The sequence below is a fragment of the Dialister sp. CAG:357 genome, assembly GCF_000435155.1.
GTDB classification, from domain to species: Bacteria; Bacillota; Negativicutes; order Veillonellales; family Dialisteraceae; genus Dialister; species Dialister hominis.
In genome coordinates, this window is record NZ_FR896410.1 from 1 (window position 1) to 44,441 (window position 44,441).

The window sequence follows — 44,441 nt, forward strand, 5'->3', positions numbered from 1 at the left end:
AATACCGATTTACACAAACTATTTTACACTCCCATTATGTGCTTTTATCTATTGATTTATCAATTCAGAAACATGAAGACATGACAGGCTTAAAATTCAATGAATTCCTATATTTATAGACAACAATCGATAAAAAGCTATTTATTGGCGATAGAATTTGACATATGTTATTATATAAATATTAAAAATAATTTTAAAATATATCAAATCCGGAAGAGGTGAATTACATTCATGGGGAATAAGATCTTTCTAGTTTTAGGAGGCGCCCGCAGCGGAAAAAGTGAATTTGCCGAAAAGCTGATGTATCATTTTACAGGGAAAAGAAAGGGATACATAGCAACGAGTCAGATTTTAGATGAAGAAATGAAATACAGGGTCCTGCTTCATAAGGAAAGACGGCCGTCTGATTGGAAGACTTACGAAATCATGCATACAGCAGGGAATCAGATAGGCACTGTATTAAATGAAACAGATACAATATTATTTGACTGCATTACAATGTACGTAAGCAATTTATTGATGGATCATATCAGTAATATAGATGCTGAGGTTTTGGGTGTTTCGGATTTGGAGAAGCTTCAGAGTTTATTGCAAAATGATCTGGATCGAATGTTTAACGAAATATCTTTAGTTTCTGACCGGGAGATTATTTTTGTTTCAGACGAACTCGGAATGGGGATTGTCCCGGCTAATGCAATGGGAAGAGTATACAGGGATCTTGTCGGCCTGGCAAATCAGTATATTGCCAAAAAAGCGGATGAGGTATACCTTTCGATTGCAGGAATTACTGTTGAGCTCAAAAGCAGAGGATTGGAGCTGTCATGAAAAAAGCAAAGAAATTAATGTTTCAGGGAACCAGTTCACATGTAGGCAAAAGTATTTTGACTACGGCATTTTGCAGAATCCTGGCTCAGGATGGATACAAAACGGCACCTTTTAAAGCACAGAATATGGCATTAAATTCCTATGTCACTCCTTCCGGTGGGGAAATAGGAAGATCAACGGTGGCACAGGCTGAGGCTGCAGGTGCGGAACCGATTGTGCAGATGAATCCTGTCCTTCTGAAACCTACTGGCAATTCCTGCTCGCAGGTCATTATTCTTGGCACATCCAGAGGCAATTATTCTGCATCCGAATACCAGAACCAGTATAGCCAGAAAGCCTGGGCATCCGTAAAAGAAAGCATAGAATATATGGAATCCCACTATGATGTTATGGTCATAGAAGGCGCAGGCAGCCCGGCAGAAGTGAACCTGAAGAAAAATGACATCGTAAACATGAGAGTTGCTAAAGAATGCAATGCTCCGGTATTTTTGATAGCAGATATCGACCGCGGCGGTGCTTTGGCATCTATTGTCGGTACACTGGAACTGCTTGATGAAGACGAACGGGCTCTCGTTAAGGGTCTTGTCATCAACAAGTTCAGAGGAGATATCAAACTTCTCGAACCCGCTTTGACCTTTTTGAAGGAACGTACAGGAATACCTGTTTTAGGCGTTATTCCTTATTTGAACAAACTTGGCATTGATGATGAGGACTCCGTTTCCCTGCAGGAAATCCCGGATGATCACGTGATGAGGGATATCCATATTGCAGTAATCCAGACTCCTAAGATTTCCAACTTCACAGATTTCGACGCTTTGAATCACGAACCGGATGTCAATGTACGCTTTGTACAAAAGGGAGATTTGCTTGGAAATCCTGACTTGATCATCATTCCGGGAAGCAAAAATACTACAGAAGACCTCCTCTATTTGAAGAGGGAAGGCTATGCAAAGGAAATCTGCGAGCTGGCAGAACAGGGAACTCCGGTAATCGGCGTTTGCGGCGGTTACCAGATGCTTGGTGAAAAAGTCAGCGATCCGGATCATGTAGAAAGCCAGAATGATGAAGTCGATGGTTTGGGACTGCTGCCGTATACGACAGTTATGCAGGGGGTAAAGAACACATATCAGGTTCATTTTGATTGTGACGATCTGCCATTCCTCGATATGCAGTTTAAGGGCAGTGATTTAAAGGGATACGAAATACATATGGGCGAAACTACACTCAATAAACCTGCCCAGACTTTATTCCACATTATCAGCCGCAGCAGCAAGGATGTTGACGTGAATGATGGCTATATCAACGAAAAACATAATGTATTCGGGACATACTGCCATGGCGTTTTCGATAATGATGAATTGAGACGTGCCATTATCAATGCTTTGCGCAAGAGAAAAGGATTAAGTGAACTTCTGATTCAATTCCGCTATAGAGAGTATAAAGAATCTGAGTATGACCGTTTGGCGGACTCAGTCAGGAAGTATTTTGATATGGATACTGTTTATGAAATCCTGAGGAATGAATAAGTGAGTGATTTTTATTATTCTTTAATGTATGCTGTGATTCCGATCACAGCATGCATTATTGATACAGTCTACGGGGATCCGAGATCTAATTTTCACCCTGTTGTGCTCATAGGAAACTTAATTTCTTATATTGAAAACAAACTGTATCCCAAGAAGCCGGCTCTCCCGAAAGATTTAATGTTGAGGGGCTTATTGACAGTATGTCTTGTTCTTTTGACTGCTGGCCTGATCACATCATTTTTCGTGTACCTGGGACACAAAGGCGGAATTCTTCTCTATTTTTCGCTGAGTGCGTTGATTCTCTATGTCACTATTACGCCCAGAGCCCTTGCACGCGATGGAATGGAGATTTACCATCTTTTGAGAGACGGTGATCTGGTTAAGGTACGGGCAAGACTCAGCTGGATTGTTGGCAGAGATACAGATAACCTGTCGGAAGCTGATATCGTAAGAGGGACAGTAGAGACTATTGCCGAGAATACAACTGACGGAATTATATCGCCTCTGTTTTATTTCATGCTTTTCGGCCCTGTTGGCGCTGCTTTGTACCGCGCTGGAAACACCATGGATTCCATGCTTGGGTACAAAGACGACAGATATCTTTATTTTGGCCGTATTGCCGCCAGACTGGATGATATTCTGAATTATATTCCTGCAAGAATAACATTTTTGCTTTTTGCAGCAAGTGCTTATATTTTAAGGCTGGATTGGAAAAATGCTGTCGCTATAACCAGGCGTGATGCCCGCAAACATCCTAGTCCTAACGGAGGATATGCGGAGGCGCCGATGGCAGGAGCTCTGAATGTAAGACTGGGCGGATATAACTACTATCACGGAGTTGCCGAATTTAGAGAGTACATGGGGGACCCCAAGGTAGAACTTAAGGCGTTTCATATCAAGAAATCTATTATAATGATGTACCTGGCAACAGCGATCTTTGTTATATTCGAGTCAATTGTTATTTTCTTCACATGGTGATTTACAATGAATTCTTTTCTTGTAGGACTCCAGTTTTTAACACGGATTCATTTGTCTTCCAAAGCAATCTGGAAAGATGAGGAATTCGGTAAAAGTGTCATGTGGTTTCCTGTGATTGGATGGATTATAGGGCTTTTTCTTGTTCTGATTTTTCAGATTACGAAGCCTTTGGATACCCCCATATTAACGGGATTCCTCCTGGTGATTGGAGAAATTTTTATTTCCGGCGGTACGCTGACAGACGGGCTTATGGACGCATCTGACGGGCTTTTTTCCGGGAGGTCAAAGGAAAGAAGTCTGGAGATTATGAAAGATAGTCTCACAGGCTCTTTTGGCATGCTGTCGATTTTGATTTATGTTTTTTTGACAACACTATGCTTAGGGTATGTGGATAATACTCAGGCAATGCTGATGCTCCTTATTGCCATGCCAACTTTGGGGAGGCTGAACCTGGTTATAAGCATTTGCAATTATAATTATGCCAGACCATATGGTATGGGGAAGGCTTTTGCCGCTTATCACTCAAAGTACACGCTGCTTTGGGCAATTTTCTTCGCCATGCTGCCTGCGCTTTATTTTGGGTTCAGCTATTTATTCCTTATGGGGATATCCATCATTATTGGCCTTGGCTTAAATAACTGGGTTGTCAAAAAAATTGACGGAACTACGGGAGACACGTACGGTTTTGTTACAGAAATAACAGAAGCAGGCATAGCGCTCCTGGGGGTTCTTTTGATTAGAGGGGACTTATGGCATATATAGTCAGTTCTCCGGGATCCTGCGGAGAATTTATTCAGGGATATATGGATGGAATATCGTTTATGGTGACTTGTCCGATTAACAGATATTCTTACGCAATGAGCCAATTCGACGGTCCGGGAGATCGTTTACCGAAGAAGGCAGCTCTTGCTGTAAAGAAAACGCTGAATTATCTGGGCGAGGAAGACCGTGATATTCCAATAAGACTGAAATCTAATATTCTGCCTGGAAAAGGAATGGCATCAAGCACTGCCGATATCAGCGCAGTCGCTCAGGCTGTTGCGCTTTCCTGCGGGAAAAGGCTGACAGCGCATGAAATAGCAGATATTGCACTTTCCATAGAACCAAGTGACGCCACTTTCTTCAACGGGATAGTACGATTTGATCATCGCGGCGGCACACTCATTCAGCAGATCGGTGACTGCCCGCCTCTTAAAATATTAATTTATGACTGCGGCGGAGAGATAGATACAGTCGATTTTAATACCAGAGCGGATCTGGTCGATCTTCAGAAGGAAAACGAAAAGTATATCAAAATAGCCCTTAACCTTTTCAGGAAGGGGATTCAGAACGGTTCTATTGATGAAATAGGAAGAGCATCCTCCATCAGCGCTTTTGCAAACCAGAAGATCTTATATAAGAAACAACTCAACCGTTTCTATAAAGTTGGGATGCAGGTGGGAGGAAAGGGAATTATCTGTGCGCATAGCGGAACCGTTTTAGGACTGATTGTTTCAGCCGATGGTGATATTGAAAATATGAAGCAGAGTATAAATGAATATATGGGAAAGGATTTTTCATATTTAGATTCTGTGGAAATTATTAATCAAGGAATCATAGATAGAAAGTGCGATGCGAATGAGTTCGACAAAGAGTAGACATGGCGGAGATATTTATGGATTTTCAGATGAGGAAAGAGATAAATTTCTGGATTTCAGCATCAATATAAATCCTCTGGGGCTATCCCCTAAAGGAAAAGCTGCCTTAACCGCAGGCTGGGAGAAGGAAACTTTGCGATATCCGGATGTCAAATGCAGAGATCTCATCAAAGCCTTATCAGAACGTTACCATGTCAATGAAACTAATATCGTGGTTGGAAATGGCGCCACTGAGCTGATGTATGCCATCCTGAGAATCATCAATCCGGATCTGGTTTTGATACCTGCTCCTTCATTCAGCGAGTACAGGCTGTCTGCAGAAGCAGCCGGGGCAAAAGTCTTGAGCCTCATGAGTGAACCGGCTGCATCCTTCAAAGCTTTCATGGAAGAAGTAAAAAATAATATCCAGCAGAATTCTTTGATATACGTAGGGAATCCTAATAATCCCGACGGCTTGCTGCTGGACTCCAGGGATCTTTCGGATCTTATAGAGATTGCTGATGCTGCGTCCAGCTTCCTTGTGATAGATGAATCGTTTATTGATTTTGTGGGAGATGAATATTCCTACCGCAATCTGAGTGAGACGCATTCAAATGTTATTATAGTTACTTCGCTGACTAAATTTTATGCAGTTCCCGGGCTGCGTATAGGCTGCGCTTTTCTTCCGCAGGCCATTCGTGATCAGGTCAATCAGAATCTCGTTCCCTGGAATGTCAACGGATTAGCTCAGCTGTACATGGTGCATGCGGTCAAAGATAATGAGTATATAGAAGAATCCATTTCATTCTGCCTGATGCAAAGAGCAAAACTGGTTGAAAGACTGAAAGAATTTCCCGAGATCAAGGTGTATCCGGGAACGGTAAATTTTGTTCTTTGCGAGCTGCTTGTTAAAGGAATGGATGCCAAAGCTCTTCAGGCAAAACTGATTCACTACGGAATCATTATCCGGAAATGCGGAAATTATGAAGGATTGGATGATTCATTTTTCCGGGTAGCAGTGCGTTCTGATATTGAAAATAATAAGCTCATTAATGCATTACATGAGGTGCTTGCTAAATGATAACTATTTATCTGATCCGTCATGGTGAAACTTTGTGGAACAAAAAGGGACGCTATCAGGGAATCGCCGATGTAGAGCTCAGCGAGAAGGGAATCCTTCAGGCCGATAAAATTGAGGATTATTTCAGAGATATCAAGCTGGACGCTGTAATTTCAAGCCCCTTAAAAAGAGCTGTCAGAACAGGACAAGGCGTTGCCGTATCCCATGATCTCCCCCTGATAATTGAAGAGACCCTTCATGAGCTTGATTTTGGAGAATGGGAAGGAAAAAACTTTAAGGAAATAGAAAAGTGCTGGCCCGGATCCATGGAGAAGATGTTCACGCAGACTGAAACATTCAAATTTCCTAATGGTGAATCTTTCGAGGAATGCAGAAAGCGTGCTGCCGCATGTATAAAGAAACTCATTTCGTCAGGTGGTAATAAGACTTATGCTGTAGTCTGCCATGGTGTAGTGCTTCGAATGATTATATGCTCCTTCATAGATATCCCGATAGCCAGAGCATGGAATCTTTCTTTAGATAATGCGAGCATATCCGTTATCAAGTGTTTCAACAATGGCTTGAATGTATTGGACTCACTCAATGGCGTCAGCCATTTGAAGGAATGATAATAGTATGCTGCGCTGAGTCCCGTCTTATGCCTGTTTCCAATTCCTTGAATTTTCATGGACAAAAAGTTCTTGATACGGTATTATTAGAGGGTAATGGAAAAGAGTGATTATGCATGTTATTAAAAGATAGAATCTCTGATTTTATGAAGGATAGCGGTCTGGATGCAGTTTTCGTTCAAAAAAATGAAAACTGTTATTATATTTCCAGATTTACGGGATCAGACAGCTTTTTATTTCTGACTAAAGATGCCGATTATCTTCTTACTGACAGCAGATATACAGAACAAGCAAAACAGGAAGCGGTTGGATTTGAAGTTATAAATCATGCAGGGAAATTACCGAGTGTTATTGCTGAGCTCGCTCAGAAGCACAAGGTCAAGCGTATAGGCGTTGAATCTCCGTTTTCATACAGTGCCTATCTGAGCTTTTCTGCTGTGATGGATAATGTAGAATTCAAAGTCTGCGCATTGGACAATATCAGACAGATAAAAACACAGGAAGAACTTAAGTGCATTGCAGAAGCCTGCCGGATTTCGGATGAAGGATTCAAGAAGACGATTCCATATATCAAGCCCGGAGTTACGGAGCGGGAGCTGATGGCTGTTTTGGAAAGTTCCATGCTGCTGGAAGGCTCTGAAGGGAAATCATTTGATACGATTGTTGCTTCTGGCTATAGAGGAGCGTATCCGCACGGTACAGCAACAGATAAAGTGATTGAGTCAGGGGATCTCATTACCTTTGACTTTGGCGCTATATATAAAGGATATCATTCCGACATCACAAGAACCGTTGCCGTTGGAGAAATTTCCGACCAGCAGCAATTCATGTATGATAAAGTGCTGGGATGTGTTGAGTATATAGAAGGCCTGCTTAAGGCAGGCGAGACTGCTTCTGATGTGGATCACTTGGCCAGAGAATACCTGAAAAAATTCTCTTTGGATAGTTATTTCACTCATGCGCTTGGTCACAGCGTAGGGCTTGAGATTCATGAGGCGCCGGTTCTGGCACCGCGTGACCATTCCGTTTTAATGGTCGGAATGACTGAAACGGTAGAACCCGGAGTTTATATCCCGGGAGTAGGTGGAGTTCGTATCGAAGATACGGTCACAATAGAAAAAGATGGAATTTCAGTTTTAACGAAATTCCCCAAAAAATTTTTAAGGGTTTAGTAGGAGGAAAAGTAAATGATTTCTAGTAATGATCTTCGTCCAGGCATAACAGTAGAACTTGACGGAATGGTTTGGCAGTGTGTGGAATTCCAGCATGTAAAACCAGGCAAGGGTGCTGCATTCGTTCGTGCCAAATTGAAAAATCTGCAGACAGGATCTGTTGTTGAACGTAAATTTAATGCCGGCATCAAACTGCAGAATGCTCAGGTAGAACGCAAGCCGATGCAGTATTTATATGAAGCTGACGGTTCCTACTGCTTCATGGATACCGAAACATATGAACAGATTATGCTGAACAAAGATCAGCTGGGCGACAAGATCAACTTCCTTAAAGAAGAAATGGAATGCACTGTCATGTTCTTCAACGGCAGCATCATCGGCGTCGATATTCCGAACTCTGTTGAACTCAAGGTCGTTGAAACAGAACCAGGCATCCGCGGCGATACAGCAACCGGCGGTTCCAAGCCGGCAAAAATGGAAACAGGATATATTGTTTCTGTACCGCTCTTTATCAACGAAGGTGAAATGCTCCGTATTGATACACGTACAGGCGCATATATCGAACGTGTAAAGTGAGTTGTTTAGACTAACATGGAAACTGCAGAGATAAAGAATTCGTTAGGCACGATTAGAATTTCAGATCAGGTCATCGCCAGTATTGCACAGGCGGCTACGCTGCATGTTAAGGGAATTTATGCGATGGATGATCGTTTTTCTCATGCAATTTCATCTGTCATCAATGATGAAGAAACTCGTGGAATTCGTGTTTCCATTGATAATAAGAGTATAGTGGTTGATTTATACGTTGCTGTTTATCATGGAGACCGGATTCCTGCTATTGCTCTTAATCTTCAAGAAATTGTTAAGGAAGAAATATTGGATTCTGCCGGGATTAGAGTAACTGCGGTCAACGTTAACGTTCAAAAGGTTGTGTTTGATAAGGAGCGATAAAATGTCAGAAGAAGATTCTGTTTCTATTGTTCCTGAAGAAGAGGTTTATAGAAGAATCGAAGAGAAAGTACTTTCATTTCCTGAAGTTGCCGCTTTCACTGCTGAGGGATTTTCCTATTTGATGCAGGGAATCGGCCAGGCCTTCGGTCTTAAAGGCCATAAGGGCTTGTTGATCCGGAGAAATGGCAAAAAGGGAATAGAAGTTGCTATCTCCTTATCTCTGCATTCAGGCTGTAAAGTCAATCAAACCGCTCAACGTATACAGGCTGCTGTGAAAGATGTCTTAGCCTCCTGCACGGAGGAAATGATTTATGGAATTGATATTACTATCACTGAAATAGTTGATTGAAAGAGGTTGCAATGGGCAATAAAGATGCAATAGAGTATGCTTTGAAAGTTTTGTATTCTAAAGAACTGAATCCCGAAAGTGAAAATATCAGTGGTGAAACTTCTGATTTATCCGAAGCTGATATGGAGTACGCTTTAGCAGTGGTCGAAGAATACCAGAGTCATTCTGAATTGATTGATCACATGATTGAAAGCCATCTCATCAATTGGTCAATGAAGCAGTTAAATGTAGTCGATAAGAATATTCTTAGAACGGCAATTGCTGAATACCTTAAAGTCGGCGCACCGGATAAACGGAACATGATTATCAATCAGGCTGTTGAACTTGCCAAGATCTATGGTGGTGAAAATTCTTACCGTTTCATTAACGGCTTGCTGGATCAGGCATTGAAGGAGAAATAATGAGTAAGTTTCTTGGTATTGACACAAGTTGTTATACTACCTCGCTTGCTGTTTATGATTCAGAAAAAGGCTTGATTTGTGAAGAGAGAATTATCCTTAAAGTTAAGATGGGAGGCCGTAGACTGTCTCAGTCCAATATGGTCTATCAGCATGTTAGAAATTTACCGGTATTGATGCAGAGAATATCTCCATCCTTAGGAGATGTATCTGCCATCGGAGTTTCTTCATTCCCAAGGAGGCGGGCAGATTCATTTATGCCCGCTTTTCTTGTTGGAAAAGGATTGGCAGAATCACTATCCGCGGCAGTTCATATCCCGATGTATCAATTCAGTCATCAAGAAAATCATGCTCTTTCTGCAATCAGGGAGGCACCCGAGTTATGGGGAAAAGATTTTTATTTGATGCATCTTTCTGGTGGTACTCAGGATGTACTGCGTTGTGCCTGGAAACAAAACAAGATTGAAATACAAGAGCTTATCACGACAAGAGATATTACCGCCGGGCAGCTGATCGACCGGATCGGAGTTGCTCTGGGGCTGCCGTTTCCCGCGGGGAAGCATTTGGAAATACTTGCCATGGAAGGAAAAGACAAGAATTATGTTTTGCCTATGACTAAAATTCTGAATGCTTTTAGTTTTTCGGGTCAGGAAAATCAATGCCTGCATGATATTGAGGGTAATCAATATAATAAGGCGGATATAGCAAAAGGGCTTTTATGTCATATTGGTGATTCTTTGGAAAAAGAACTCCTGAATTATCCTTTTGAAAAGGGGACCCCTTTCGTATCTATTGGCGGTGTCATGTCAAATCTCTATTTAAAAGGCCTGGTTAATGATATTTGCAGAGAAAAAATGTTAAAACCCTATTTTGCATCGCTCAAGTACAGCAGTGATAATGCTTCAGGCAACGCGTTCGGCGCATTTATGAATTATTCTTCCCAATATTGATCATCAGATGGTTTAATATTGTAGGCCATTTGAACTAAATGACACCTGTCTATAATAGATGCTGTTTTTCTGATTTGTTTAAATTTGATTATAAAATATGGGGTATGGCAAAGGGGGATTTAAATGATTGGCAGCTTATTAAACGAAAAGAAAGCGGACATTGACAAGGAGCTGGCGAATCTGCTTGCTGATAATGGTTCAGAATTGTATAAGTCCATGAATTACAGTCTCCTTGCAGGAGGAAAGCGCTTAAGGCCTGCTTTGTTCCTGATGCTTCTAGAAATATTCGGCTTAGAGGCAAGGTCCTATATGAAGGTTGCCTGTGCTATAGAATGTATCCATACATATTCCCTTATCCATGATGACCTTCCTGCCATGGATAATGATGATTATCGCAGGGGAAAACTGACAAATCATAAAATTTTTGGTCCGGGTATGGCAACTATGGCAGGTGACGGTCTTCTGACATATGCTTTTGAATTGATATCCAATCAGGAAAATATTTCTCCTGATACGAGATGCCATCTGATCTCAATTTTAGCAAAAGCTGCAGGTCCGGACGGAATGGTCGGTGGGCAGGCGCTTGATATCATTTCTGAAGGCCACTCCAGCAGTCTTCCCGAATTAAGGAAGATGGATTCATTAAAGACAGGATGCCTGATCTGTGCACCTATCGACATGGCAGCCTTAATTGCAAAATGCGATGAAGAGATGCAAAAATCCTTGCATGAGTTCGCAGTTCATTTAGGCCTGCTCTTTCAGATTACAGATGACCTTCTGGATGTACATGGAAGTTTAAAGGAAATGGGCAAGCTGCCAGGGCAGGATGAAAAGAGCTTAAAGTCTACATATGTTACAATTCTGGGAGAAGGAAAAGCCCAGGAATTGGCAAATGCTGAAAATAGAAGGGCCAAGGCTGCCATATCAAAACTGGGATCGTCGTTTGAGCGGTTAAACGATCTTGCGGATTATGTTTTAGCCAGAGCGAATTAATTAGAAACGGGAGGAGCAGCAGTGGCGAATCCAAAGGTAAAAAAAGAGAGACTGGATGTTCTCTTAGTGGAGCAGGGCTTCTTTAACAGCCGGGAAAATGCAAAACGGCATATTATGGAAGGCATAATTTTGGTCAATAATGTGCCTGTTGATAAAGCGGGGACAAAAGTTCCTTCGGATGCTGAAATCAGGATAAAAGGGCATATAATGCCATATGTGGGCAGAGGCGGATACAAACTCGAGAAAGCACTGAAATTCTTCAAAATTGACCTGAATGGCAAAGTTGTGGCTGATATCGGAGCCTCTACGGGAGGCTTTACTGACTGCGCCTTGCAAAATGGCGCGGTAAAGGTATATGCTATTGATGTTGGAACCAATCAGCTCGACTGGAAACTTCGAACAGATCAGAGAGTCATTAATATGGAGAAAACAAATATTAAACTTGTGACCCTGGAAACGTTAGGGGAACCCGTTGATTTTGTATGTACAGATATTTCTTTCATATCAGTGACAAAGATTATTCCAGCTGTTAAATCCATTCTGAAACCTGACGGATCCATTGCTGCTCTTATAAAGCCTCAGTTTGAGGCAGGCCGGGAGAAAGTTGGCAAGGGTGGTATTGTAAGAGATCCCGAAGTCCACAAAGAAGTTATTCGTGACACATTAAAAACATTTGAAGAATCCGGATATTTCTGCTGGGGACTGACTTATTCGCCCATTAAGGGCGGATCGGGGAATATTGAGTTCCTGACGTACCTTCGAAGCAGTATTCCGCAAGTTCTTATTAATGATGAAGATATTAATGCTGTTGTGGAAGAAGCACATAATAATCTTTTAAAGGGGCAAGTATGATATTTGGCATTTTTCCGAATCTTGAAAAAGAAGGAATCAATCTGGTTCTTCAGCGATTGATTTCTATATTAGATGATTTAGGGACTCCATATAAATTTTTGGTTTCGATGAAACAAAAAATAGAAAACTTAGGCCTTGACCTTGGCGAGTCCTATGTATCTATTGAAGAGCTTGCGCATGCGGACTGCATTCTCTCTGTCGGTGGTGACGGATCTTTTCTTGGCGCCGCAAGAACTTTTTCTGATTATGATACTTTGATAGCAGGCATCCACCTGGGAGATCTGGGCTTCTTAAACAGCATCACTACCGATGATATGAAGGAAAGGATTAAACTTATTTTTGAAGGAGAGTACCTGAAGGAATCCAGACTTTTCCTGCATTCTGAAATAGAGCATGCAAATGGAGAGAAAGAGATACTGCCAGACGTTTTAAACGATGTTGTTATCGGCCATAATAAAATAGGACAGCTGGTCAGGGTACAGCTTTCAATTAATGATCATTTCATTCAGGAATACGCATCCGATGGATTGATTGTATCTTCGCCGACTGGTACGACCGGTTATTCATTGTCCTGCGGGGGACCGGTGCTGGGACCTTCGGATACCAGAATGACAGTAGTACCGATCTGTGCACATACTTTGCAAAGATATTCCATGGTCTTGAATGATACCGATATAGTAAAAATTACGGTTCCTGAAAGAGAAAATACGCTCCAGCTTTCACTTGATGGTACTATGTCATTTGATTTCCTGCATTCTGATATACTTCGTGTCCGCGGAATTTCCAAGCCTATCCGTTTTGTCAGATTTGAAGGGCAGGAATTTTTCAGCAGTATTACGAAAAAACTCATACGGAAAATGTGCAATTGAAAATTTGTCTTTGAAATTTGTCTTTGAAATGAAAAAGTCTTTGACTTTCATGAAGACAGAAGGTATAATAGTAAAGTCATTGTACTAGGTGCCATGACGCAACCGCACGAGAAGGGTATTAAAATGCTGCAGGACAGCTACCTGAATCGGCGAGTATAGTAGAGGGAGGTGCACATATGTACGCAATTATCAAAACAGGTGGAAAACAGTATCAGGTTGAAGAAGGAAAAGTAATCAGTGTTGAAAAACTGATCGCTGAACAGGGCGACGAAGTAACATTTGATGACGTTCTTCTGGTATCCGGTGAAGACGTAAAGATTGGCAAGCCAAACGTTGAAGGTGCTAAGGTTGTTGGCGTTGTTCTTGAACAGGGCAAAGAAGCAAAGATCCGCATTTTCAAGTATAAAGCTAAATCCAACTATCGTCGTCGTCAGGGTCATCGTCAGCCATTTACAAAAGTTCAGATTAAGAAAATCGAGGGCTAATTGGTTACAGCAAGGATGTATTTGGACACAGATGGGTTCTATCACAAGTTTGATGTATCAGGCCATGCCGATGGATATACAGACGATAGTGAATACGATCTTGTCTGCGCAGCTATCTCATCTATAACACTGACAATTGCATCTGGACTTCAAGATGTACTTCATAAAGAGGGAAGTTTTCATTCAGAGAGCGGGTTCTTAAATGTATCCCTCGTTTCATACAGGGATAATGAGACGCAGGCACTGATGAAGACTTTGCAGCATGGTTTGGAAATCATTCAAACTATGTATCCCGACAAACTAAAACTGGAAAGTAAAGAGGGGTGAATTCTATGTTATTATTTGATCTTCAGTTATTCGCTCATAAAAAAGGTGTATCCAGCACAAAGAACGGCCGCGATTCCAACGCACAGCGTCTGGGAACAAAGATGCATGCTGGTCAGATTGCTAAACCAGGCAATATCATCGTAAGACAGAGAGGCACACATCTGCATCCGGGTCTGAATGTTAAGATCGGCAAGGATGATACTCTGTTTGCAGTTGCAGAAGGCAGAGTTGCATTCGAACGTCTTGGCAGAGACAAGAGACAGGTAAGTGTTTATCCTGTAGGTGAATAAAATCTGGAATGATATTTCATTCCTAAATAAAAAGGATTTCTGATATTTTATCAGGAATCCTTTTTTGTGCATATGAAATTTATTCAGTCTATAGGACTGGATAACGATCTGATCTGCCTTAGCCAGATTACTATAGGAGTCACTTAAATAATTGAAATAGGATATTGACGCTTTTTGATTTTTATACTACGATAGTTTCAATCAATGTTATAAGACTATCCCCAAAAGGCATTAAATGCTTGTGCATAAGTCAATGGGTTATCTGAAGGAGGGAATCTTAATGATTCATGTATTGGTAAATGGAGCAAGTGGCAGAATGGGAAGCGAAGTCGTTCGTTCTATTCTGGGCGAAGATGACCTTGATGTATGCGGTGCAGTTGATCCAGGCACAGCAGGACATGATTTAGGCGAAATTGTTGGTACGGGAGCAAACGGAATTACAATTGTTTCCTCGCTTCAAGAGGCATTTGCAGTTAATAAACCGGATGTTGTAGTCGATTTTACCAGCCCTAAGGTTATATTTGATAACGCAAAGTTTGTGCTGGAAAATGGTGTCAATATCATTATCGGGACTACAGGCCTGACCGCTGAACAGAGGGACATCCTTTCTGATATTGCTGACAGGCATCATGCAAATGGTCTGGTCGCTCCTAATTTTTCCTTAGGGGCAGTTCTGCTGATGAAATTATCTGCAGAAGTGGCAAAATATATGCCCAACGTGGAAATCATTGAACTGCATCATAATAAAAAATATGATGCGCCATCAGGGACGGCAAAACTGACTGCAGAAAAAATTGCAGATGCAAGGGTTGAAGAACCTGAAGAAGATTTAACGAAGGAAAGCCTGCCCGGAGCAAGAGGCGGCAAGTATAAAGGTGTTACGATTCATTCTGTCCGCCTTCCGGGATATGTTGCTCATCAGGAGGTTCTTTTTGGAGGATATGGGGAACTTCTGACCTTGAGACACGATTCATTAGACAGAAAGTCTTTTATGCCTGGAGTTATGATGGCTTGCAGAAAGGTCATGACTACAGATGGTTTTGTTTACGGGCTTGAAAATTATTTAGAATAATGAGGTGCATTTTATGAATCGCTATCCAAGAATCGCAGTCTTAGGAGCCACTGGTGCTGTCGGACAGGAATTTATCCGTCTTTTTGAAGAAAGAAATTTCAAATTCAGCTCTCTAAAATTATTGGCATCGGCACGTTCTGCAGGGAAAAAGATTTCTGTCTGTGGTAAAGAGTACGTTGTGGAAGAAGCAAAGCCGGAGTCTTTTGAAGATGTTGACATTGCACTTTTTGCCGGGGGAAACATCAGCAAGGTTTTGGCACCTGAAGCTGTAAAAAGAGGTGCAGTGGTTATCGATAATTCTTCCTCATTCAGAATGGATCCCGAAGTTCCTCTGGTAATTCCGGAAATAAACCCGGAAGACATACTTTGGAATAAGGGAATCATAGCAAACCCGAACTGCTCAACGATTATCATGCTTATGGCACTGAAACCGATTCACGACCTGTCCCGCATTAAGCGCATTGTTGTCAGCACATACCAGGCAGTTTCCGGTGCTGGCAAGGAAGGTATAGACGAGTTATATAACGAAACGGCTGCTATTGCTAAAGGAGAACACTATGAACCAACCATTCTTCCTTCTGCCAGCCTTCCAATCCATTATCAGATTGCTTATAACGTAATTCCGCAGATCGATATTTTCCTTGATAATGACTACACCAAGGAAGAGATGAAGTTGGTCAATGAGACACATAAAATTCTTCATGACGATTCTATCGGAATTACTCCTACTGCCGTCCGGGTACCAGTTGTAAGAAGCCATGCAGAATCAATTTATATTGAGACAGAAGATGTTTTATCTGTCGATGCTGTTAAGGAAGCAATCAAGAACTTCCCTGGCGCGGAACTGGTCGATGATGTCGAGAACATGAAATATCCGATGCCGCTTGATACCTCTGATAAAACAGATGTAGCTGTCGGCCGTATCAGAAAAGACCTTGTATCACCAAATGGCATAAACTTATGGGTATCTGGCGATCAGATCCGTAAGGGTGCTGCATTAAATACTCTTCAGATTGCTGAATATATGATTGAACATGATATTATTAAATAAAATTGCTTTAAGTGTGTCTTTTGACTAAAAGGATATTAAAACTAAGGAGTAAAAAATGGCTAATGCAAAATTTGGGCGTGTTATAACTGCAATGATCACACCATTTACCGCTGATGGTGAAGTCGATTATGAAGGTGCCGTGACACTTGCAAAACACTTGGTAGAACATGGCTCCGAAGGAATTCTGGTTGGTGGTACCACCGGTGAAGGGGCTACCATGACTGCCGATGAAAAGCTTAAACTGTACGCTGCAGTTGTCAATGCAGTAGGCCGCAATGCTTCCGGCAAAAAGGTTCCTGTCATGGGCAATCTTGGCGGAATCAGCACTACGGAATCCATCGCTTTTGCAAAGAAGGCTGTAGAAACAGGTATCGACAGCGGCCTTGTCATTGTTCCGTTCTATGTAAAACCCAATCAGCAGGGAATGTATGAACATTTTGCTGCTATTGCCAAATCTGTTGATCTTCCGATTATCATTTATAATGTTCCCGGACGCACCGGTGTATCCATCCTTCCTGAAACAATCAAGAGAATTGTTGATGAATGCCCGAATGTTGTTGGTATTAAAGATGCAGCCGGCAACTGGGATCAGGTTACAAAGGAAAAGACACTGCTTCCGGATGATTTCATGATTTACAGCGGGGATGATTCCTTTACGCTTCCCATTCTTGCTGGAGGCGGGGTAGGCGTTATTTCCGTGGCAAGCCATGTTATTGGGGACGACCTCCTTGCGATGGTTAAAGCTTTTGAAGAAGGACGTTTACAGGATGCACTGCAGCTTCATATTAAGATGTATCCGATTATGAAAGGAATGTTCTTTATCGCTAGTCCGATTCCGGTAAAAACTGCAGTTAATCTCATCGGACTTCCTGGCGGACATTTCAGACTTCCGATTGCAGAACCATCTGACAGTGAACGTGAACATGTCAGAGAAATGCTCAACGATTATGGAATCTCCTGCTGAGTAAATTGAAATAAAAGAGGCTGTGGCAAAATGATTACACATTTTGCCACAGCCTCTTTTATTTTTAGAATTTAATCTTGAGAAGACGGATGGAGTAAAGGACACAGATGATTGTTACACCGGTATCTGCAAATACCGCAAACCACATATTTGCATATCCCAGAAGGCCCATTACAAGTACAAGCACTTTAACCAGAATAGCAAAGGTAATATTTTCTTTTGCTGTACGCAGTACTTTTCTGGCAATCTTGACTGATTTTGGAATCGCTTCTACAGACGAATTAAGGAACACGAGATCGGCAGCTTCTATTGCAGAATCAGAACCACTGCCCATAGCCGCACCTACATCGGATCCTGCAAGGACCGGGGCATCATTGATCCCGTCACCGACATATAAAACCGGCCCGAATTTTGCACGAAGCGTTTTCATGATTTCGAATTTATCAGTCGGTTTGAGCTGTGCATATACTTCAGAAATTCCTGCCTTATCTGCCATAAACTGGGAGGCTTCCTTGTTGTCGCCAGTCAGCATGACCGGGGTAATTCCTAAGTCCTTAAGTTCCCTGATGCCTTCTTTTGCATCTTCTTTTAGCTCATCAGATACAACGATCCTGCCTAAGAACTTATTGTTCTTTGCAATAAAGATTTCCGGCCCTGCGGTTTCTAAAGTACTAAATTTTGACGGAATATCAATTCCGGATGTTTCCAGTAAAAGATGATTCCCGACATAGACTTTATCACCTTTGATAGATGCGATGATTCCCGATCCGCTGATTTCCTGTATGGAATCAACCTGATCAAGCGGGTTTTCGTCTAGATCGGTTGCAGTTACGATGGAGCGGGCTATCGGGTGTGTAGAATATGATTCTGCACTTGCAGCTAATGACAGCAATTCATTTCTGGAAATATCAGGTACAGTTAATACTTTTCTGACTTTAAAGGATCCTTCTGTTACTGTGCCTGTTTTGTCCAGTGCAGCAACTTTGGCTGTAGAAAGGCTTTCGATACTCGTGCCGCCTTTAAAAAGGATGCCTTCTCTTGAAGCAGCACCTATTCCTGAGAAGAAGGAAAGTGGAATGGATATTACAATCGCGCACGGGCAGCTGATAACAAGGAATGTCAGGGCTGTATAAATGTACGGGTACCAGGGATGATTGAATAATAACGGGAAAACAACCGCTGTTATTAATGCAATGACAACGACGATAGGGGTGTAAACCTTGGAGAACCTGGTTATGAATTTATCCAGTTTAGGCTTATTGGCGACTGCATTTTCAACGGAATTCAGGATCTTGCTTACCATGGATTCTGACAGTATCTTTTCTACTTTCAAAACGACGGTTTCAGTCATGTTTATGCAGCCTGAATCCAATGAATCTCCCACATGAACCGTGACTGGAACAGATTCCCCGGTAATGGCAGACGTATCAATCTGGGAGTCTCCCTTGACTACGATGCCGTCGAGCGGTATACGGTCGCCCGGGCGGATCAGGAGATAATCTCCGACTTTGGCATCCTCAGCAGGAATCTCCGTTACATTATTCTCAGAAGAAATCAAGTTTACCATCTGCGGTCTTAAATCGACTGCTTCCATAATCTGTTCACGGCTTTGATCGGTAGCAAGATCCATGAAGTATTCGCCAATGCGGTAGAAGAACATAACACCTACTGCTTCAGGGAACTCATGAATGGCGAAGGCGCCCAAAGTTGCTATCGACATCAAAAATGTTTCATCGAAAAATTCTCCGTGCATGATATTTTTTACCGCATTAAGCAGTACTTCACCGCCAAGAATGATGTAAGAAATAACAAACAGAATGTCAATGATTCCCTGAGGTACAGGAAGATTGATCAGGTTGTAATTCAGGATCATGCCTGCTCCGAAAATGATTCCGCCTATTCCAAGCTGTACTTTATCCTGCTTGATCCAGTCAAGGATTCCATGGGAACTATTCTCCTCAAGCTTGGCATGCGGCTTTTGAATCACTGTAGGAGATTCGATTTCGTTGCATTTTTCTGTTAATTCAGGAATCAGGGAGTCCGGATCTTCCGCTGTCAATTTAAGCGTCTTGGTTGCGTAAGAGATAGAAGCCGAAATAACATCAGGCTGTTTATTGATTAATTTCTCCAATTTGAGAGCACATGCAGCACAATCTAATGTGGGCATTTCGTACGTCTTGGTCTTATAAGATGTTTTACCAGGATTTGAGTGTCTCATGATTTTAATATTTTCATCTACACTTGCACATACTTTCTCTAACTGCGGGTAAATGATATCTTCAGGTGCCTTTGCAATCAGGTAGAGATCCTTATCTCTAAAACAAACGGCTGCATAAAGGATCAAGGGAAGCTGCCGTATTTTCCCTTCGATAATGGCTGCACATTCCATACAATCCAATCCATTCAAGTGGTATTCCAGCTTGGAAAGATTCTTGTCTAAAAGATCGCAATGACATTGATCCAGCTCTTTGCCGCAGTAATCGCACTCTTCATTTGTCATAGAAGAGATGCCTTTGGGATTATGGGCATCCGCTGGCAGGCTGCTGTTATGGAAATGTCCAAAAATACGCCTCTCATCTTTTACTATATCTGAAGAGCTTCTTTTAACGCTTTCCGCATCCTCAATGTAAGGGCGCATTTCTTCAGCAGAGTGAATATGCATTTTGCCATGCGGCAAATCTTTGGAATCTTTATCAGCATTAGGCAAGTGATTATTTTTTGATGGGAATTCAAGACTATTTTTTTCTTTATTCTCAGTATCGTTCACTTTTGACACCTCCGTATATTTCTTTAAACTCATTCTAGCATTCAACGAATTCAGTTAAAAATTTCTGAGGGAAATACTTTAAAATTTCAAGTTGCCATGCCGGAAATTGGAAATTGCATGTGGTGGGGGAAATAAAAAAGCGCAGGACAAATCCTGCGCTTCCGGGGCTGAAAATATCAGCTTTTATTTAAATTCCTTAGGCTCTGCCATGATTGTCTTATGGTGCGTAAATATGACATGGCCCGGTGTACTGTTAGGCATTCTTTTTACATACTTAATGTATGTATAATCGACAGCTGTTTTGCCTGAGTCTTTTCCCTTGCTGTAGAATGCTGCAATGGAGGCTGTTTTATTGATAGTATCCTCAGGGACTGTTTCTCCATTGGTGACTAGAACAACATGGGATCCAGGCAGATCCTTTACATGGAACCATAAATCGGTTTTTGCCGCCTTATGGAAGGTAAGCGAATCATTCTGTGTGTTGTTGCGGCCAATGAGTACTTTGAAACCATCTATAGTCAGCTGTGTAAAATGATCTTCATTGACTGAAGCTTTCTTCTTGGAGAGTTCCTTATGCAGATTCCTTTTGCCCGAGAATATATTCAATTCCTTCTGAACAGATAAAATATCATCCTTCGTTTTAGCTTCTTCCAGGAAGTATTTCAATTCCTGGAGGTATTCCAATCGCTTTTCACATTCACTTACTTTTTCCATACCTATCTTGAATCTTGTTTTCATTTTAGCGTATTTCTTGAAATAGATCTGGCTGTTCTGATTGATTGACAGCTGCGGGTCGAGAGGGATGTCTACATCAGAAACAGGATCGCTAAAAAGATTCGGCACGGTCAGAGATTTTCTGCCATTTACTTTTTCATTGGAATGAATAGACAGCAGGTTTCCCCATAATTTATACGTTTCGGTAAGATTGGTTTCCTCTAATTCAGAAGAAATTTTCTCTTTTTTACGTGTTTCTTTCTTTATCAGTGAATTCAGGAGTTTTCTGCATTCCTGTGAGGTGGAAGCAATCGTACTGTTGCTTTCCAGCATATAAGATTCCATCCACAATACAATATCTTTATCCTCATGAGGCCCGTTCAAAGATGTGAGAAGAATGGGGGATACAAGAGGCTTTCCATTCACACGATATACATGCAGGGTGTCCGATTCTTTCAGTTCTGAAATAATCGAAATCAGCTCACATGCCAATTTTCTTATATCCTCTTCGCTCAAACTGGAAGTCAATGTTGATTCTGTCAGCCCTGAACGGTAAAGCAGTTCATCAAGAAGCGGCCTTGAAAAGCCATTGAATGATGAAAAGATCCATTCTTTCAGAGAAACGGCAGTATTTTGTGAATATGTCAGAATATTGATTAATTCTGTTTCAGAAAAATCCATGAAATTTAATCTGTTTGAATTTTCTGGCGGAGTATATTTTTCCCCTGGAATGATCCGGCGGTTTAATTTTTTCCCTTTTGAACAGGCATCGATCAGAATATCATTTTCAGACAAGATTAGATTTGGCGTTGATGGAATTAATTCAAGATACAACGTCCTTGTAATAATTTCTCCGGCTGTTTCAATCCGATCTGCCGATATGGCAACCAGCCTGTCCATATCCAGCTGCCGGATGGATGAAATTCTGGCGCCCTCAAGATACTTTCTAAGGGTCATGCAGAATGTTTGTGATGCGATGTACTGCGGGTGCCGATTCTTAGATGAAATATAAAATATAGGCGGGGTATGAAGATTAATGATCAAATGCAGGGGAGAACTATTTGGACGAAATAGTTCCAGGTCGAATATTTTCTGATCTATCTGATGAATCTGACGTATTTGTGAGGAAATTAAAAGTTTATTCAATTCTTTCACATATAGATAAAGAGTACTACTATCGATTTGCATAATTTTCCTCCTCTATGTCAATCGTAATGAGTCGTTAGAACAAGTATATCATGGATGGAGAACTGGCATTGAAATTCATCAGTCATCCATAATTTCTTGTATGTTAATATCCAATTTTCGAGAAATTCTCCCAGGCATCTTCAAAACAGGCCAAAATAAGAGAAATATCGAGTTATCAGTCAATCAACAGGGATTTTAACCTTGATAATATTTCGCTGATAATGGTACAATTTTAAATGAGCACCAAAACTGGTTGAAAATATTTCAAGAATATCCAGTTACTATATATTTGGAGGGCACACTATGCATTTTACCAAATGGCAGGCTTGTGGAAACGATTTTGTGTTTATCAACGCTGCTGAAAATCCTGATATAAAATCGATTTCTGATCAGGCCAAATTGATATGTGACCGTCATTACGGAGTTGGTGCTGATGGTGTTATTTTTATTCTACCTTCAGAAGCCGCTGATTTAAAGATGCGCATATTTAACAGCGATGGTTCGGAAGCAGAAATGTGCGGAAATGGCATACGGGCATTTGCAAAATGGGCTTTCGAACTGGGCTTGGTCAATGAAAAGAAAATATCTGTAGAAACCGGAGCAGGTATCTTATACCCTGAATTATTAGATGATGGAAATGTCCGCGTTGATATGGGCGTACCGCACTTATCAGCGAAGGAAATTCCTGTTCTCGGTTTTGGGGATGGGACTGTTGTAGATAAGCCGTTGATTAATGGCGGGACAGGCAAACATTATCAGGTTAGCTGCGTATCTATGGGCAATCCGCACTGTGTTATCTTTGTTGATGATGTAAATGCGATTGACCTTCCTGGAGAAGGTCATCAATTAGAGATTGATGCACATTTTCCAAATAAAACCAATGTGGAATTCGCTCAAAAACTTTCCGGGAATCACTTCAGAATGCGGGTTTGGGAAAGAGGCACCGGGATTACCCTGGCATGCGGAACGGGGACTTGTGCAGCTGTCGTAGCAGCTATTTTGAATGGTTTTGCCGATAAGAGCGCCGACGTAGATCTTGATGGAGGCAGTCTCCACATTGACTGGGCAGGCAGCAGCAAGGATCATGTGTATATGACGGGACCGGCAGTCAAAGTATTTGAAGGGGATATCAGCCTTTAATACGGGCTGTTTAGTGGAGCATAGGAGGAAGATTGTATTATGAGAAGTATGACCGGCTTTGGCACAGGTACTGCTAAAAGTGATAATCTTCTAATTGTTACGGAAATAAAGTCTGTAAACAGCCGTTTTCTTGAAATTAATTTCAGAAGCGATTATTCGAATCAAAATAATCTGGAGAACATCTCACGACAAGTTATCAAAGAGAATGCTTCACGTGGCAAGTTTAATGTCTATGTTTCCATTAAGGAAATTGAAACCCCTGATGGAAATTTGATTCATGTGGATGAGGATGCCCTTGGAAATTATATCAAGGTGTTATCGAAAGTTGCGCACAATAAAAAGCTGTTGAAGAGACCTCTTGATTTATCTGATGTCTTGCTGTTTAAGGATGAGTGGCTTAAAGCGGAGAAAAAGGAAATTTCAGATGATGAAGTTTCTTCCCTTTTCAAAGAATCTATAGCAAAAGCTGTCCAGGAACTGGTCAGTATGAGAGAAACAGAAGGATGCAACCTGAAGGAAGATCTGACGTCAAGGATCGACTGGCTGCGCGGGAAGCATGATTATCTGGTGGCAAGACAAAACGATGTCATTAAGAGTTATGAAACCCGCTTAAGGAGCAGGATAGAGAAAATCTTTGATGACCAGAATAAGGAAATTGATGAAAGACGGATTTTGGAAGAGGTTGCTATCTTCGCTGATAAAACCGATTACACAGAGGAAGTTGTCAGATTCTCCAGCCACTTGGATCAGTTCCAGAAAATACTTAATGAAACTAAGCCTGTTGGCAAAAAGCTTGACTTTCTCCTGCAGGAAATTAACCGGGAAGTCAATACGATGGGTTCAAAAACGAATGACAATGATATCATTGACTGTGTTATAATGATTAAGACAGAATTGGAAAAAATTCGAGAACAAGTACAAAATATTGAATAGGAGAGTTAAAAGTGAGTTTTTCTTTAATTAATATTGGATTTGGTAATATGGCAGCAGCTGCACGTGTAATGGCAATCATCAGCCCTGAATCTGCTCCGGTCAAAAGAATGATTCAGGATTCAAGAGATAAGGGCGAATTAATAGATGCAACCTATGGAAGAAAAACACGTGCTGTTTTAATTATGGACAGCGGTCAGATTATTTTATCAGCTGTACAGCCAGAAACGATTTCGCACAGACTTATGAATAAAGATACGGCGATCAGTGAAGGAATGGATGATAATTGATGGACATGTCAGGAAAAACCGATAAGGGTATATTGCTTGTGGTTTCAGGTCCCAGCGGTGCAGGGAAGGGGACCATCTGCAGTGCAATTCGTGAGTTGTATCCAGATTTGCATTACTCTGTATCAATGACTACCAGGGAGCCCAGAAAATGTGAAGTCGAGGGAGAAAGTTATTTCTTCAGAACCAAGGAACAGTTTGAACAACTGATCAAAGAAGACGCCTTTTTGGAGTATGCAAAAGTGTATGATAATTACTATGGTACTCCCAAAAAGTATGTTTTGGATTTAATCGATAAAGGACAGTCTGTACTTCTTGAAATTGATATCCAGGGCGCGATGCAGGTAAAAAAGCGTTATCCTACCGGAGTATTTATCTATATTGTTCCACCTTCGCTGAATGTTTTATCAGGACGTCTCCATAACAGAGGAACAGATTCTGAAGAAGTGATTCAAAAGCGTCTGGCTCAAATAACAAGCGAGCTTGCAATGGCTCATCAGTATGATTATATTGTTGTTAATGATATTTTAGAGGACGCAGTTCATAAGACATCTGCTATTCTGGAGGCAGAGAAATGCAAACTCAGCCATAATGAGGGGCAGATTGAAACAATTTTCAAACAATATATCAATAAGGAGGTACCTTTAAAATGATGTGTTATCCTTCAATCGACAGTCTTATTAAGAAAGTAGATTCCAAATATACATTGGTAACTCTGGCGGCTCAGAGAGCCAGAGAACTTACCGACGGACAGCCTGCATTGATTCCAAATGCAGCTGATAAAAAAACTGTTACGATAGCATTGGAAGAAATCTACAATTCAAAGATTACCTATTCATTCGGGAAATAATACAAGCAGGGTGGTAACACTTCTATTCCTGAATTTTGACGGAAGGGCTAATAATGTTTAAAGATAAGCACATAGTTGTTGGTGTTTGCGGCGGCATAGCTGCCTATAAAACAGCAGGGCTTGTAAGTCAGCTCAGACAGAATGGAGCTGATGTTCATTGTATTTTGACAGAACATGCAGCTAAGCTGGTTACTCCGATTACCTTTGGAGAACTTTCCGGCAATGATGTTACTGTTGATATGTTCGCAAATATTAATAAATGGGATGTTGAGCACATTGCTCTTGCCCGTCTTGCAGATGTATTTGTGATTGCGCCTGCAACGGCTGATATCATTGGAAAAGTAGCCAATGGGATCGCTGATGACATGCTGTCTACTACGATTATGGCAACGAAGGCAAAAGTAGTATTTGTTCCTTCAATGAATACTAATATGTATGAGAATCCCATTGTCCAGGCTAATATACGCAAACTGGAATCTTTAGGATATATTTTCGTTGAACCGGAATCCGGCCATTTGGCATGCAATGTTACGGGTAAAGGCCGTTTCCCGCAGCTGAATGTGATCATGGAGCACATTTACAAGGCACTCTACAGCAAGCATTTGCTGAAGGGGAAGAAAATTGTGGTTTCTGCCGGCGGAACTCAGGAAGATATCGATCCCGTCCGGTACATAAGCAACCGCTCAAGCGGTAAAATGGGATATTCCATTGCCAGAGCTGCCGCACTGGAAGATGCAGATGTTACTCTTGTAAGTTGTACACATGCGCTTCCTGAACCAGTCGGTGTTCATATGATTTACGTTCATGATGCCAGGGAACTGGAAAAGGCAGTTAATGCTCAGTATGACGATTGTGATGCACTTGTCATGGCTGCAGCTGTATCTGATTATCGTCCAGCCGTGCGGGCCGAAAATAAAATAAAGAAAGAACAGCATGATCATCTCAATATAGAACTCACAGAGAACCCGGATATACTCTACGGATTAGGCCAGAAAAAGACACACCAGTTCCTGGTAGGGTTTGCGGCTGAAACCAGGGATGTCATCGAATACGGTAAAGCTAAATTAGCAAAGAAAAACCTGAATCTCCTTGTGGCGAATGATGTTGCACAGCAAGGCGCAGGATTCAATGTTTCAACCAATATAGCAGCTCTTATCTATAAAGATGGTCATATTGAGCAATATCCGAAAATGACCAAAGATGATTTGGGACATATTATTATCGAGAAAATTGCCGAAGGCATAAATTGACAGTTAAAATAAAGAGACTCTCCTTCTAAAAGTGAGGGTCTCTTTTGATTATGTTATCTAATTGTTATTTTTAATCTATTGCTAAATAATGACATTCCCGTTATAATAGAAACATATGAAAATAACTCATCAAGAGCGGTAGAGGGAACTGGCCCGAGGAAGCCGCAGCAACCATTCTTTTTAGAACCGGTGCTAATTCCAACAGCAGCAGCTGACAGATGAGAGGACTATCTCTCCTTCTGCAGGAGAGTTTTTTTATTACCCAATTACCTTTATATTTAATCCTAAGGAGGGATTTTAATTGGCTAAGAAAGTATTATTTACTTCTGAATCTGTAACAGAAGGACATCCTGATAAAATTGCCGATCAGATTTCTGATGCAATTCTTGACGCAATCCTGGAACAGGATCCGAATGGCAGAGTTGCTTGTGAAACGACGGTTACGACTGGACAGGTACATGTCTTTGGTGAAATCACAACAACGGCCTATGTACCGATTCCTAAAATTATAAGAGATACGATTCGTGAAATCGGTTATACAGATGCACATTATGGCTTTGATGCTGATAGTGTCGGCATCAACGTTTCTATTGATGAACAGTCTCCGGATATCGCTATGGGCGTTGATAAATCTCTTGAAGCAAAAGAGTCCAAGGCTGACCAGTATGATATCGGCGCTGGCGATCAGGGAATGATGTTCGGCTATGCTTCCAATGAAACACCGGAATACCTTCCGATGCCTATTGCTCTGGCTCACAGACTTTCCCGCAGACTGGCAGAAGTCAGAAAAAATGGGGAACTCGCTTATCTGAGACCAGATGGCAAGACACAGGTTACTGTTGAATATGAAGACGGCAAGCCTGTACATATTGATACCACTGTAATCTCTGCACAGCATAATCCGGAAATTTCACTTGATCAGATCAAGAAAGATCTCATTGAACATGTAATCAAGGTTGTTATGCCGGCTGATTTTATTGACGACAGCACCAAGTACCTGATCAACCCGACCGGTCGTTTTGTTATCGGCGGACCGCAGGGAGATGCCGGTCTTACGGGCAGAAAGATTATTGTTGATACCTACGGCGGCATGGCTCGTCACGGCGGCGGATGCTTCTCTGGTAAGGATCCGACAAAGGTTGACCGTTCAGCTGCTTATGCGGCACGTTATGTTGCAAAAAATATTGTTGCAGCAGGTATCGCTGACAAATGCGAAATTGAATTGGCATACGCTATTGGCGTAGCTGAACCGGTATCCATTTTTGTTGATACTTTCGGAACCGGAAAGATCAGTGATGAAAGAATCATTGAACTCATCAGGAAGAATTTTGAATTAAGACCTGCCGGAATTATTGATATGCTGGATCTGAGACGTCCGATTTACAAGAAAACAGCAGCTTATGGACATTTTGGCAGAACAGATATTGATCTGACCTGGGAACACACCGATAAGGCGGACGTTCTTAGAAGAGAAGCTGGTTTATAATTCATATCAAGGGTTCTTGAAATATGATAGAATAGTGGTTACTCTTAAAGAGTAACCACTATTTTTTTGAGTCGATTGATCGGAGATAAAATTTTATGAGAACAATCATTGCTGAAGTGATTATCAATCGAGTGAGCAAGCGTTTAAATAAAACGTTTTCTTATATCGTCCCAGAAAAATTTGCATCTGTTAAGGCTGGTACTAGATGTCTGGTTTCCTTTGCAGGCAAGCATGAAGAAGGAATCATTCTATCCATAACCGATGCCGACCCAGATCAGTTTGATTATAAGCTTCAATATATATTGGATGTCATGGACACTGAACCTTGGTTTACTGAGCAGATACTCCTTTTGGCTTATTGGATAGCCGCGTATTATATGTGTCCTCTGATTGAGGCTTTGAGACTTTTCCTGATTGATAAGGTAGGCATTCAAAGGGAATATACATATGAGATTTTGTGGGATAATATTCCGGCGGGCTCAGAATTCTCATCGTTGATAGATCATTCCGTCAAATCACTGCATGAAAAAGATGCTGAGCTTATTTTCGGGGGTCATCTTAAAGAATGTCTTGATCAATCTTATCTGATCAGGAGAGAACTATTATCCAGCGTACATGCAGCACCTGTTGAGCGGTGGATTGAATTCGTCTCGACTCCGAAAGAGAGTGATCTGATTCGCAGCAGCAAACAAAAACTGCTATGGGGGCTTCTTAAAACCGAAAAGGCAATCCCCGTCAGGAATTTAAAAGAACAAGGGATTTCTGATGCGGTCGTCCGTGCATATTGCAATAAAGGCTTTGCAAAAGTAATTTATAAAGCGAAGGATACTTATTCCCTGATAACGGATTCAAATACCAGAGGCAATGAAAAGAATCCAACTGAAGAACAGTTTAATGCAATCAATGAGATTTCCAAGCTTATTGATAAATCTTCTTACGAAGGCGTTTTATTAAAAGGTGTCACCGGGAGTGGGAAAACCGAGGTGTATCTTCAGTGTACGAAACACGCTCTTGAAAAAGGCGGATCGGCCTTGATACTGGTTCCGGAGATTTCATTAACCAATCAGCTCACTTCCTATTTTGCATCTGTGTTTGGCGATGATGTCGTTTTTATGCATAGCAAATTATCAAAAGGAGAGAGATATAACAACCGCCAGAGAATCGTCAACGGAGAAAGCCGTATTATTATTGGATCACGTTCTGCGCTTTTCCTGCCATTTAAAAATCTGAAACTGATTGTTGTTGATGAGGAGTATGACTCTTCCTATAAACAAGGAGAGAGCCCCAGATATAATGGAAGGGACGTAGCCAAGATGATGGCCAAGATCTCTAACTGCCCTATTGTCCTGGGGGCGGCAACGCCATCGATAGCAACTTACTATGCGGCCTTAAGCGGGAAGATCAGGCTGATTGAATTAAAGCACAGGGTATTCAACACTCCCTTGCCCAAAATATTGATTTACGATATGAGAGGAGATTACAGTAACAGCGGAAGATTGATTTCCATGCCGCTTAGGGAGCTGCTTGAAAAGACACTGGAGAATAAAAGAAAAGCGATTCTGTTATTAAATAAAAGAGGATTTGCATCTACGCTGATATGCTCATCATGCGGCTATGTTTTTAAGTGCCCTAATTGTGACGTATCTTTTGTATATCATAAAGAAGAGAACTTATTGAAGTGTCATTACTGCGGCACGACCAGTATTCCTCCGTATAAATGCCCCAAATGCGGAAACAGGAAAATCCGCTATCTAGGCTGGGGGACTGAGTTGATAGAAAAAGAGTTAAAGGAAGATTTTCCGCAGGCCAGATGCCAGCGCTTTGACCTTGACTGTACATCAAGAAAAAATAGTGCACAAAGAATCCTAAATGATTTCAAAAATGATAAAATAGATATATTATTTGGGACGCAGATGGTCGCAAAGGGACATGATATTCCAAATGTCAATACTGTTGGAATCTTATCTGCGGACAGCATCCTGAATATGCCGACCTATCTGGCAGCCGAACAGACATTTAATCTGATTACCCAGTGTGCAGGCAGAGCCGGCCGGGGAAAAGAACGCGGAGAAGTTATCCTGCAAACCTATAATCCTGAACATTATGTGATTGAAACAGCCGCCAGGCAGGATTATGAGAAATTTTATGAGCAGGAAGTAGAATTCCGTAAAATGCTCGGTTATCCTCCATTTCTGAAATTACTGAAAATTACATGTTTTAATAAGGATTACAATACTGCGGTCAATCAGGCAAATACCATTTACCGGTTCCTCTGCGAGGCCAATAAGAATCTGAAAGCAAAAGTATCCTTTACGGAACCGTTTCCGGAACCAATCAAACGGGTCAGAAACTTATATTTCATATCCATATTGATAAAAGGCAGTAATTTTGTGGATTTGAAAAATTTGATGAGAAATTCGGTAATATTCAAAGAAAATGATATAATTATAGACGTAGATCCAATATAAAGAATTAAATAATTGGATTTACTCGAAGATTAAAAGAAAGAAGGTATCATAAGTTGAGTAAAATTATTAGTGCGGGAAATCCGATATTAAAGAATGTGGCAGCTCCTGTTGAAGTGTTTGATAAAAAATTGAAATTCCTGGTTATTGATATGAAAAAGACCCTGTATGAAGCTAACGGTGTAGGTCTTGCTGCTCCGCAGATTGCGGTGTCTAAAAAGGTGTTTGTTGCTGATGACGGTGAATCCGGCTTTGAAGCTTACATCAATCCGGAATGGAGCCCCATCGGGGATGAGAAGAATACCGACATAGAAGGATGCTTATCCGTTCCTGAACTCTTTGGGGAAGTGGAACGCTATTCGAATGTCATTGTGCATTATCAGGATATACATGGCAAGAAAAAAACAAAAAAGGCATCCGGGTTATTAGCACGCTGCATCCAGCATGAAACTGATCATTTAAATGGCATCCTTTTCATTGAAAAGGCTCTTTCACTTCATAAAGGACCTAAGACAGATGAATAATTATAAAATCGTATTTATGGGAACACCGGATTTCGGAATACCATCATTAAATGAGCTCTATAAACAGGGGTATGAGGTTGAAGCTGTTTATACACAGCCGGACCGGGTCAATAAAAGGGGAAATAAAGTACAGTTTTCTGCGGTAAAACAATTCGCATTGGAACATGATATTACTATTTATCAGCCCAACTCCCTGAAGGATGAAAAAGAGCTTGATGTGTTAAGGGCTCTGAATCCTGATCTGATTATTGTAATAGCTTACGGAAAGATTTTGCCGCAGGCTGTTCTTGATATTCCCAAGTATGGCGTGATTAATGTGCACGCATCGCTTCTTCCTAAGTATCGCGGCGCCGCACCTGTTCAGCGTTCGATCATTGATGGAGAAGAAACAACCGGAGTAACGATCATGCAATTGGACGCAGGAATGGATACTGGCAATATTATTGCGGAAAAAAGCGTATTTATTACTCCGCATATGACATCAGAAGATCTTTTTGACGTACTGAGCAATGTCGGAGCAAAACTGTTGATCGATGTTTTGGATGATCTGCCGGCTAAACTGGCTGCTTCTGTAAAACAGGATGAAAGCAAAGCAACATATGCTGAAAAATTGACGAAGGAAATGGGACATATCAACTGGAATGATTCTGCCCGCACGATAGACAGGCTGATCAGGGGAATGTATCCAAATCCGGGTACATATACTTTCTTCAGGGGAAAGCGGATTAAAATTCACGAGGCTGTTCTGCTTGAATCAAGTTCTAATGATGCCCCAGGGAAGATCTTCTCTCTTTCCGACGGAATGCTTCATGTTAAATGCAGTGACGGTGCCATAGGGCTTCTCATGATTCAGCCCGAAAATCATAAAAAGATGAGCGCATCAGACTTTATTAACGGGTACAAGGTGACCACGGATGAATCATTTGAATACTAATGCTCAGGCTCCTTCTGCAAGGGCTCTGGCATATCAGGCGCTTTATGATATTTTGGAAAAAGGCGCTTATTCGAATCTAAGACTTCAGACGGCACTCAAAAAGAATCATTTGAAGGGGCCTGAGGCGCATTTATTGACAGAATTGGTTTACGGCACTCTTAGAAAATACAAGTATCTTGTCTGGATTATCAGCCGTCTTAGCAGCCATCCTGTAAAAAAGATACATCCTGCAGTTCGGATCCTGTTATGTATTGGGCTCTATCAGCTGATATATTTATCCAGGATTCCGGAATCTGCCGCAGTCAATGAAACTGTTAAAATTGCAAAGAAGATTACACACCCCGGGAATGTCAGGTTCATCAATGGTGTGCTTAGAAATTTCCTCCGGAAGAAGGAACAGTTTGAACTGCCAAAACGGGAAAGCAATCCGCTTTTGTATGATGAACTCTTCTATAATATGCCTGGATGGCTGGTACAAAAATGGCAGAAAGAATTAGGACCGGAGAAAACAGATTTAATATTGAAGGCCTTTAACGAAGTACCTGATACTTCCATACGTGTTAATACTTTACGAACTGATACACAATCCGTTTTAAAGCTTTTATCTGAAAAAGGTGTCGAAGCCCAGCAGAGTGATTTTTATTCGCCAGCTATCATCCTTAAACATGGGGCTGACCAGTTTTTTGCTGAAATCCTAAACAAGGGCTATGCATCTGTTCAATCTGTCTCATCAATGATTCCGCCAGTTGTATTGTCTCCTGAACCAGGAGAGCGGGTTCTTGATATGTGTGCCGCCCCGGGAAGCAAAACGACGGAAATGGCTGAATTAATGAACAATGAGGGCCATATTGATGCATGGGATTTATATGACCACCGGGTTCAGCTAATAAAAGAAAGTGCACATAAGTTAGGTATCAAAATTATTCATGCAGAAGTACAGGATTCAACCGTCCTGAATGATTCCTGCAATGAAGAGTATGACAAAGTACTTTTGGATGCCCCGTGTTCCGGTCTGGGTGTACTTGGACATAAACTGGAAATCAGATGGAACAGGAAAGAGGCCGATATAAAGGAATTCCCCATCCTGCAGAAAAAGTTAATTTCTACTGCAGCTCATTATGTTAAGCATGGAGGGGTCTTGGTCTATAGTACCTGTACACTGAATAAACAGGAAAATGAATCTGTTGTTAAGTGGTTTATAGACAACTTTACTGATTTTGAATTAGAAGGTTTCCAATTGCCAAATGGAAAAGAATATGAAAACGGTATGGCAACGCTTTGGCCGGATGAATGTCATAGCGATGGATTCTTTATCGCTAAAATGAAAAGGAGATAATATGAGTTGGAATATTTGGGGCCATACACTTGCTGAAACAGAAGATTGGATTGTCAGAAATGGTTTTCCCAGATTCAGGGCCAAGCAGATTCAGGATTATTTGTATCACAGATATGTATATGATTTTGATGAGATGAAACAATTGCCGGGTGCAATGAGAGAATGGCTCAAGGAAAATACAGTAATCAGCAAACCGCAGATTATCAATCAGCTGCAGTCGGATGATAAAAACACGACTAAACTCCTGCTCAAGCTTTCTGACGGCTCCCTGGTTGAAACCGTCTGCATGCATCATGATTATGGCAATTCCATTTGTGCTTCTACGCAGGTAGGATGTGCGATGGGATGCGTCTTCTGTGCTTCCACCTTTGATGGAATGAAGCGCAACCTTGATGCTTCAGAAATACTGGCGCAGGTGTTTGCTTTCAAGCAGCATTTTGATATTCCTGTACATTCCATCGTATTGATGGGAGCAGGCGAACCTCTGACAAACTATGAAAATGTGCTGCGGTTCATCAGACTCTGCAATGATCCCGATATCTTGAACATCAGTCTTAGAAATATCACTCTCTCAACCTGTGGTATCGTTCCACAGATCTATCGTCTGGCGGAAGAAGGATTGCCGATCACTTTGGCAATTTCGCTGCATGCGCCGAATGATATGATAAGAAATCAAATCATGCCTATCAGCAACTCTTATAAAATTGAGGATGTAATTAACGCCGCCAGATACTTCTATAACAAAACGGGCCGCCGGGTTACATTCGAATACATACTTATAAAAGATGTGAACGCTTCTGCGGATAATGCAAATGAATTATGCAGACTTATAGGAAATCTGAACTGTCACATTAATTTAATTCCTGTTAATGGCACTGAACATATTCAGTTATATCCGCCGGAAGCTGATGAAGTGAAAAAATTCCAAATGATTTTGGAAAAGCATGGCAGGACGACAACAGTCAGGAAACAGATGGGTGATAAGATTCAGGCAGCCTGCGGCCAGCTGAAGAGAAGATATCTGAAGAACTGAGCGAGACTGTTATTCATCTCTATTCATATACCGCTCTGCTAAAATTGACTATGGTATTGCATAATGATAGTATTAGTGAAGAAATAGTTTCAAACGTATCTTACGAAAGTTTCTATTTAATGGATTGCTTTATAATTTTTTAGGTTTCATGCATATTTGCAGAAAACATGGACAGGCATTGGTTTCTATGATACTTACATTGGGTGATTCAAGAACCGGATTAGTCCGAAAAGTTAATGAAGACGCGATCAATCTGGATGTAGAAAATGTTTATATATTAGCAGATGGTATGGGCGGCTATGAAGGCGGCCAGATTGCCAGCACACTTGCTGTCGAGAGTGCTGGTAATTTTTTGGAGCGCCTTGAGCCCGCTGAACTCTCTGAATCCAACTTAAAGGAATCTATACTGCTGGCTAACCAGGCCATATTGGACCGGAAGCAGGATGACGATCAGTTTCTTTCTATGGGTACAACAATGATAGCTGCTTCAGTGATCGGCGATACCTTGAATTGGGCTCATGTAGGAGACAGCCGTTTATATGTTTGGCACGATAATATACTGAAACAAATCACTACGGATCATTCATTTGTTATGGAACTTGTCAATGAAGGAAAAATATCCAGGGAAGATATGCGTTTTCATCCCCGGAAAAACGAAATTACCAGGGCAGTCGGAATTGAAAAATCTTTGACTGTGGATACCGGGCATTTTAAGTTGGATAATGATTCTTTGGTTCTGCTTTGCTCAGATGGTTTGACGGGTATGATTGATGATAACGTCATCAGGTCTGTTATTGCTGATAATCCAAGAAGAACACAGGATGACTTAAAAAAGTTAGACAAGGATTTAATGGAAAAAGCTTATGATGCAGGAGCAAAAGACAATGTGTCTCTTATTCTGGTTCAGTTTACAGAAACATTGGAGTAATTTATGACCGGAAAAATTCTAGATAGCAGATATGAAATTATAAAGAAAATCGGCTCTGGCGGCATGGCTGATGTTTATATGGCCAAAGATATCCTTTTGGATCGCATCGTAGCCGTTAAGATTCTGCATAGCAATTTTGCTGAGGATAATGATTTCATTGTAAGATTCAGACATGAGGCGCAATCCGCAGGAAAATTAACACACCCGAACATTGTGGGAATTTATGATGTCGGCTGTGATGGCGATATTCACTATATCGTCATGGAATATGTCGAAGGGGAGACACTGAAGCAATATATCCAGTCACACCCCAATATTCCCATTGATACAGCTGTCAGAATTGCTATCAGTATCGGCAATGCACTAGAAGAAGCACATGCGAATGGCATTATTCACTGTGACATCAAGCCGCATAATATACTGCTGACCACCAATGGAAAGGTCAAAGTAACAGATTTCGGCATTGCAAGAGCAATCAACTCATCCACTGTTATAGATAAACAGTCCATCCTGGGTTCCGTTCATTACCTGTCGCCTGAACAGGCTGCAGGTGATAAGATAACGGCCAAGACGGATATTTACTCTTTGGGAATTGTTCTTTATGAAATGCTGACTCATCATCTGCCGTTTGAAGGTGAGACAGCGGTAAGTATTGCTCTTCAGCATATGCAGGGAGATATTCCCAGGCCGACAAAATATAATCCGGCAATTTCGCCAATGCTGGAAGAATGCCTTCTTACAGCCCTCCAGCGGGATCCGGATAAAAGATATGATTCCGTTTCTGATTTCATTTCGGAATTGAAAATTGCGCAGGGATTTACGACTTCAATCTACAACAAGCCGGCGTCTCATGATTTTACTGCGCTGACTCGTCCTCTTCCTACAAAACAAAAGCCGATCGTATTGGAAAAAGATGGGAAAGTGGCTACTTTTATTGCCAATCTTCCGCAGAAGTACATCTGGATTGCGATGGTAGCTTTATTTGCAATCTGTTTTGCCTGGGCATTCTTTACCTTCGGCAACTTCTGGAGTGCTGAAAACATTTCCGTTCCGAACGTGGTGGGAAAACCGGTAGAGGTCGCTGAAACATCTCTGAAAAAACTGAATCTGAAGGTTTCTGTAGATGAAATTGCGAGTGATGATGTACCTTCCGGACAGGTCATTTCCCAGACGCCTCCGGCCGGTACCAATGTGAAAGCACAGAGGATCATTCATCTGACTGTAAGCAAGGGCGGTTCGACCATGCTTATTCCAGACCTGAAGGGTCTGACTTTGGAGCAGGCGAAAGAACGTCTTGACAAGATGGGATTGTCTTTGGGAGCAGTCGAAAATGGAAATGATCCGGACAAGCCTTCCGATGTTATTATTTCCCAAAGCCCGGATTCCGGCGCAAAGGCAACAAAGGGGACGCGGATCAATATAGTTATCAACATGCGTCAAAAGGTAAGTGTTCCGAATTTGACCGGAATGTCGTTATCTGATGCGCGTAATTCCTTGCTTTCCATGAAACTTTCCGTAGGTACAATAACTTCTTCTGACGGTACAGCAGCTGATGCTCCCAATGCAGTTGTAGTTTCGCAGGATCCGGCCGGCGGAGAACAAACGAATTTCAATGTCGTTAATCTTACGATTGGATCAAAATCCAAGAGCCAGAAGAAAAACGGGACAGTCAATATTACAATTCCAAAAGAAGGCAATGCACGTCAGGTAGAAATCTATGTAACTGATGATACCGGAAAGCATACGGTCTATAATGCGAAGGTTAATGCAGGAAGCACGATCAATAAGGATGTCTCTGGTGTAGGCAATGTCAGGGTTCAGGTTGTTATTGATGGTTCTGTCGTTCAAGACAGGGAGCTTTAATCCGCTATGAATGGCATTGTACTTAAGAACCAAAACGGCTACTTTAATGTTTTACTGGATAACAATGAGACGGCCTCTTGCCGATCCAGAGGAAAGCTGAAAAAGAAAACCGATATACTGGTTGGAGATTATGTTGACTGCGAGCTGGATGATTCAGGGCAGATGCTGATTAAGGATGTCTATCCCCGGCTGACGGTTCTTCATCGTCCGCCTATAGCCAACGTTGACCAGCTTATCCTGGTTTCTGCAATCAAAAGTCCTGATCTGGATCAATACTTATTGGACAAGATGATCGTCCTATCAGAATATGCAGGGATAAATCCGGCCATCATTATTAATAAATATGATCTGGATCCATCTCATGCACTTTCTGTCCGAGATTACTATGTAAATGCCGGATATGACTGTATTTGTACCTCTTTAGAAACAAAATACGGACTTGAAAATGTTCAGATGCTTTTAAAGGGGAAAATCATTGCTTTTTCCGGCCCTTCAGGTGTCGGGAAATCCAGTCTTCTGAATTATATTCTGGGCTCTTCTCATTTTATCTCCGGGGAAGTCAGCAGTCATTCAGGACGGGGAAAAACAACAACCCGTCATGCGGAATTAGTCAGATACTCTGATCACAGTCTTCTTATGGATACCCCCGGATACACGCTGCTTAACATTAATCATCTGAAGCCGGAAGAAACAGCCTATCTTTTTAAGGACTTCAGGCCTTATTTGGGCAAATGCAGATTCAATGACTGCATGCATGACAAGGAACCAGACTGTGCTGTCCGGGATGCAGTGCAAAACGGAGATATCCAGCTGGAACGATATAATAATTATATCAAACTTCTTAGTGAATTGAATTCAGAAAAGAACAGGAGATAGTTCTTATGGAAATAGCACCGTCAGTATTAGCTGCCAATTTTGTCAGACTCGAGGATGAAATCCGCGATGTGGAGCAAAACGGAGCAGACCTCCTTCACCTGGATGTTATGGATGGCCATTTTGTACCAAATATTTCATTCGGCCCGCCAGTGATTAAGTCTATCCGGACAGTAACCAATTTGCCGCTTGATGTACATCTTATGACCTATAATCCTCAGGATTATCTGGATGTATTGGAATCTATCTCTGTCCAGTACATTTCCTTCCATGTAGAAGCAGTTCCTCATTTGGACAGAATGATACAGAACATCAAAGGAAGGAATATCAAGGCCGGTATCGCACTGAATCCGGGTACACCGATAGGAGCTATAGAAGAAGTTCTTCCACTATTGGATTATGTGCTTATCATGTCCGTGAATCCGGGATTTGGCGGTCAGAAATTCATTACTTATACCCTTGATAAAGTAAGACGTTTAAAGGATTTCATCATAAACAAGGAGCTTTCCACTTTAATAGAAATTGATGGCGGCGTTAACAAGGACAATGCCAGATTACTGAAAAATGCCGGGGCAGATATACTTGTTGCTGGTTCATCAGTATTTAATCAGCCAGACAGAAAAAATGCCATTGAGTCTTTGAAGGTGTGAATTATTCCCCGATTAAAATAAAACCTGTACCTTATTGATTTAAATCAGAGGTACAGGTTTTATTTTGTCATATGATAATGGTAAAATATATACGATTAATACTTTAAGAGTATTGTAATCTGGTCTATATCAATTGATAATTTCTGGGACTGGTTTTAGGAGGAAAAAGAATTGATCACTAAAAATTCTATCCAACACTTACTTAATCATGAAGGACTCCGAATCACTGTTGCAGATGTTACTGATGCAGCAAAAGAAGCTGGGAATATACACAATCTTTCATTATTTTCTGAAATAATCATTGGCAAAATTCTCGCTGCAACTGCCGCACTGGCAACTGATTTCAAAAATCACGAAGGAATCTCTCTGAAGTGGGTAACGCATTCGCCTTTGGGAATTATCCGGGCTGATGCTTATGAAGGTCATTATGTAAGGGGATTTATAGAAAATCCTGAAGCAGAGGCTTTCGATAAATACGATCCTGCTGAAGAGAAACGTCTCGTTTGTGAAAATGCACAGCTGTTTGTCACAAGGTATTCCCTGCTGAAACAGCCATATATCAGCACAGTAAACGCATCATGCAATAGTATTTCTGAATGTCTTACTTCTTACCTGAACGAATCAGACCAAACAGATTCTTATCTGGATATCCAATTTCAGTTAGGAGAAGACGGAAAGCTGGAAAGAGTTGCCTGCTTCCTGGCACAGATGACGCCTCAGGCTAACAAGAAATTATATGATGATTTGTTTATACTGAACAGCAAGGGATGGAAAATCTTTGGAGACAAAGAGGATGCATCATCTTTAAGCTTCCTGATAGATAAGGAAGGCTTCCTTCCCATTGGCGAATCGGTCATCAAATTTCAGTGCACCTGCAATTTGGATCATATAAGAAATTCGCTGCTTCTGCTTCCCGAAACGGAAAGAAATGAATTGCTGGAAGACGAAGTTACAGAAGTTTGCTGCCATTATTGTGGTAAAAAATACAATATACCAAGATCAACTTTAGTTAAATGGTTTAACGATGAAAAAGGGGAGGGTATTCAATGAATAAATTAGCTTTTATTGGTGGTACAGGTGTTTATAACCCTGAAATATTAACTGATCTCCATAGCGAAACAATTGAAACTCCATATGGGACAGCAAAATATGAATTAGGATATTTCAAGGATAAGCCGATCGTCTTTATGGCAAGGCATGGTGTGAATCATACGATCCCGCCGCATAAGATCAACTTCAGGGCCAACATTTATGCTTTAAAGGCGCTGGGGGTATCTTCCATCGTATCGACAACAGCAGTTGGATCTCTGAATCCCGATTACAAGCCCGGCGAACTGGTACTGGTTGATCAGTTCATCGATCAGACGAAATCAAGAATCGGTACTTTCTATGACGGCGAACTGCATGGAGTTGCCCATATTGATATGACACATCCATATTGCCCGCATCTTCGTGCTGCCGTCCTGGATGCTGCACACCGTGAGGGAATCGTCATCTATCCAGAGGGAACCTATATCTGTACAGAAGGCCCCAGATTTGAAACTCCCGCTGAAATCAAAGCATACCGGATGTGGGGGGCTGATGTTGTCGGTATGACAAATGTGCCGGAGTGTCAGCTGGCCAGGGAAGCTGAAATGTGCTACGCTACCATTTCCATGGTAACAAATTTCGCTGCAGGCATTTCGAAACAATCTTTGACGCATCGCGAAGTTGTTGAATGCATGAATCAGAATATTGAGAGTTTTGTTAAGATCATTACGATCCTTTCTCAGGAATTTGATCCTGATACTGACTGCGACTGCAGACATGCCGCCAAAGACTTTGGAGGATTTCAGTTATGAAGCAAGGTCTTTGGTCATTGAAATGGGATAAAGATCACCTGATTCTTCTCGACCAGACAAAATTACCCGATGAAATTGTTTATATCGACTGTTATTCGTATAAGGATGTCGTCTCTGCCATCAAGACACTGGCTGTCAGAGGCGCGCCTGCCATTGGCGTGGCGGCCGGTTACGCATCTGTCCTGGCTTTCAGGGAATGCAGGGCATATTCTGACACTGGTTTGACGGAACGTTTTTATGCAGTGCTGGATGAACTTGAAGCAGCTCGTCCTACAGCTGTTAATCTGTTCTGGGCGATTTCTGAAATGAAAGAAGTTTATTCTCATTCAGAGAGCCTGGAAACAGCCGGGGCAGAACTGCTGAACAAAGCAAAATACATTGAATATTCCGACCGGGATATGTGCAGGCGTATTGGTTCACACGGAGCTGATTTATTTAAAGGCAAAACTGCCCTTAACATTCTGACACACTGCAATACGGGTGCACTTGCTACGGCGGGGGACGGCACGGCATTCAGTGTTATCAAGGAGCTTAATGAAAGAGGCCAGATTTCATGTGTATATGCCGATGAGACGCGGCCCCTTCTGCAGGGATCACGTTTAACCGCAACGGAACTCATGGCAAATGAAATCCCGTGCTGTCTGATTACGGATAATATGGCTGCCATGCTCATGAATACAAGACATATTGATGCCATTATCGTCGGAGCTGACAGGATCGCTCTTAATGGAGACGGCGCCAATAAAATTGGTACATATGGACTTGCTGTCCTTGCTTCTTACCACCACATACCATTTTATCTGGCTGCACCGTTTTCCACATTTGATACCTCTATCAAAAGCGGCGGTGAAATAGTTATTGAGGAAAGAAATCCGGATGAAGTAAGGACATACAAGGGAATCCAGCTGGCCCCCAAGTATGTTCCTGTATTCAATCCGGCATTCGATGTGACTCCCAATCATCTGATAACAGGGATTATCACTGAAAAAGGCGTTATTGTCCCGCCATATACAGATAATATTAAAAGATTTTACAAGGAAGAAGGTTAAAACAATGAATGAATCAATGATACGTGATATTAATTTAGCTGAAGAAGGCAAACAGCGTATTGCCTGGGTAGAGAAATTTATGCCTGTTTTGAATACACTGAAAGAAGAATTCTCCGCTGATCAATCTTTCAAGGGCAAGACAGTGGTCATGTCCATTCATCTTGAAGCCAAAACTGCTTACCTGGCACTTACACTGAAAGCTGCAGGCGCCAATGTTATCTGCACAGGAAGCAATCCGCTCTCAACACAGGATCCTATTGCGGCTGCTTTGGTTGATAACGGAATCACCGTTTATGCATGGCACGGCTGCACTGACGAGGAATATACGCTTTTCTTAAATAAGGCACTCGATCATAAACCTGATATCATCATCGATGATGGCGGCGATCTTGTTCATCTGCTTCATACGACCCGCAAGGATGCCCAGGTCAACTTAATCGGCGGCTCGGAAGAAACAACAACCGGCGTCCATCGTTTAAAGATCCTTGAAAAGGCTGGCGATCTGGAATTCCCGATGATTGCGGTAAACGATTCTTACTGCAAATATCTCTTCGATAACCGTTACGGGACAGGACAGTCGGCCTGGGATGGAATTATCAGAAGCACGAATCTGACAATTACCGGCAAAACTGTAGTCATTGCCGGATACGGCTGGTGCGGCAAGGGCGTTTCCATGCGTGCAAAAGGACTCGGCGCTCATGTCATCGTAACAGAGGTCGACCCGATCAAGGCTATTGAAGCAGTCATGGATGGTTTTGAAATCATGCCGATGGATGAGGCTGCAAAAGTAGGGGATATCTTCCTGACTGTAACCGGCGATATCGATGTCATTACAGAAAGACACTTCATGCAGATGAAAGATGGCGCTATCTGTGCCAATGCAGGCCATTTTGACTGCGAAGTCAGCCATGCTGACCTTGAGCGCATCTGCACGAAGAAATATGAAGCCAGAAAGAATATTGAAGGATACGTACTGCCAAATGGCAAGACTGTATTCTTAATGGCAGAAGGACGCCTTGTCAATCTGGCAGCCGGCGATGGACATCCGGCTGAAATCATGGATCTGTCCTTTGCTATGCAGACATTGGCAGTCTGGTACCTTTTAGGCCATGGCAGGGATATGAAACCGGCAGTATATACACTTCCTCATGAACTTGATACCAAAGTTGCTCAAATCAAACTTCAGTCAATGGGCTACAAGATTGACAGCTTATCTGAAGAACAGAAAAAATATCTGGGACTTGACTAGGAGGGAATATGTCAACACTTATCAGAAATGCAGCAGTTTTTAGGAACAATTCCATTGTGGAAAACCAGAATATCGTGATTGATGGAAAGTATATCAAAGAATTTCCCGATAATCCTGATCCGGCAGACTATGATGAAGTTATCGAAGGAAATAATATGCTTTGCCTTCCTGGTCTTGTCAATACACATACTCATGTGGCAATGACTTTATTCAGGAGCTATGCTGATGATATGGAACTGATGGACTGGCTTCAGAATAAGATCTGGCCGGCTGAAGATCATCTTGATGATGATATTGTATACTGGGGAAGCATGCTTGCCTTCGCGGAAATGATCCGCGGGGGAACAACAGCTTTCTGCGATATGTATATGTTCATGGATTCCTGTGCAAAAGCTGCCGATCTGGCCGGAATGAGAGGGAACCTGGCCAGAGGACTGGCAGGAATCGGACCCAATGGGGACAAGGGACTGGCAGAGAACATTGAGCTCTTTAAAAACTGGGATCATGCAGGAGACGGAAGATTCAAGGTTATGCTCGGACCGCATGCTTCATATACCTGTCCGCCTGATTACATCAGGAAGGTCAGGGATGCAGGCATGAAATACAACATTCCCATTCATATCCATCTGTCCGAAACGCAAGGCGAGGTTGACAATTGCCTGAAGGAGTATGGAAAGACCCCAATCGCATTGATGAATGATCTGGGATTATTTGACCTTCCGACACTGGCAGCACACTGTGTACAAGTGAATGACGACGATATCAGAATCATGAAGGAGAAAGATGTACATGTCGCACATAATCCGACAAGCAACCTCAAGCTTGCATCAGGAATCGCTCCAGTAACAAAGATGAGGGCTGCAGGTATAACGGTGGGGCTCGGAACCGATGGGGCTTCCAGCAATAACAAGCTTGATATGTTTGCAGAAATGCGTCTGGCAGCACTCATTCATAAGGTGAAGGATAACGATCCATTAGCCATCAATGCATTGGAAGCTTTGAACATGGCTACTGTTGATGGTGCTAAATGCATGGGCTATGACAATCTTGGCACTCTTGAATCGGGAAGCCTTGCAGATATCATCCTCGTAAATCGTGAAGGCTTCAACTGGATGCCCGGATTCAACAGCATTTCGCTGGCTGTATATTCTGGAAACTCAATGGATGTCGATACCGTAATGATTAATGGCAAAGTCGTAATGCGCCATAAGGAATTGCTCACCATTGATGTTGAAAGGATGAAACGCGAAGTTTCCAGAGTTACGGATAAATTATTTTCGTTTGCAGGCTGAATTTGACGGGTAGGGATAGATTTATTTTTACTTCCGATAACATTAAATTATCGGAACCTACAAATTCCTCCTAAAACAGCCAGGTCTCTCTCGTAATGCTTTTACCCCTCTCATATGTTCTTTTTGGTATTGTATTACTGAAAACTGGCTGAGGATCTATTTCCTCTATTTGGATACTACAAATACAACAACCAATTCTATTTTTTATAATGACTCCAAATTAAATAATCACCTGTATCTATCAGCTGTTCATTTAATTTGGAGTCTTATTGATTTGAATCCCGGGAATGTCCATGCAGGTCATGAACGAATCTCCCGCTGTATATCTGAACTGCACAACCTTTCTGTATTTCTATTCTTTATATTTAGAAATAGCTTTTCGATTTTTAAATATCTTTTGAATATGATATGTGATAGCATATAATAATAATATGA

The 44,441-nt window shown here is 41.7% G+C and carries 45 protein-coding genes, 1 riboswitch and 1 other annotated feature; of the genes, 43 read left to right on the plus strand and 2 right to left on the minus strand.

Going from position 1 to position 44,441, the window contains the following annotated elements:
• Window positions 1-231: 231 nt before the first annotated feature.
• The 22 genes from cobU (at window position 232) to dapA (ending at window position 17,357) form a co-directional block, all read left to right on the plus strand.
• Window positions 232-825, plus strand: coding sequence for a bifunctional adenosylcobinamide kinase/adenosylcobinamide-phosphate guanylyltransferase (gene cobU, locus M3200_RS03830; RefSeq protein ID WP_022382218.1), 594 nt, complete (start codon window positions 232-234; stop codon window positions 823-825).
• Window positions 822-2,351, plus strand: coding sequence for a cobyric acid synthase (locus M3200_RS03835; RefSeq protein WP_022382219.1), 1,530 nt, complete (start codon window positions 822-824; stop codon window positions 2,349-2,351). The genes cobU and M3200_RS03835 overlap by 4 nt, the downstream gene beginning before the upstream one ends.
• 24 nt (window positions 2,352-2,375) lie before the next feature.
• Window positions 2,376-3,329: an adenosylcobinamide-phosphate synthase CbiB gene (gene cbiB, locus M3200_RS03840; protein WP_288178129.1), complete on the plus strand. Its 954-nt coding sequence runs from the start codon at window positions 2,376-2,378 to the stop codon at window positions 3,327-3,329.
• A 6-nt stretch (window positions 3,330-3,335) separates the two neighbouring features.
• Entirely contained in the window at window positions 3,336-4,091 is a 756-nt protein-coding gene (locus M3200_RS03845; protein WP_022382221.1) for an adenosylcobinamide-GDP ribazoletransferase, read from the plus strand.
• Between the two features lie 41 nt (window positions 4,092-4,132).
• Entirely contained in the window at window positions 4,133-4,966 is an 834-nt protein-coding gene (locus tag M3200_RS03850) for a GHMP family kinase ATP-binding protein (RefSeq protein WP_287537358.1), read from the plus strand.
• The gene (locus M3200_RS03855; protein ID WP_022382223.1) at window positions 4,947-6,026 is read left to right on the plus strand and encodes a pyridoxal phosphate-dependent aminotransferase; all 1,080 of its coding nucleotides are present in this window, start codon (window positions 4,947-4,949) and stop codon (window positions 6,024-6,026) included. Before M3200_RS03850 ends, M3200_RS03855 begins: the two co-directional genes overlap by 20 nt.
• On the plus strand, window positions 6,023-6,634 hold the full coding sequence (cobC, locus tag M3200_RS03860) for an alpha-ribazole phosphatase (protein ID WP_022382224.1): 612 nt from the start codon (window positions 6,023-6,025) through the stop codon (window positions 6,632-6,634). Before M3200_RS03855 ends, cobC begins: the two co-directional genes overlap by 4 nt.
• A gap of 116 nt (window positions 6,635-6,750) precedes the next feature.
• Window positions 6,751-7,806: a M24 family metallopeptidase gene (locus M3200_RS03865; RefSeq protein WP_022382225.1), complete on the plus strand. Its 1,056-nt coding sequence runs from the start codon at window positions 6,751-6,753 to the stop codon at window positions 7,804-7,806.
• Between the two features lie 15 nt (window positions 7,807-7,821).
• Entirely contained in the window at window positions 7,822-8,382 is a 561-nt protein-coding gene (gene efp, locus M3200_RS03870) for an elongation factor P (protein WP_022382226.1), read from the plus strand.
• Between the two features lie 15 nt (window positions 8,383-8,397).
• A complete protein-coding gene (locus M3200_RS03875) occupies window positions 8,398-8,757 on the plus strand; it encodes an Asp23/Gls24 family envelope stress response protein (protein WP_022382227.1) in 360 nt (119 codons plus the stop codon).
• Window position 8,758: 1 nt separating this feature from the next.
• A complete protein-coding gene (locus M3200_RS03880; RefSeq protein WP_022382228.1) occupies window positions 8,759-9,106 on the plus strand; it encodes a hypothetical protein in 348 nt (115 codons plus the stop codon).
• Between the two features lie 11 nt (window positions 9,107-9,117).
• A complete protein-coding gene (nusB, locus tag M3200_RS03885) occupies window positions 9,118-9,507 on the plus strand; it encodes a transcription antitermination factor NusB (protein ID WP_022382229.1) in 390 nt (129 codons plus the stop codon).
• Window positions 9,507-10,454, plus strand: a complete 948-nt coding sequence (locus tag M3200_RS03890) for a tRNA (adenosine(37)-N6)-threonylcarbamoyltransferase complex transferase subunit TsaD (RefSeq protein ID WP_022382230.1) — start codon at window positions 9,507-9,509, stop codon at window positions 10,452-10,454. The genes nusB and M3200_RS03890 overlap by 1 nt, the downstream gene beginning before the upstream one ends.
• Before the next feature lie 123 nt (window positions 10,455-10,577).
• Window positions 10,578-11,447: a polyprenyl synthetase family protein gene (locus M3200_RS03895; protein ID WP_022382231.1), complete on the plus strand. Its 870-nt coding sequence runs from the start codon at window positions 10,578-10,580 to the stop codon at window positions 11,445-11,447.
• Between the two features lie 21 nt (window positions 11,448-11,468).
• The gene (locus tag M3200_RS03900; RefSeq protein WP_022382232.1) at window positions 11,469-12,299 is read left to right on the plus strand and encodes a TlyA family RNA methyltransferase; all 831 of its coding nucleotides are present in this window, start codon (window positions 11,469-11,471) and stop codon (window positions 12,297-12,299) included.
• Complete coding sequence (locus tag M3200_RS03905) at window positions 12,296-13,168, plus strand: NAD(+)/NADH kinase (RefSeq protein WP_022382233.1); 873 nt, start codon at window positions 12,296-12,298, stop codon at window positions 13,166-13,168. The genes M3200_RS03900 and M3200_RS03905 overlap by 4 nt, the downstream gene beginning before the upstream one ends.
• A 90-nt stretch (window positions 13,169-13,258) precedes the next feature.
• Window positions 13,259-13,334, plus strand: a sequence feature (ribosomal protein L21 leader region).
• Window positions 13,335-13,344: 10 nt separating this feature from the next.
• Window positions 13,345-13,653, plus strand: a complete 309-nt coding sequence (rplU, locus tag M3200_RS03910) for a 50S ribosomal protein L21 (protein WP_022382234.1) — start codon at window positions 13,345-13,347, stop codon at window positions 13,651-13,653.
• A gap of 15 nt (window positions 13,654-13,668) precedes the next feature.
• Complete coding sequence (locus tag M3200_RS03915) at window positions 13,669-13,980, plus strand: ribosomal-processing cysteine protease Prp (RefSeq protein ID WP_370797271.1); 312 nt, start codon at window positions 13,669-13,671, stop codon at window positions 13,978-13,980.
• Between the two features lie 5 nt (window positions 13,981-13,985).
• Window positions 13,986-14,270 carry a 50S ribosomal protein L27 gene (gene rpmA / locus M3200_RS03920; protein WP_022105722.1) on the plus strand — a complete coding sequence of 95 codons (285 nt, stop codon included), beginning with the start codon at window positions 13,986-13,988 and terminating at the stop codon, window positions 14,268-14,270.
• 280 nt (window positions 14,271-14,550) lie between these two features.
• On the plus strand, window positions 14,551-15,342 hold the full coding sequence (gene dapB / locus M3200_RS03925) for a 4-hydroxy-tetrahydrodipicolinate reductase (protein WP_022382236.1): 792 nt from the start codon (window positions 14,551-14,553) through the stop codon (window positions 15,340-15,342).
• Between the two features lie 13 nt (window positions 15,343-15,355).
• Entirely contained in the window at window positions 15,356-16,393 is a 1,038-nt protein-coding gene (locus M3200_RS03930; protein WP_022382237.1) for an aspartate-semialdehyde dehydrogenase, read from the plus strand.
• A gap of 55 nt (window positions 16,394-16,448) precedes the next feature.
• Entirely contained in the window at window positions 16,449-17,357 is a 909-nt protein-coding gene (dapA, locus tag M3200_RS03935) for a 4-hydroxy-tetrahydrodipicolinate synthase (RefSeq protein ID WP_022382238.1), read from the plus strand.
• 64 nt (window positions 17,358-17,421) lie between these two features.
• Here the strand turns inward: dapA and M3200_RS03940 are convergent, their stop codons facing one another.
• Window positions 17,422-19,857 (minus strand): heavy metal translocating P-type ATPase, encoded by a 2,436-nt coding sequence (locus tag M3200_RS03940; protein ID WP_288178128.1) that lies wholly within the window; start codon window positions 19,855-19,857, stop codon window positions 17,422-17,424.
• Window positions 19,858-20,307: 450 nt separating this feature from the next.
• Window positions 20,308-22,026, minus strand: coding sequence for an Rqc2 family fibronectin-binding protein (locus M3200_RS03945; RefSeq protein ID WP_022382240.1), 1,719 nt, complete (start codon window positions 22,024-22,026; stop codon window positions 20,308-20,310).
• Between the two features lie 303 nt (window positions 22,027-22,329).
• On the opposite strand from M3200_RS03945, the gene dapF reads away from it, so the two are divergent.
• From dapF to M3200_RS04050, 21 genes are all read left to right on the plus strand, one after another.
• Window positions 22,330-23,166, plus strand: coding sequence for a diaminopimelate epimerase (dapF, locus tag M3200_RS03950; RefSeq protein WP_022382241.1), 837 nt, complete (start codon window positions 22,330-22,332; stop codon window positions 23,164-23,166).
• Between the two features lie 39 nt (window positions 23,167-23,205).
• Window positions 23,206-24,099 (plus strand): YicC/YloC family endoribonuclease, encoded by an 894-nt coding sequence (locus M3200_RS03955; RefSeq protein ID WP_022382242.1) that lies wholly within the window; start codon window positions 23,206-23,208, stop codon window positions 24,097-24,099.
• Window positions 24,100-24,110: 11 nt separating this feature from the next.
• Window positions 24,111-24,386 (plus strand): extracellular matrix/biofilm regulator RemA, encoded by a 276-nt coding sequence (remA, locus tag M3200_RS03960; RefSeq protein WP_022382243.1) that lies wholly within the window; start codon window positions 24,111-24,113, stop codon window positions 24,384-24,386.
• Window positions 24,387-24,391: 5 nt separating this feature from the next.
• Entirely contained in the window at window positions 24,392-25,036 is a 645-nt protein-coding gene (gene gmk / locus M3200_RS03965; RefSeq protein ID WP_370797269.1) for a guanylate kinase, read from the plus strand.
• Window positions 25,033-25,233, plus strand: coding sequence for a DNA-directed RNA polymerase subunit omega (rpoZ, locus tag M3200_RS03970; protein WP_022382245.1), 201 nt, complete (start codon window positions 25,033-25,035; stop codon window positions 25,231-25,233). Before gmk ends, rpoZ begins: the two co-directional genes overlap by 4 nt.
• Window positions 25,234-25,283: 50 nt before the next feature.
• Window positions 25,284-26,483, plus strand: a complete 1,200-nt coding sequence (gene coaBC, locus M3200_RS03975) for a bifunctional phosphopantothenoylcysteine decarboxylase/phosphopantothenate--cysteine ligase CoaBC (protein ID WP_288178130.1) — start codon at window positions 25,284-25,286, stop codon at window positions 26,481-26,483.
• 123 nt (window positions 26,484-26,606) lie between these two features.
• A riboswitch (SAM riboswitch) is annotated at window positions 26,607-26,708 on the plus strand.
• A 76-nt stretch (window positions 26,709-26,784) separates the two neighbouring features.
• Window positions 26,785-27,969, plus strand: coding sequence for a methionine adenosyltransferase (gene metK / locus M3200_RS03980; RefSeq protein WP_022382247.1), 1,185 nt, complete (start codon window positions 26,785-26,787; stop codon window positions 27,967-27,969).
• 95 nt (window positions 27,970-28,064) lie between these two features.
• Window positions 28,065-30,437: a replication restart helicase PriA gene (gene priA, locus M3200_RS03985; RefSeq protein WP_022382248.1), complete on the plus strand. Its 2,373-nt coding sequence runs from the start codon at window positions 28,065-28,067 to the stop codon at window positions 30,435-30,437.
• Window positions 30,438-30,490: 53 nt separating this feature from the next.
• The gene (gene def, locus M3200_RS03990) at window positions 30,491-30,958 is read left to right on the plus strand and encodes a peptide deformylase (RefSeq protein WP_022382249.1); all 468 of its coding nucleotides are present in this window, start codon (window positions 30,491-30,493) and stop codon (window positions 30,956-30,958) included.
• The gene (gene fmt / locus M3200_RS03995) at window positions 30,951-31,892 is read left to right on the plus strand and encodes a methionyl-tRNA formyltransferase (RefSeq protein ID WP_022382250.1); all 942 of its coding nucleotides are present in this window, start codon (window positions 30,951-30,953) and stop codon (window positions 31,890-31,892) included. Before def ends, fmt begins: the two co-directional genes overlap by 8 nt.
• Window positions 31,873-33,228 (plus strand): 16S rRNA (cytosine(967)-C(5))-methyltransferase RsmB, encoded by a 1,356-nt coding sequence (gene rsmB / locus M3200_RS04000; RefSeq protein ID WP_022382251.1) that lies wholly within the window; start codon window positions 31,873-31,875, stop codon window positions 33,226-33,228. Before fmt ends, rsmB begins: the two co-directional genes overlap by 20 nt.
• A 1-nt stretch (window position 33,229) precedes the next feature.
• Entirely contained in the window at window positions 33,230-34,261 is a 1,032-nt protein-coding gene (rlmN, locus tag M3200_RS04005) for a dual-specificity RNA methyltransferase RlmN (RefSeq protein WP_022382252.1), read from the plus strand.
• Between the two features lie 187 nt (window positions 34,262-34,448).
• Window positions 34,449-35,189, plus strand: a complete 741-nt coding sequence (locus tag M3200_RS04010) for a Stp1/IreP family PP2C-type Ser/Thr phosphatase (RefSeq protein WP_022382253.1) — start codon at window positions 34,449-34,451, stop codon at window positions 35,187-35,189.
• A 3-nt stretch (window positions 35,190-35,192) separates the two neighbouring features.
• Window positions 35,193-37,052, plus strand: a complete 1,860-nt coding sequence (gene pknB / locus M3200_RS04015) for a Stk1 family PASTA domain-containing Ser/Thr kinase (protein ID WP_022382254.1) — start codon at window positions 35,193-35,195, stop codon at window positions 37,050-37,052.
• A 6-nt stretch (window positions 37,053-37,058) separates the two neighbouring features.
• On the plus strand, window positions 37,059-37,928 hold the full coding sequence (gene rsgA, locus M3200_RS04020) for a ribosome small subunit-dependent GTPase A (RefSeq protein WP_022382255.1): 870 nt from the start codon (window positions 37,059-37,061) through the stop codon (window positions 37,926-37,928).
• Between the two features lie 5 nt (window positions 37,929-37,933).
• Window positions 37,934-38,575, plus strand: a complete 642-nt coding sequence (gene rpe / locus M3200_RS04025; protein ID WP_022382256.1) for a ribulose-phosphate 3-epimerase — start codon at window positions 37,934-37,936, stop codon at window positions 38,573-38,575.
• A 171-nt stretch (window positions 38,576-38,746) separates the two neighbouring features.
• Window positions 38,747-39,625 (plus strand): Hsp33 family molecular chaperone HslO, encoded by an 879-nt coding sequence (locus tag M3200_RS04030; protein ID WP_022382257.1) that lies wholly within the window; start codon window positions 38,747-38,749, stop codon window positions 39,623-39,625.
• Window positions 39,622-40,416: an S-methyl-5'-thioadenosine phosphorylase gene (gene mtnP / locus M3200_RS04035; RefSeq protein ID WP_022382258.1), complete on the plus strand. Its 795-nt coding sequence runs from the start codon at window positions 39,622-39,624 to the stop codon at window positions 40,414-40,416. Before M3200_RS04030 ends, mtnP begins: the two co-directional genes overlap by 4 nt.
• Window positions 40,413-41,465: an S-methyl-5-thioribose-1-phosphate isomerase gene (gene mtnA / locus M3200_RS04040; RefSeq protein ID WP_022382259.1), complete on the plus strand. Its 1,053-nt coding sequence runs from the start codon at window positions 40,413-40,415 to the stop codon at window positions 41,463-41,465. Before mtnP ends, mtnA begins: the two co-directional genes overlap by 4 nt.
• A 4-nt stretch (window positions 41,466-41,469) precedes the next feature.
• Window positions 41,470-42,714: an adenosylhomocysteinase gene (locus tag M3200_RS04045; protein ID WP_022382260.1), complete on the plus strand. Its 1,245-nt coding sequence runs from the start codon at window positions 41,470-41,472 to the stop codon at window positions 42,712-42,714.
• A gap of 8 nt (window positions 42,715-42,722) precedes the next feature.
• Window positions 42,723-44,006, plus strand: a complete 1,284-nt coding sequence (locus M3200_RS04050; protein WP_022382261.1) for an amidohydrolase — start codon at window positions 42,723-42,725, stop codon at window positions 44,004-44,006.
• The last annotated feature ends 435 nt before the right edge of the window (window positions 44,007-44,441 follow it).

What these genes read in the sequence shown, in the direction of transcription:
- cobU (WP_022382218.1), top strand. Translation starts at nt 232, where the DNA reads ATGGGGAATAAGATCTTTCTAGTTTTAGGAGGCGCCCGCAGCGGAAAA.
- priA (WP_022382248.1), top strand. Translation starts at nt 28,065, where the DNA reads ATGAGAACAATCATTGCTGAAGTGATTATCAATCGAGTGAGCAAGCGT.
- dapA (WP_022382238.1), top strand. Translation starts at nt 16,449, where the DNA reads ATGGCTAATGCAAAATTTGGGCGTGTTATAACTGCAATGATCACACCA.
- M3200_RS03835 (WP_022382219.1), top strand. Translation starts at nt 822, where the DNA reads ATGAAAAAAGCAAAGAAATTAATGTTTCAGGGAACCAGTTCACATGTA.
- dapF (WP_022382241.1), top strand. Translation starts at nt 22,330, where the DNA reads ATGCATTTTACCAAATGGCAGGCTTGTGGAAACGATTTTGTGTTTATC.
- M3200_RS04010 (WP_022382253.1), top strand. Translation starts at nt 34,449, where the DNA reads ATGATACTTACATTGGGTGATTCAAGAACCGGATTAGTCCGAAAAGTT.
- M3200_RS03905 (WP_022382233.1), top strand. Translation starts at nt 12,296, where the DNA reads ATGATATTTGGCATTTTTCCGAATCTTGAAAAAGAAGGAATCAATCTG.
- rplU (WP_022382234.1), top strand. Translation starts at nt 13,345, where the DNA reads ATGTACGCAATTATCAAAACAGGTGGAAAACAGTATCAGGTTGAAGAA.
- rsgA (WP_022382255.1), top strand. Translation starts at nt 37,059, where the DNA reads ATGAATGGCATTGTACTTAAGAACCAAAACGGCTACTTTAATGTTTTA.
- M3200_RS03955 (WP_022382242.1), top strand. Translation starts at nt 23,206, where the DNA reads ATGAGAAGTATGACCGGCTTTGGCACAGGTACTGCTAAAAGTGATAAT.
- M3200_RS03880 (WP_022382228.1), top strand. Translation starts at nt 8,759, where the DNA reads ATGTCAGAAGAAGATTCTGTTTCTATTGTTCCTGAAGAAGAGGTTTAT.
- M3200_RS03850 (WP_287537358.1), top strand. Translation starts at nt 4,133, where the DNA reads ATGGATGGAATATCGTTTATGGTGACTTGTCCGATTAACAGATATTCT.
- fmt (WP_022382250.1), top strand. Translation starts at nt 30,951, where the DNA reads ATGAATAATTATAAAATCGTATTTATGGGAACACCGGATTTCGGAATA.
- rpoZ (WP_022382245.1), top strand. Translation starts at nt 25,033, where the DNA reads ATGATGTGTTATCCTTCAATCGACAGTCTTATTAAGAAAGTAGATTCC.
- M3200_RS04045 (WP_022382260.1), top strand. Translation starts at nt 41,470, where the DNA reads ATGAATGAATCAATGATACGTGATATTAATTTAGCTGAAGAAGGCAAA.
- M3200_RS03940 (WP_288178128.1), bottom strand. Translation starts at nt 19,857, where the DNA reads ATGACAAATGAAGAGTGCGATTACTGCGGCAAAGAGCTGGATCAATGT.
- rpe (WP_022382256.1), top strand. Translation starts at nt 37,934, where the DNA reads ATGGAAATAGCACCGTCAGTATTAGCTGCCAATTTTGTCAGACTCGAG.
- M3200_RS03945 (WP_022382240.1), bottom strand. Translation starts at nt 22,026, where the DNA reads ATGCAAATCGATAGTAGTACTCTTTATCTATATGTGAAAGAATTGAAT.
- mtnA (WP_022382259.1), top strand. Translation starts at nt 40,413, where the DNA reads ATGAAGCAAGGTCTTTGGTCATTGAAATGGGATAAAGATCACCTGATT.
- cbiB (WP_288178129.1), top strand. Translation starts at nt 2,376, where the DNA reads ATGTATGCTGTGATTCCGATCACAGCATGCATTATTGATACAGTCTAC.
- dapB (WP_022382236.1), top strand. Translation starts at nt 14,551, where the DNA reads ATGATTCATGTATTGGTAAATGGAGCAAGTGGCAGAATGGGAAGCGAA.
- M3200_RS03845 (WP_022382221.1), top strand. Translation starts at nt 3,336, where the DNA reads ATGAATTCTTTTCTTGTAGGACTCCAGTTTTTAACACGGATTCATTTG.
- pknB (WP_022382254.1), top strand. Translation starts at nt 35,193, where the DNA reads ATGACCGGAAAAATTCTAGATAGCAGATATGAAATTATAAAGAAAATC.
- cobC (WP_022382224.1), top strand. Translation starts at nt 6,023, where the DNA reads ATGATAACTATTTATCTGATCCGTCATGGTGAAACTTTGTGGAACAAA.
- efp (WP_022382226.1), top strand. Translation starts at nt 7,822, where the DNA reads ATGATTTCTAGTAATGATCTTCGTCCAGGCATAACAGTAGAACTTGAC.
- M3200_RS03855 (WP_022382223.1), top strand. Translation starts at nt 4,947, where the DNA reads ATGAGTTCGACAAAGAGTAGACATGGCGGAGATATTTATGGATTTTCA.
- nusB (WP_022382229.1), top strand. Translation starts at nt 9,118, where the DNA reads ATGGGCAATAAAGATGCAATAGAGTATGCTTTGAAAGTTTTGTATTCT.
- M3200_RS04050 (WP_022382261.1), top strand. Translation starts at nt 42,723, where the DNA reads ATGTCAACACTTATCAGAAATGCAGCAGTTTTTAGGAACAATTCCATT.
- rsmB (WP_022382251.1), top strand. Translation starts at nt 31,873, where the DNA reads ATGAATCATTTGAATACTAATGCTCAGGCTCCTTCTGCAAGGGCTCTG.
- rlmN (WP_022382252.1), top strand. Translation starts at nt 33,230, where the DNA reads ATGAGTTGGAATATTTGGGGCCATACACTTGCTGAAACAGAAGATTGG.
- M3200_RS03895 (WP_022382231.1), top strand. Translation starts at nt 10,578, where the DNA reads ATGATTGGCAGCTTATTAAACGAAAAGAAAGCGGACATTGACAAGGAG.
- M3200_RS03875 (WP_022382227.1), top strand. Translation starts at nt 8,398, where the DNA reads ATGGAAACTGCAGAGATAAAGAATTCGTTAGGCACGATTAGAATTTCA.
- gmk (WP_370797269.1), top strand. Translation starts at nt 24,392, where the DNA reads ATGTCAGGAAAAACCGATAAGGGTATATTGCTTGTGGTTTCAGGTCCC.
- M3200_RS03915 (WP_370797271.1), top strand. Translation starts at nt 13,669, where the DNA reads ATGTATTTGGACACAGATGGGTTCTATCACAAGTTTGATGTATCAGGC.
- rpmA (WP_022105722.1), top strand. Translation starts at nt 13,986, where the DNA reads ATGTTATTATTTGATCTTCAGTTATTCGCTCATAAAAAAGGTGTATCC.
- M3200_RS03865 (WP_022382225.1), top strand. Translation starts at nt 6,751, where the DNA reads ATGTTATTAAAAGATAGAATCTCTGATTTTATGAAGGATAGCGGTCTG.
- M3200_RS03930 (WP_022382237.1), top strand. Translation starts at nt 15,356, where the DNA reads ATGAATCGCTATCCAAGAATCGCAGTCTTAGGAGCCACTGGTGCTGTC.
- M3200_RS03890 (WP_022382230.1), top strand. Translation starts at nt 9,507, where the DNA reads ATGAGTAAGTTTCTTGGTATTGACACAAGTTGTTATACTACCTCGCTT.
- mtnP (WP_022382258.1), top strand. Translation starts at nt 39,622, where the DNA reads ATGAATAAATTAGCTTTTATTGGTGGTACAGGTGTTTATAACCCTGAA.